Source organism: Prosthecobacter sp., from assembly GCF_044222565.1.
Taxonomy (GTDB): Bacteria; Verrucomicrobiota; Verrucomicrobiia; order Verrucomicrobiales; family Verrucomicrobiaceae; genus Prosthecobacter.
This window is the reverse complement of record NZ_JBGANA010000027.1, coordinates 1-57,671: the sequence shown is the minus strand read 5'-3', so window position 1 is coordinate 57,671 and position 57,671 is coordinate 1. Positions and strand designations below refer to the sequence as shown.

Annotated in this window: 39 protein-coding genes, 1 tRNA gene and 1 rRNA gene (1 of these 41 running past the window's edge); 27 read left to right on the top strand and 14 right to left on the bottom strand. The window is 60.7% G+C overall.

Translation table 11 applies throughout. The features are described from left to right. The 5 genes from ACILSR_RS27805 to ACILSR_RS27785 form a co-directional block, all read left to right on the top strand. Positions 1-7,409 carry the final stretch of a beta strand repeat-containing protein gene (locus ACILSR_RS27805; protein WP_395753085.1) on the top strand. The gene continues 25,276 nt to the left of window position 1, outside the view, so 7,409 of the gene's 32,685 nt are visible here — the last part of the coding sequence; its start codon lies beyond the left edge, outside the window; it ends in the stop codon at positions 7,407-7,409. A gap of 227 nt (positions 7,410-7,636) precedes the next feature. After that, positions 7,637-9,190, top strand: a complete 1,554-nt coding sequence (locus ACILSR_RS27800; protein WP_395753084.1) for a Gfo/Idh/MocA family protein — start codon at positions 7,637-7,639, stop codon at positions 9,188-9,190. Positions 9,191-9,291: 101 nt separating this feature from the next. After that, entirely contained in the window at positions 9,292-9,654 is a 363-nt protein-coding gene (locus ACILSR_RS27795) for a DUF4870 domain-containing protein (RefSeq protein ID WP_395753083.1), read from the top strand. A 64-nt stretch (positions 9,655-9,718) separates the two neighbouring features. Next, positions 9,719-10,219: a hypothetical protein gene (locus ACILSR_RS27790; protein ID WP_395753082.1), complete on the top strand. Its 501-nt coding sequence runs from the start codon at positions 9,719-9,721 to the stop codon at positions 10,217-10,219. 11 nt (positions 10,220-10,230) lie between these two features. Then, positions 10,231-11,979, top strand: coding sequence for a prenyltransferase/squalene oxidase repeat-containing protein (locus ACILSR_RS27785; protein ID WP_395753081.1), 1,749 nt, complete (start codon positions 10,231-10,233; stop codon positions 11,977-11,979). A gap of 331 nt (positions 11,980-12,310) precedes the next feature. Here the strand turns inward: ACILSR_RS27785 and ACILSR_RS27780 are convergent, their stop codons facing one another. Genes ACILSR_RS27780 through ACILSR_RS27765 form a run of 4 tightly spaced genes read right to left on the bottom strand, consistent with a single transcriptional unit; the run spans position 12,311 to position 20,395 of the window. Beyond that, positions 12,311-17,290 carry a DNA repair ATPase gene (locus ACILSR_RS27780; RefSeq protein ID WP_395753080.1) on the bottom strand — a complete coding sequence of 1,660 codons (4,980 nt, stop codon included), beginning with the start codon at positions 17,288-17,290 and terminating at the stop codon, positions 12,311-12,313. A 17-nt stretch (positions 17,291-17,307) separates the two neighbouring features. Next, a complete protein-coding gene (locus ACILSR_RS27775) occupies positions 17,308-17,586 on the bottom strand; it encodes a hypothetical protein (RefSeq protein WP_395753079.1) in 279 nt (92 codons plus the stop codon). 34 nt (positions 17,587-17,620) lie between these two features. Beyond that, positions 17,621-19,705 (bottom strand): flotillin family protein, encoded by a 2,085-nt coding sequence (locus tag ACILSR_RS27770; protein ID WP_395753078.1) that lies wholly within the window; start codon positions 19,703-19,705, stop codon positions 17,621-17,623. A gap of 21 nt (positions 19,706-19,726) precedes the next feature. Next, positions 19,727-20,395 carry a hypothetical protein gene (locus ACILSR_RS27765; RefSeq protein ID WP_395753077.1) on the bottom strand — a complete coding sequence of 223 codons (669 nt, stop codon included), beginning with the start codon at positions 20,393-20,395 and terminating at the stop codon, positions 19,727-19,729. 283 nt (positions 20,396-20,678) lie between these two features. On the opposite strand from ACILSR_RS27765, the gene ACILSR_RS27760 reads away from it, so the two are divergent. Beyond that, positions 20,679-20,921, top strand: a complete 243-nt coding sequence (locus ACILSR_RS27760) for a DNA-binding protein (protein ID WP_395753076.1) — start codon at positions 20,679-20,681, stop codon at positions 20,919-20,921. 193 nt (positions 20,922-21,114) lie between these two features. Beyond that, on the top strand, positions 21,115-22,374 hold the full coding sequence (locus tag ACILSR_RS27755; RefSeq protein WP_395753075.1) for a hypothetical protein: 1,260 nt from the start codon (positions 21,115-21,117) through the stop codon (positions 22,372-22,374). A gap of 1 nt (position 22,375) precedes the next feature. Here the strand turns inward: ACILSR_RS27755 and ACILSR_RS27750 are convergent, their stop codons facing one another. Continuing rightward, positions 22,376-23,302 carry a metallophosphoesterase family protein gene (locus ACILSR_RS27750; RefSeq protein ID WP_395753074.1) on the bottom strand — a complete coding sequence of 309 codons (927 nt, stop codon included), beginning with the start codon at positions 23,300-23,302 and terminating at the stop codon, positions 22,376-22,378. 58 nt (positions 23,303-23,360) lie between these two features. Next, positions 23,361-23,981 (bottom strand): uracil phosphoribosyltransferase, encoded by a 621-nt coding sequence (gene upp / locus ACILSR_RS27745; RefSeq protein WP_395753073.1) that lies wholly within the window; start codon positions 23,979-23,981, stop codon positions 23,361-23,363. 77 nt (positions 23,982-24,058) lie between these two features. Here upp and ACILSR_RS27740 point away from each other — a divergent pair, with 77 nt between their 5' ends. Next, positions 24,059-24,547 (top strand): hypothetical protein, encoded by a 489-nt coding sequence (locus ACILSR_RS27740; RefSeq protein WP_395753072.1) that lies wholly within the window; start codon positions 24,059-24,061, stop codon positions 24,545-24,547. A 23-nt stretch (positions 24,548-24,570) separates the two neighbouring features. On the opposite strand, the gene ACILSR_RS27735 is transcribed toward ACILSR_RS27740, so the two are convergent. After that, positions 24,571-25,263, bottom strand: a complete 693-nt coding sequence (locus ACILSR_RS27735; RefSeq protein WP_395753071.1) for a DedA family protein — start codon at positions 25,261-25,263, stop codon at positions 24,571-24,573. A gap of 75 nt (positions 25,264-25,338) precedes the next feature. Further along, a complete protein-coding gene (locus ACILSR_RS27730) occupies positions 25,339-26,118 on the bottom strand; it encodes a hypothetical protein (RefSeq protein ID WP_395753070.1) in 780 nt (259 codons plus the stop codon). Between the two features lie 128 nt (positions 26,119-26,246). Here ACILSR_RS27730 and ACILSR_RS27725 point away from each other — a divergent pair, with 128 nt between their 5' ends. From ACILSR_RS27725 to ACILSR_RS27680, 10 genes are all read left to right on the top strand, one after another. Further along, complete coding sequence (locus tag ACILSR_RS27725) at positions 26,247-26,732, top strand: phage regulatory CII family protein (protein WP_395753069.1); 486 nt, start codon at positions 26,247-26,249, stop codon at positions 26,730-26,732. 11 nt (positions 26,733-26,743) lie between these two features. After that, positions 26,744-27,133: a cupin domain-containing protein gene (locus tag ACILSR_RS27720; RefSeq protein ID WP_395753068.1), complete on the top strand. Its 390-nt coding sequence runs from the start codon at positions 26,744-26,746 to the stop codon at positions 27,131-27,133. A gap of 53 nt (positions 27,134-27,186) precedes the next feature. Continuing rightward, complete coding sequence (locus ACILSR_RS27715) at positions 27,187-27,336, top strand: hypothetical protein (protein WP_395753067.1); 150 nt, start codon at positions 27,187-27,189, stop codon at positions 27,334-27,336. Positions 27,337-27,606: 270 nt separating this feature from the next. After that, entirely contained in the window at positions 27,607-27,975 is a 369-nt protein-coding gene (locus tag ACILSR_RS27710) for a hypothetical protein (protein WP_395753066.1), read from the top strand. A 361-nt stretch (positions 27,976-28,336) separates the two neighbouring features. Then, positions 28,337-28,591: an acyl carrier protein gene (locus ACILSR_RS27705; RefSeq protein WP_395753065.1), complete on the top strand. Its 255-nt coding sequence runs from the start codon at positions 28,337-28,339 to the stop codon at positions 28,589-28,591. A gap of 64 nt (positions 28,592-28,655) precedes the next feature. Beyond that, entirely contained in the window at positions 28,656-29,843 is a 1,188-nt protein-coding gene (locus ACILSR_RS27700) for an acyl-CoA dehydrogenase family protein (protein WP_395753064.1), read from the top strand. Between the two features lie 4 nt (positions 29,844-29,847). After that, positions 29,848-30,783 carry an amino acid--[acyl-carrier-protein] ligase gene (locus ACILSR_RS27695; RefSeq protein WP_395753063.1) on the top strand — a complete coding sequence of 312 codons (936 nt, stop codon included), beginning with the start codon at positions 29,848-29,850 and terminating at the stop codon, positions 30,781-30,783. Further along, positions 30,780-31,757 carry a DUF1839 family protein gene (locus tag ACILSR_RS27690; protein WP_395753062.1) on the top strand — a complete coding sequence of 326 codons (978 nt, stop codon included), beginning with the start codon at positions 30,780-30,782 and terminating at the stop codon, positions 31,755-31,757. Before ACILSR_RS27695 ends, ACILSR_RS27690 begins: the two co-directional genes overlap by 4 nt. Before the next feature lie 6 nt (positions 31,758-31,763). Further along, a complete protein-coding gene (locus ACILSR_RS27685) occupies positions 31,764-34,265 on the top strand; it encodes a glycosyl hydrolase 2 galactose-binding domain-containing protein (RefSeq protein ID WP_395753061.1) in 2,502 nt (833 codons plus the stop codon). Beyond that, complete coding sequence (locus ACILSR_RS27680; protein ID WP_395753060.1) at positions 34,252-36,132, top strand: alpha/beta fold hydrolase; 1,881 nt, start codon at positions 34,252-34,254, stop codon at positions 36,130-36,132. The genes ACILSR_RS27685 and ACILSR_RS27680 overlap by 14 nt, the downstream gene beginning before the upstream one ends. Positions 36,133-36,161: 29 nt before the next feature. On the opposite strand, the gene ACILSR_RS27675 is transcribed toward ACILSR_RS27680, so the two are convergent. Then, on the bottom strand, positions 36,162-40,358 hold the full coding sequence (locus tag ACILSR_RS27675) for a PAS domain S-box protein (RefSeq protein ID WP_395753059.1): 4,197 nt from the start codon (positions 40,356-40,358) through the stop codon (positions 36,162-36,164). Between the two features lie 175 nt (positions 40,359-40,533). Continuing rightward, positions 40,534-40,610: transfer RNA gene (locus ACILSR_RS27670), tRNA-Met, on the bottom strand. Positions 40,611-40,722: 112 nt separating this feature from the next. Between ACILSR_RS27670 and ACILSR_RS27665 the strand changes: the two genes are divergently transcribed. The 6 genes from ACILSR_RS27665 (at position 40,723) to ACILSR_RS27640 (ending at position 49,644) form a co-directional block, all read left to right on the top strand. Further along, entirely contained in the window at positions 40,723-41,559 is an 837-nt protein-coding gene (locus ACILSR_RS27665; RefSeq protein ID WP_395753058.1) for a DUF1080 domain-containing protein, read from the top strand. A 250-nt stretch (positions 41,560-41,809) separates the two neighbouring features. Next, positions 41,810-42,877 carry a polysaccharide deacetylase family protein gene (locus ACILSR_RS27660; protein WP_395753057.1) on the top strand — a complete coding sequence of 356 codons (1,068 nt, stop codon included), beginning with the start codon at positions 41,810-41,812 and terminating at the stop codon, positions 42,875-42,877. After that, the gene (locus ACILSR_RS27655) at positions 42,874-44,130 is read left to right on the top strand and encodes a glycosyltransferase (RefSeq protein ID WP_395753056.1); all 1,257 of its coding nucleotides are present in this window, start codon (positions 42,874-42,876) and stop codon (positions 44,128-44,130) included. Before ACILSR_RS27660 ends, ACILSR_RS27655 begins: the two co-directional genes overlap by 4 nt. A gap of 8 nt (positions 44,131-44,138) precedes the next feature. After that, positions 44,139-45,878 (top strand): DUF4091 domain-containing protein, encoded by a 1,740-nt coding sequence (locus ACILSR_RS27650; RefSeq protein WP_395753055.1) that lies wholly within the window; start codon positions 44,139-44,141, stop codon positions 45,876-45,878. A gap of 23 nt (positions 45,879-45,901) precedes the next feature. Then, the gene (locus tag ACILSR_RS27645; RefSeq protein WP_395753054.1) at positions 45,902-47,110 is read left to right on the top strand and encodes a GNAT family N-acetyltransferase; all 1,209 of its coding nucleotides are present in this window, start codon (positions 45,902-45,904) and stop codon (positions 47,108-47,110) included. An 8-nt stretch (positions 47,111-47,118) separates the two neighbouring features. Continuing rightward, entirely contained in the window at positions 47,119-49,644 is a 2,526-nt protein-coding gene (locus ACILSR_RS27640; RefSeq protein WP_395753053.1) for an exopolysaccharide transport family protein, read from the top strand. 3 nt (positions 49,645-49,647) lie between these two features. Here the strand turns inward: ACILSR_RS27640 and ACILSR_RS27635 are convergent, their stop codons facing one another. Further along, complete coding sequence (locus tag ACILSR_RS27635; RefSeq protein ID WP_395753052.1) at positions 49,648-51,246, bottom strand: DHA2 family efflux MFS transporter permease subunit; 1,599 nt, start codon at positions 51,244-51,246, stop codon at positions 49,648-49,650. 24 nt (positions 51,247-51,270) lie between these two features. Further along, entirely contained in the window at positions 51,271-52,407 is a 1,137-nt protein-coding gene (locus ACILSR_RS27630) for an HlyD family secretion protein (protein ID WP_395753051.1), read from the bottom strand. A 105-nt stretch (positions 52,408-52,512) separates the two neighbouring features. On the opposite strand from ACILSR_RS27630, the gene ACILSR_RS27625 reads away from it, so the two are divergent. Continuing rightward, positions 52,513-53,433 carry a LysR family transcriptional regulator gene (locus ACILSR_RS27625; RefSeq protein WP_395753050.1) on the top strand — a complete coding sequence of 307 codons (921 nt, stop codon included), beginning with the start codon at positions 52,513-52,515 and terminating at the stop codon, positions 53,431-53,433. Positions 53,434-53,451: 18 nt separating this feature from the next. Here the strand turns inward: ACILSR_RS27625 and ACILSR_RS27620 are convergent, their stop codons facing one another. Both ACILSR_RS27620 and acnA read right to left on the bottom strand, forming a co-directional pair. Beyond that, positions 53,452-53,913, bottom strand: a complete 462-nt coding sequence (locus ACILSR_RS27620; protein WP_395753049.1) for a PH domain-containing protein — start codon at positions 53,911-53,913, stop codon at positions 53,452-53,454. Between the two features lie 113 nt (positions 53,914-54,026). Further along, positions 54,027-56,798, bottom strand: coding sequence for an aconitate hydratase AcnA (gene acnA / locus ACILSR_RS27615; protein WP_395753048.1), 2,772 nt, complete (start codon positions 56,796-56,798; stop codon positions 54,027-54,029). A 339-nt stretch (positions 56,799-57,137) separates the two neighbouring features. On the opposite strand from acnA, the gene ACILSR_RS27610 reads away from it, so the two are divergent. Together ACILSR_RS27610 and ACILSR_RS27605 are read left to right on the top strand one after the other, a co-directional pair. After that, complete coding sequence (locus tag ACILSR_RS27610) at positions 57,138-57,449, top strand: hypothetical protein (RefSeq protein WP_395753047.1); 312 nt, start codon at positions 57,138-57,140, stop codon at positions 57,447-57,449. Between the two features lie 103 nt (positions 57,450-57,552). Further along, a 16S ribosomal RNA gene (locus tag ACILSR_RS27605) occupies positions 57,553-57,671 on the top strand; the annotation flags it as partial.

The following is a 57,671-nucleotide window of genomic DNA, read 5'->3' as shown; positions in this document are numbered from 1 at the left end:
CCATCTCCGGCGGTAACATCAACTTCGAAAAACAGGGTTCCAACAGCCTCACTCTTGTGAGCGCCAGCAACCTTGGTTCCGGCAACTTCACCGTGCGCGGCGGCTCTGTGATTCTCCGTGACAGCGCCACCATGACCACCACTGGCACGATCAGCCTGCCATTTGGTCAGGTGACACTCGACAACAGCGGCCTCGGCATTGTCAGTTCCTCCCGCATCGGCGCGGGTGCCCTCAGCCTCACAGGCGGCACCCTCGCCTTCCTGGCTGGCGATATTTCAGACACCCAGACCCTCGGTGCGGTCACCATCAATGGTGGTGCCAACGTCATCAACAACACCCTCTTCGCCAGCGGCGCCACCTCCGGATCAAGCTCGGTGCTGACCCTCGCCAGCCTCACGCGTGGCAGTGCGGTTCAGTCCACCATCAACTTCACCAGTGCCGGCGGCAACCTGGGCGGTCCGGTGGGCACCATCGTCAATGCATCGAACACGGCCCTGCTCAACCAGGGGGCCAACCCGCAGATCGTCATCACCTCCGCGCCAACGCTCGTCAATGGCATCATCGGCGGCTGGGCGGTGATCAACGGTGCGGACTTCGCCAGCTACCGCTCGACGGTGGATCCGATTACCGGCGCTTTCGGGGTCGGCAACCTGAGCTTCAGCAACAACGGCCAGACGCCGTTTGGCAATTACTCCGGCAATGCCATCACGGCCGGTGTTGCAGCAGATAACATCACTACCGGTGGCAGCGTTTCGGACATCACCACTCGCACGATCAACTCCTGGGCGGTGCGCAATACTGCGGCGAACGCAACAGCGAGTATCTTGTTCCGTTCGATGGACCAGCTGCTGACCATCGGAACAGGCGGTATTCTTACCAACAACAATGGCCAGACGGTGAACATCCTGAATGGCCGCATCACCGCCGGCACGGCGGCAAACTCAACCATTTACGCATTTGCCAACAACGGCACCACGCAGCTCCTGAGCCGCCTGGAAAACAACGGCGGCGGCACGGTGAACTTCGTGAAGTCAGGTGGCGCGACGGTTGCCATCCGCGTTGAGCCGCGTCTCAGCTTTGCCAGTTCGACGACCGGCAGCCCCTTGGTCACCACGGCCGGCACCAACAGCACCGGTCAGACGGGTGTTGCCGGCGTTGTGGTCGGCATGGGCTTCAACGCGGCCGTCGTGGGCATTCCGGCTTCTTCCATCATCACCCAGGTCAACAGCGGCTCCACCCTTACCGTCAGCCAGAATGTGACGACCGGCACTGCGACTGCTGCAGATCAGACCTTCACCGCGCCGACGACCGAGGTGCTTGGCAACCTTTCGCTGACCAGCGGCTCGGCCACGGTCACCGTTCCGACCGGGACGGTGGTGTATCCTGGCATGGTGGTCTCCACGGCGGTCGGCAGCACCGGCACTCTGGCGGCAAATACCACTGTGATCAGCGTGTCGGGCACGACCGTCACCCTGTCCTCCAATGCGACCGGCACGGGCTCCGCGACTCTGCTCTTCGCTCCTATCGCGACTCAAAGCGGGATCGTCGTTTCCAATACCAGCGGCACCAATACGGTGGCGCTGACGAATGCCACCGGTCTCGTGGTGGGTCAGCTGGTCACAGGCACGGGCATCCCGGCCAACACCTACATCACCGCCCTCTCCGGAACCGGAGCCGGCGCCACGGTCACCCTTTCGGCGAATACCACGGCTGGCGTGACTTCGATGTCGGCCACCGCACCTGCCGAGCGTTCCATCATTACTGCCACCACCAGCGGCAGCAGCACGGTCAAAGTCCTGAGCAGCCTGGGCATGTTCGTTGGTCAGCCAGTCCAGGGCCCTGGCGTTCCGTCCGGTACGACAGTCGCGAGCATTGTGGATGGCACCACCATCACCCTTTCCGCGAACGCCTCCGCGACTGGCACCGCCAATGCTTACTATGGCCTGTCTCCCGCGATCGGCCGCACGGCGATCGCCTCTGTGACCAATGCCAGCAGCACCATCACCATGGCCACGGCGGCTGATGCGGCAGGCATTGTGGCGGGCATGTATGTGCAGGGTGCCGGCATCCCGCAAAACACAGTCGTTGGATCCGTCAGCGGCACCACGGTGACGCTTGTCAATGCGAGCACTGGCGCAGCGGTGACTGCCACTGCCACGGCTGCCTCGGACAACTTGATCTTCGGAGCGCCGATTGCCAACTACGTCCCAAGCACCACGTCCACCTTCACTCTCGCCGGAACCACGACGGTGAACGCGGGCAACACCACGGGCCTCGCAGTCGGCATGCCTGTCTTCGGCACCAACATTCCCAACGGTGCGACCATCGCCTCCATCACGAATGGCACGACCTTTGTGCTGTCTGCAGCGGCCACCGGCTCTGGCGCGACTTCGCTCACCTTCACCGCGCCGCTGCCTTACTTCTCCAACACCTACACGGGTGACACGGTGGTCAACCAAGGCACGCTCCAGATCAGCAACGCGGCTTCCCAGCTCGGTGGCATCCAGGTTCCTGGCAACCTGATCCTCAACAACGCCAATGCGACCCAGGTCACAAACAACGGCTCCATCGCCTCCACCAGCAACATCACCATCAACGGCGGTGGTGTCCTGACCCTGGTCAATCAGAACACCTTCCAGTCGCTCACCTTCAACAACAGTGGCGGCACTGCCACTCCGAACGTCACCGGTGGCACGATCGTGATCAACGGTGCGATTACCACGACCAACGACAACTATGGCTTCACGCCAACGATTTCCTCCATCCTGGAACTCAATGGCGTGACCAAGACCATCACGGTCAACGGCAGCTCGCCCATGGGCATGATCATGAGCGGTGTGGTGCAGAACGCCATGAGCACCACGGTGGCCGGCCTTGTGAAGGCAGGCACCAGTTCCCTGGTGCTCAGCGGCGCCAGCACCTTCGCGGGCGGTGTGCAGCTCAACACGGGCACACTCATCATCGGTGCCGCCAGCACGACGAGCACCGCGGGAGCCGGCATCACCAGCGGTCCGCTGGGCACAGGCACGCTCACCATTGCTGGTGGCACCACCCTCCAGTCGGACAACACTGCCCGCACCTTCTCGAACAACCTGGTGGTGAATGGCAACTTCACTTTTGGTGGAACGGCCAGCACGCACAACCTGACGCTGAACGGAGTGGTGAATTTGGGCGGCGCGGCGCGCACCATCACGGTGAACAGCCCGCAGGTGACCGCCACGATGGGTGGCATTGTGACCGGAACCGCGGGTGGTCTGGTGAAAGCAGGCGACGGTACCTTGACTTTGACACCGACGACGACGGGTGCGCTTAGCGCGACTGGTGCCGCCACGAATGCGACGGTCGCTGGCACAACCACGCTCACTTTGAACGCCACTGCCGCCGCAGGTGTTGTCGCTGGCATGGCTGTGCATGGAACGGGTATTGCTCCGGGAACGACGGTGGTGTCTGTGGCAGGCAGTGCAGTCACTCTTTCGCAGGCTGCCGTGGCCACCACGAACGCTGGCAACTTTGCTTTCGGCACGACCCAGACCTACGCATCCACTGCCGGGGCGGCAGGTTCCACCACCCTGACGGTGACCGCTGGGCAGGCCGCCACGCTGTCCGTTGGATCGACCGTGACGGGCACGGGTATTGCCGCCTCCACGACCATCACGAATATTGACACAGCCACGGGCATCATCACCCTGAACAACGCACTCACCGCCTCCGTGGTGAACCAGAACATCACCTTCGGTGGCGCGGCCGTTGCGAACAGCTTCAACAGCTATGTTGGCGCCACCACTGTCAGCGGTGGTCTTCTCAAGCTGGGCAATTTGGGTGCGCTCCCGACAGCCACGGCGCTTTCGGTGTTGTCCGGCGGTACGCTGGACCTCAATAGCAACAGCACCACGGTGGCCTCACTGGCTGGCGACAGCAACACCACCGGTGGTCTGATCACCAACTCGGCTACCACAGGAACGGTCACCCTCACCGTTGGAGACTCGAGCAGCACTGGCTTTGGTGGCGCGATCACTAACAACGTGGGATCCACCTTGAACTTGGTGAAGGTCGGCAGCGGCACATTGACCCTGGGCGGCCCGAACAGTTATAGCGGCTCCACCACGATCAATCGTGGCACGATCACCCTCGCGGCCAGCAATTCTCTGCCGGCTTCCACAGCGGTGACCATCAACAACACGACCGCCGGTGAAACCGGATTGCTTAATCTGGGTAATTTCACCAACAGCATTGCCTCGCTTACCCTGGGTGGCGCCGGTGCGACCAGCACGAGCACCAACAACGTTCAGACCGGCACCTCGGGCACTCTGACCTTGCTGGGCAACGTCACCTACGATGCCACGAACAATCCGAATGGCTCCACGATCCTGGGTTCTGGTTTTGTTTCTCTGGGCGGCACTGCCGTAGGAACCGGGCTTACTGGCCCGGTCAATCGCACCTTCGCCGTCGGCGATAGCTCAACCGCAACCGACGACCTGACTGTCAATGCCACGATTTCCAACGGCTCTGGCAGCACGGGCGACAGCATCACCAAGACCGGCGCGGGCAAGCTGGTGTTCACCGCAGCCAACACCTACTCGGGCACAACGACGATCAGCGCTGGAACGCTGCAGATCGGCAATGGCGGCACCACTGGGGATCTCGGCACCGGCACTGGAACGATTACCAACAACGGTGCCTTCGTGGTGAATCGCAGCAATGCGCTGACCATCAGCAGCGTCATCACCGGCACCGGCACTCTCCAGCAGGCTGGCGGTGTTTCCAGCGTGACCACTCTGACTGGAGCCAGCAGCTACACCGGCACGACGACCGTGACTTCGGGCACTCTTGAGCTCGGCGCTGGTGGTTCGCTGGCTGGCACCGCCGTTACCGTGGCCGATTCCGCCACCCTCCAGATCACTGGCAACCGGACCATCGGCACTACGGGTTCCGCCAGCCTCACCGTGAACAGCACCACCACCGGCGGCATCCTGAGCCTGCAGGACGGCACGATCAACACTCTGACGCTAAACAGCGCCACGGCGGGGGCCACCATCCTGACCTTGGGCGGGGCTTCTACGCCGACCTCCCTGCTCATGGACATCAATGCCACCGCAAGCACCCAGGACCTCATCGTGGTGAATCAGAAGCTGCTTCTGAATGCAGGTGGGTCGCTCGTGAGCCTGAACACCATCGCCGGAACCACACTGGCCAACGGTACGTATGACCTGATTACCTTCGCGGCCAATTCGGCGGCTGCGGGCGACTTCACCTTTGGTGCTGGAACCGGCGGCCTCGTCTTTGGTGCCGGCGGCAACTCGGTGCAGGTCGGTGGTGGCCACAGCTACCTTCTCGTGTGGGACACTGGCAGTGCCTCCACGGCGGCCAATTTCCTCGCTACCACGACCAAGTTGCAGTTGAGCGTCGTTTCCAATCCCTTTGCTCTGAATGCTTACTGGACGGGCGCCCAGGGTTCTGGCGGAACGGGTAGCTGGAGCACCATCAATGGGGCTGCCAACAACACCAACTGGTCCACGGATGCCGCCGGCACCGTCGACGCCAACCAGATTCCTGGTGGCGGCACGACCAATGTCTTCATGACTGCCAACACCGGTGCTTCGGCTAATTTCAACACCACGCTGGATGGCAGCTTCAGCATTGCCAGCCTGACCTTTACGGGCACCGGCACTGCAGCCGACACCACCAATGTGACCATTGCCAATGGTACCGGCACCAACACGCTGACGGTCGGCAGCGGTGGCATCACTGTCAATTCCACCTCCGCTTCCCACACCATTAGCGCCAACGTCGCTCTGGGTGCCACCCAAACCTGGACGAACAACTCGTCCGGCGGACTCCTGGTGAGTGGAAATGTCAGCGGTGCTTTTGGTCTGACCAAGAGTGGCACCGGCAATCTGACCTTGACCGGCACCAACAGCTACGGAACCACCACCATCAGCACGGGTGCCTTGCAGATCGGCAATGGCACCACCACTGGCACGCTCGGCAGCGGCGCTGTCATCAACAATGGCACTCAGCTGGTCATTTCCCGCAGCAACGCCTACAACATCACCAACAACATCAGCGGCACCGGTGACTTCGTCCAGTCTGGAGCTGGCACCACCACGCTGAGTGACACCACCAACAGTTATACCGGCCGCACAGTGGTCTCGAACGGCACGCTCGAAGCGACGAATCTCGCCGACGGTGGCGGCAACAGCAGCATTGGTGCTTCCACCAACGCTGCGGACAATCTGCAGATCCTCGGCGCTACGCTGAAATACACCGGCACCGGCGCGACGGACGGCACCACGGATCGTTCCTTCACCATCGGCACCGCCGGTGGCACGATTGACGCTTCCGGCGCCTCCGGCAGCGCGCTGAAGCTCACCAGCACCTCGGCACCAGTCCTCGCCGGCACCAACACCGCCCGCACGCTGACCCTGGCCGGAACGAATACCGACGGCAACACTCTGGCCGCACCGGTCGGTGACAACGGTTCCGGTGCCACCTCGCTCGCCAAGAGCGATACGGGCACCTGGATTCTCTCGGGCGCCAGCACCTACTCGGGCAGCACCACAGTGAGCGGCGGGCAGCTGCACTTCGCAGGCAGCCAGACGAACACCAGCTCCGTCACGGTGAGCAAGGCTTCAGGCACGCTCGGCACTTACAGCGGCGCGACCAACAGCTTCACAGGCACAAGTGCCGCAGTGCTCTCTGCAGACAATAATTCCACCCTCGGCAGTGCCACCAGCACGGTCACCCTCGGTGGCGCTGGAGCGGTCGGTGTTCTCGCACCGGGAGGCAGCCTCGGCGCAGACAACGGTTCGCTCACCATTGGTCATGACCTCGTCGTCAATGCCGGTTCCATGATTAAAATGGGCATCACGACACCCACGGTCGCGGCACCCACCACCTTTGTGTTCACCGGTGGTCAGTATTACCTCAGCACTGACACCGGATTGACGACCGGCTACAGCAATGTGCAGAACCTCATCACAGACAACGGCAATGGAACTCCGCCGGCTGGCAACACGGCCGTGGCGACGGAGATCAATGTCGCTCCTGCTTCAGGAAACCACGACTTCCTCACGGTGGCTGGAACGCTGACCTTGAACAGCGGCAGTGCGGTTCATGTGGTTGCCAATGGCACCCCTGCCTACGCAGTTGGCGAGGTCTTCAACCTGGTGGACTGGACAACCCTCGTGAACAATGGTTTCAACAACCCGGCTGGATTCACCACTGGCGGCGCCGTGGGAGACTTCTACCTGCCTGATCTCAGCCTTACGAATCCTGGCCTGGCCTGGGACACCAGCGCCTTCACCACCTACGGTGTGCTGGTCGTCGTGCCTGAAGCCTCCCGTGCGCTGCTTCTCCTGCTCGGCCTTCTCGGCCTCATGAGCCGCCGCCGCCGTCGGTTTGCTCGCTGATCTGCACTGCTCCCCGCAGGGGTTAAACCTGGGACAGCGAAACGAGCGAGCCCGCGTTTCCGGGCTGAGGACCCCGCCGAATCACAAACGGCGGGGAAATGGGCACAAACGAAGGGGAATGAAAGGAAAGGTTGCCTTTTCTCCCGCGTTTTGGCTAGGCTCAACATATTCCGGGCATTCCATCGTCCATTCGGGCGGGGCTGTGCTCGAATCCAAATCACCATCCCATGCAAAAAAATCAGAACCCAACCACCCGCCGCACCTTCCTTCGCGGCACTGTGGCCGGCGCCGCCGGTCTTGCCGCCTCCCGAGCCTTCTCTGCACCACTGGGTGCCAATGGTGACGTTCGTGTCGCGGTCATCGGCTTCAACGGACGTGGCGCAGGCCACATCAAGAGCCTGGAGGAAATCCCCGGCGTGCGTATTGTGGCGCTTTGCGACGTGGACGCCAACGTGCTTGCAAAAGGCGTGGCCAATCAGGCCAAGAAAAACAACACCGTCACGGCCTACTCGGATTACCGCAAGCTCATGCTGGACCCTGAAGTGGACGCTGTGACCATCGCCACGCCGAACCACACGCACACCCTCATCGCCATGACGGCCATGCAGCATGGCAAGCATGTGTACGTGGAAAAACCCGTCTGCCACAACATCTGGGAGGGACGCCAGCTCCTGAACGCCGCTGAAAAGGTGGCGAAGAAGGGCCTCGTGGTGCAGCACGGCATGCAGCGCCGCTCCAGCCCCGGCTGGGCGCAGGCCATGGCCTGGGTGAAAGAAGGCCACATCGGCAAGGTGACACTTTCCCGTGGTCTGAACTACAAATCCCGCATTTCCACCGGTCAAGCGGCGGGGGATATCCTGCCCAAGGACGGGATGATCAAAGGAACCTTCCACGATCTGCGCAATGTGAAGACAGATCCCGCCGGCGCTCCGCAGGATGTGGATGTGGATTACAAGCTCTGGTCCGGCCCGCGCGGCATCCTGCCGGTGCATCGCTCTCAGTTCCACTATGACTGGCACTGGCAGTGGGCATTTGGCAACGGCGACATCGGCAACCAGGGGCCGCATCAGACGGACGTGGGCCGCTGGGCGCTGGGAGATCCGGAGCTGCTGCCGAAGCGCGTGATGAGCTTTGGCGGACGCTGGGGCTACAAGGACGACGGCCAGACCGCGAACAACCAGATGGCCTTCTGGGCCTACGAGCCTGCGCCGCTGCTGTTTGACAACCGCGGCCTGCCTCTGAAGGACATGGACTGGAAGCTGGAGCCGGTGTACCGCGTGAACGGCAAGACGGCCGCAGCACGCGTGGGCAACGTCATCCATTGTGAAGGCGGCTACGTCATCGAGGCCAAGGCCTACGACAACGAGGGCAACACCGTGATGAAGTTTGACAACTTCAACGACGGCGCAGACCACATGCTGAACTTCATCAACTCTGTGCGCGCAGGGAAGATCATCAACCCGAACCTGCACGTGTCCCACGGCTTCCATGCCGCCTCGCTGGCCCATCTGGCGAACATTTCATACCGCCTGGGCAAGGCCGCAAGTGTCGAGGAAGTGAAGGAGCGCCTCAAGAACAACGCCGCCGGTCAGGAGACCTTCGAGCACTTCGTGAAGAATCTCCAGGACAACAAGATCGACCTCAACGTGGAAAAAATCAGCGCCGGCCCATGGCTGGAGTTTGACCCTGTCTCCGAGAAGTTCACCGGCGAATTTGCCGAGGAAGCGAACAAACTCGCCACGGAGAACTACGTGGACGAGTTCAAGCTTCCGGAAGTCTAAGCCAAGGGAGAACCTCCAAACTAGCCTTCAGCGCGGAGCCGGGAAACTGGCTCCGCGTTTGTATTTGGCCGCGTGCCGATTTTGAGTAGCCTGGGCACGCCATGGAAACTCCCACGCCGCCGCCCGCCCTGCCGCTGTATGCGGTCAGTCAGGATGAAAAAACGCTCGGCATTGTCATGCACGTGCTCTGTCTGGTGGGCTTCCCCATTCTGGGGCCGCTCATTGTCTGGCTGGTCAAAAAGGATCAGAGCACTTACCTGGACCGGCAGGGGAGGGAGCTGCTGAATTTCCAGATCAGCTACCTGCTTTACGCTTTTGCGTCTGGTTTGCTGTGTTTGATCCTTATCGGCATCCCGCTTCTCTTTGCGGTGGGAGTGGCCACCATCGTTCTGACCATCGTGGGGGTGGTGAATGCGTCTGAAGGAAAGGTTTACCGTTTCCCGCTGACGATTCGCCTGCTGTGAGGCAAAACGGTTGCGACTTCTGTGCCGAGGTGGTAGCAGAACCTCCCGTTTTCCCCCAACTCAGATGCGACCCAACCAACTTCTTCAAGCCATCGGTCCTGAACTGCGCATGCAGATCATGTCCTACCTGCAGACCGATCAACGTGCTGCGTACAAGGCCGTCATTGACTCCCTCGCTCCAGCGAAGCGTCTGCGTCCTGCGTTTATTCTGGAGAAGTCCCGTGCGAAGCAGGCGGAGTGGCTGCTGGAGCAGCTCAACACGAAATCGAACGAGGAAGTCACCGCCCAGATCTTTCAGATCTGGCTGCTGAAAGGCCAGCCGCAGATGCTGATCACCTTCCTGGATGCGGCGCAGATCGCGCATGATGGCAAAGGCGAAGTGACTGAGCTGCCGGAAGTGATCGAAGATGACAAGGCGGAGGCTGCCGTGGCAGCGCTGCTGGCCGCCTACCCTGCCAAGCAGGTGGCGCTTTACCTGAACATGTTCCAGCAGCAGCGCGAAGGCGGATGGATCTCGCTGACCAAGGCGATCGATGCACGCCCTGAGCTGAAGCTTGAAGCCTGAGATTTTTCGCCATGATGGACGCCCTCGACAGCGCCATCGCCAACACGCAGGCGCATCTGGATGCCCTGCGCAATGCGAGCGGCCACTGGGAAGGGCGGCTGTCCAGCAGCGCGCTTTCGACCGCGACGGCCATCGTCGCGCTGGCGCTGGTGGATCGTGTGAAGCATTCGGCTCACGTTGGAGCGGGAGCGCAGTGGCTGTGTGAGAACCAGAACGCCGATGGCGGCTGGGGAGACACGACGCTGAGCAAGAGCAATCTCTCCACCACGCTGCTGTGCTGGAGTGCGCTGCACCTGGCAGGGAAGAGGAATGAGGCCGCCGATGCGTGGATCACAGCAAAGGTGGGTTCGCTGGAGCCTGTGGTGATCGCCAGAGCCGTGGTGGCGCGGTATGGAAAGGACAAGACTTTCTCAGTGCCCATCCTGATGCTTTGCGCGTTGTGCGGCACCTTGGGAGAGAAGCCGTGGAAGCACGTGATCGCGCTGCCGTTTGAACTCGCCGCGCTGCCGCGCACGTGGTTTGGCGCGATCGGACTGCCGGTGGTGAGCTATGCTTTGCCGGCGTTGATAGCGATTGGGTACACGCGTTTTAAAAATGCGCCGCCGGCGTGGTGGAATCCGCTGCGCTGGCTGCGTGCGCTGACCTGGCCGCGCATCCGGCCGATGCTCAAGGTGCTGCAACCGAGCAGCGGGGGCTATCTGGAGGCGACGCCGCTGACGAGCTTTGTCACGATGGCGCTGGCGGGTGGCGGGCAGCTTGATCATCCCTGCATTCCTCTGGCGGTGGAGTTTCTAGTGAGCTCCAAGCGCGAGGACGGGAGCTGGCCGATCGATACGAATCTGGCGACTTGGGGGACGACGCTCTCGCTGAGGAGTTCCGACTTCAGCGCTCCGCCTGCTCCATGGCTGCTGGCGCAGCAGTACCGGGAGGTGCATCCGTTTACCAATGCGCCGCCGGGGGGATGGGCGTGGACGGATCTGCCAGGTGGCGTGCCGGATGCGGATGATTCTTCGAGTGCGTTGATTGCTTTGAAGAAGATCGGGCATGCTTGCGATGGCGCGGTTCAGCAGGGGATTGAGTGGCTGCTTGATCTGCAAAATCGAGACGGGGGAATACCGACGTTTTGCCGGGGATGGGGCACGCTGCCGTTTGACCGCAGCACGCCGGAGATCACGGCGCATGCACTGGGTGCGTGGTGGGTTTGGAGAGATGAAGCGCCGCAAGCTTTGAAGAAACGCATCGACGAAGGAACGCGACAGGCGCTGGCTTACTTGAAGCGGGTTCAGTTGCCAGATGGTTCCTGGATTCCGCTGTGGTTTGGCAATGAGCACACGCCGGATGAAAACAATCCAGTCTATGGCACGGCGCAGGTGGTGAATCATCTGAGTGGCAGTGCGCAGCTTGCCAGCAGGTTTGAAGCGTTGATTCAGAGCGGGCGCCAATACTTGCGCAGCGCCCGGAAAGCCGATGGCTCGTTTGGCGGGGATGCCAAGGCGCCTGCGAGCATCGAGGAGACGGCGGTTGCATTGCACGCTTTGAATGGTGAGGAGCAAGGCATGATGGCGAGTGTCCAATGGCTCATCACGGCCACGGAGAACGGAACTCGTTTTCCAACGGCTCCTATTGGTCTCTACTTCGCGCGGTTGTGGTATCACGAGCAGCTTTATCCCGTGGTTTGGACATTGGGGGCGCTGCGGGCCGCAAGGCATGAGCTACAGACCAGTGAGCCATTACGGAACCGCGTTGCGGTTCATCCCTGAGATCAAAGCGGTGGTGGCTGCGGTACCAGGGAAGCACTCGCTAAAGCTCGGCATCCCTTCGCTTTGATGCGGAAGGCCTTTGGCCTTCGAGAAAAGTTATAGCGTTTTGCGAAACTGATTTCCGGAAAGCGAGTGTGGAGACGCTCGGCGGCGGCTTGAGGACAAGCCGCCCTACCTCGCGCTGGGTGCTCGCATGCCCAGCGCTGGTAGGGCTGGCTGTCCTCAGCCAGCCGCCGTCGAAGCCCATGCTCTTCGAGTGAGCAACAGCCTGCTAAACGGAAATGAGTTTTGCGAACTGCTATAGCCAGGGTATTGTGCAGGATTCGATCAATTATTCCTGCTCCACGCTGCTCGATACATCCACGGGGGGCTCGCCTGCGGATTCTTTTTCGACAGGCTGCACTTTGATTTCGACATTCACCGGGACGGAGCGGAGGCCCTCAATGATGCGCTGGAGGCGTTCGATGGTCACATCAGACAGGGTTGGTTTGCTCACGGCCTGCTCGATCTTTTCCAGACCGACGGTGAAGGCGTTCATGTGGCCGGTGATGCGGTTGATGGGATCGTTTTCGCCCGCTCCACCGGTGAGGAGATTGCGTTTGAAGGTGCTCTTAATCTCGCTCCAGCGAATGACATCGGCCTCAGTGGAGAGGGCATTGATCTCACGCCATTTGAGGAGGTTTGATTCGGCGGCCTGGCTGAGTGTTTGCGCTTCGCCGCGATAGTGATCGGCGATGAGGCTGGCGACTTCGGCATCGGTCATGAGCGGGAGAATCTTCTCCGCGATCTTGTTCATGTTGCGGTAGCTGCCCTGGAGCTTGAATGGCGGCTCGGTGCGGTAGGCGTCCTCCATGGCGGCGCTGCGCACGTATTCCTGATTCACACGCAGGATGATCTCGCGCACATGCAGGAGCTTTTCCATCACGGCGACGCCTTCATTGATCTCCTCGGCGCTGTAGCTGCCTTCGAATTCGACGCCCTCGCGGGTGCCGGTCTGCGCGACTTTCAAAACTGCGAGCGCATCGGCATGGCTGCGTGCGGCGATGCGGGCGAGCGTAGCGTTGCTGGTGAGGCAGTTTTCAATATAGCTGTCTTTGAAGACATCCTGATGGCCGCCGAGAATGTCGCCGAGATTGTAGGTGTCGGCGCGATTGGCCAGCATGTCCGGCACCTGGAATTTTCCGCCGACTTCGGTGTAGGGATTGCCGGCCATGACGACGGCGACTTTACGGCCGCGCAGGTCGTAGGTCTTGGCTTCGCCTTTGAACACGCCTTCGATTTTGCGAGTGCCGTCACAAAGCGAGATGAACTTCTGCAGGAACTCGGGGTTCGTGTGCTGGATGTCATCGACGTAGATCATGACATTGTCTCCCATCTCGAAGGCGAGGTTGAGCTTCTCCACTTCTTCGCGCGCGCTGGCGTTGGCGGCTTCGGCAGGATCGAGCGAGGTGACTTTGTGGCCGAGAGCGGGGCCGTTGATTTTGACCAGCGTGATGCCGAGGCGGCTGGCGACGTATTCCATGAGCGTCGTTTTGCCGTAACCGGGCGGTGAGATGAGCAGCAGCATGCCCATGCGGTCGGTGCGCGTGTCCTTGCCTGCGGCACCGAGCTGTTTCGCGAGGTTGGCACCGATGAGCGGGAGATAGACCTGGTCGATGAGGCGGTTGCGAACGAAAGAGCTGAGGACGCCCGCTTTGAACTGATCGAGCCGCAGCTCGCGGCGGCGGGTTTCAGACAGACGGTGCTTGAGCTGTTGGAAGGCCTCGAAGGCGGGGACGACTTCCGCTTCGTAGCGTTGCAGGCGTGCAGTGAATTCGTGGTAGCCGAGTTCGAGTTTGGCGTCGGCAATGCGAGGGTGCGTGCCGATGAGACCTGTGACGGTGGCGTGAGCGGGAGGCTCGGGAGGGATGGTGGCAGGCGGCTGATCGTGGGTGACGACCATGGCGGCGGTTTCAATGAGCACGCCGGGGGCTGCGGTGGGATTGAGAGCCGTGAGCCACTCCAGGGCGATCTCGAAGGCGAGCAGGGGCTGTGCGGCGAGTGAGGTCAGCGTTTCCTCGAATTCCTTGGCTGCGTGTTTGACGGTGAGCTCGCGGTGAAAGGCGCGCAGGAGTTCGCACGCGGCTGCGGAGCGGGTGAAGGGGTGTTTGGATTGCAGCTCGTCGAGGAGACACGCGGCGATCTGAAGGGAGGTTGCACGTTCTTGAACTCCCAAAGAAGTTTCTACGTGCTTCGTCAGATCATTGTCGAAGCCTGAACTGGATATGCCGAGGATATCCCGCATGCGGCCTTTGGACTGCATGCGGGCGAGGAGGGCTTTTTTAGCATCGTTTTCAGGCCAGGCGTGCCAGAAGAGGCGGGCGTAGCCGCGGGCGGCGGGGGAGTGGCGGAGGAGGCCGAGCGCCTGCTGCATTTCACGCAGGGGTTTCAGCAGCAGGGCAGCATCATGATCGTGCACGCCCTTCGTGTAGCCTTCATGAAAGCGCTGGGCCATGAACGTGGACACTTCTTCGTCCGCACCTCTCTTTAGCATCTGCCACGCAAGGTATTCGGCACGATAGACGTCAGCATTCTCAGAGACGACGGCCTGCTCCCACACGCGGCGCAGATCGGCGAGCTCAGGGGTGTCGATGTGCTCGAAGAAACGGGTGCCGGTGAGGTGGAAGGCGAGCGTGTTGTCCCGCGGTAAAATGGTCAGCTCCAGCGGCTGCTTGTTCACGCTGAACTGATGCTGGCCGAGCTGGATGAGATCGCCGCCGGCGACGAAGATTTCTGACTTGTCGCGGATCTGCTTCAGAGAGTCCTGCTGGACGGTCTTGAGGCGGGTTTGCAGTTCGTCGGCGCGGACGCTGCCGCCGAGCCTGCGGAGTTCTTCGATGAGATCGCGCAGCTTCGCGACCATGGCATCGGCAGCCAGCCATGCGTGGACTTCCTCGGGCTTGGCGAAGTTGGCGAGGCGGTTGCGGATGCTGGTGAGGATGCGTTCGGCGGACTGGCCGAGGCTGCTGCAGCGGCGGTTCAGGGCATCGCTGAGGCTCTGGCGGCGCGACTCAAAGGCGGTCTGTACTTCCTCGCGTTTTTTGATCAGCTCGGCGGCGTAGTCGTCGAAATCGGAGAAGCGTGTCTCCATCTCCTCGATCTGCACCAGCACGCGGGTGAGGGATTCATCGCACTTCTCCGGGGTGGTGGCGACTTCGAGGTAGTTCAGCACGCTTTGGCTCAGCAGGCTGAGCTGAGCCTGGAACTGCGCGGCCCCTTCGGTCTTGGCGAGATCATTGCGCTTGTTGCGCAGGACACTGCGCACCTGGTTGAGCTGCGCGAAGAGGGTGGAAATGCCTTCGATGATGCGGGTGGTCTCAGTGGCGTCTTCGATTTTCAGGCCGCTGACAATGGCGGTGAGCATCTCGAGTTCGGCGCTCGACTTGGCGAGTGCGGTTTCGACTTCCTGGGCCTCTGTGACCTTTGACAGCGCAGGGATGCGGGCCTGCTGCTCGGTGATCTGCCTGCGGTAGGGGTCCAGCGATTCCGGCTTGAGCAGGAAGGTGACGCATTTGGCGGAGAGCTTGTCCGCGCCTTCAGCCACCGCTTTGTCCATGCGGTCGATCTCGGCGGCATCGGTGTAGCGCACGTCGCGCAGGGCGATGATCTGGCCACGCAGCTCGCGCAGGGAGGTGAGGAGCTGAACGAAGCCGAGGATGTCGGAGGGATCGGTGTTGCTGGCGGCATTGAGCGCCTTCTGAGACTTCTCCTGCAGCGTCGCGGTCTGCTCAGCCGCGGTCTTGCGCATGCGGCGTACTTTTTCAAACTCGCCCAGGGCTGCTTCGGCGGTGGTCTTGATCTCAACGAGGGTGCTCTTGAGATCGTGGACCTCTTCGCGTCCAACCCAGAAGTAGGTGTCTGCCACATCACCGCAGGAGCGGGCGAGCTCGATGTAGAGGCCGGAGAAGGAATCGTCCTTGGAGAGCAGGGTCAGCACGCCGTTGCACTCGGCCATGGCGCGGACGATCTCGGCATTGCCGATCTTGCTGAGAAAGGTCTGCGAGTCCTTTGCCGCACTGACATCCGCGGAGAGGAAAGGCGTGCGCCATACCTGGATGACGTGGTGTTTGCGCGGTTCGTCATCGGCCAGAAACAGCACGAGTTCTCCCGTGGGGAAGAGGCTGAAGCCGTGGCAGGGCTGCGGGGTGCCGACGGTCTGCGTGATGAGGTTGTAGCTGAGGAGGAGGTAGGTGCCGCTTTCGAGATGGCTGAAGATGAAGAGCGTGTCCTCGCCGTTCGCAGCGGGGATGCGCTTTTCAAACCGCATGGGCGGCAGGCCCGTCTCAAACCGCTTCACTTCACCGGTTTGCAGCACGTAGCCGTGAGGAAAGAGAATGCCGTGGTCGTCTGGCAGAATGACACAGCTCTCCGCGATGCTGTCGATGCGGTGCGCCTGGCGGGTGCGCTCATTGAAGACGAGATGGCGCCATGTTTTTTCCTGGTAAGGCAGGAGCTTGAGCAGGATGAGGCTGCCGACGATGGCGTAGTACACCTCCGCATCGTCGAGCGTCTGGTCTTTGTTTTCGACAGGCTCGCTGTAAATGCCACGACCGGTGGCGGTGTTGTTCTCCACCTTCACGGTGAGATCGCCGCCTACGGTCTCGACGAAGACACGGTCCTCGATGCTGATGTGCGGGTGGTCGCCGTGGATGTACATGTCCCGCGTGGCGCGCTTCCATTCAAACTCCTGCGCGGGCGGGAAGACGAATTCGTGGTCGCTGCGGTTGCCGAGGTATTTGAGCGTGCCGTGGTCGTCATCCACGAGCCACTTGAAGGTTTTTACTTCTGTGGCGCGCTGGCCGACCTGAAAGCCCAGGTAGAGATGCGGCCCGATGCGGTGGAATTTGAGGAAGGAGGCGTGCTTGTAGTAGTTGTAGAGGTAGGCGAAGTCCTCCACGAACTGGGGATCGCTGAGCAGTCCGTCCTTGTTGGGATGGAAGGTGTGATCGGCGGAATGATAATCATACACCGCGAAGACGTCCTCCACACGCATGGTGCTGCGCAGGCCAAGGTGCACGTTGTAGCCGAAGATGAAACGATGCGGGCCGATGGCGGCGAGATCGCGCGGCACACAGTTGTTTTCCGTGGTGAGCCGGTTGGTGGCGAGCAGGGCCGTCTCGATGCCGCCGAACTCGGCCTTGCGGTCTGCATTGAGGAGATCGAGACGGCGCTTGAGTTCCGCGCCGTGCTTGTTGAGGCGCTGACGAATGACCTCGTAAGCGCCGGCTTCGAGCTGCGGGGAAGGTTGGGGAGATGGTGCAGGGTCAGGCATCGTGAGCTTGCGAAAGCTTATTCAGTGTCAGGAAACAGGCGATTGCCCTCACGACACCACCCGACAATTAGGTCGAGTGTGTCGCATATCGCATCGTATCTGCTATCATTCTGGTCTTCACGATGTTTCAGAAGAAAGCCGGTGAACAGTTCGCTCATCACAGACTGGGGCATTCCTGAATCACGGAGATGTTTTGCAAGTGCATGCAGATTCTGAAGCGGCTCGGGTTGCAGCAAGACTGCACGAATGGATTCGCGAGCAATTTCGAGGTCTGATGATGGAACGAGATTCTCCATGCGGAGTTCGGACGGGGGCGCCGGTGCTCCATGGTTACTTCTTCGCGGCCTTCGCTGCGAGCAGGCCGCTGACGGTCTGTTCGGTGAGGCCGAAGCGGGAGGCGGCGCCGAGCATGCCGGTGAGCTTGTTCAAGGTGGTGCTGTCAGGATTGAGGGCGATGAGCTTGCCAAAGAGGGCGCTGAGGGTGAGGTTCTTGGTGTCTTCGGAGGTGAGACCAAACTGGTCGATGATGTTTTTGAGCTGGGCTTTGAAGTAGTCGGGGTCGCCGTTGAAGAAGGTTTCCTTCACGTCGGTGAGGGTGCGGCTGCCTTCGACCATGCGGTCGATGGCGCGGGCGTTGCCGATGGCGCTGGTGATCTTGTCGAAGAACTGGCTTTCGCCGCCGACGATTTCGATCTTGGCGGACTTCATGGCCTCTCCAAGCACGCCGGCCTGGGCGGCGGCGATGTCTTTCTGGATGTTGATCTGCGCGAGTTCGACGGACTTCTCCTTGTCGAGCGTGAGCTTGAATTCCTCGTGTTCGCGTCCGGCGTTTTCGAGGAGCTTCATGGCCTGCGCCTTCTTGGTGATGCCGTCGGCTTCCGCAGCGAGCTTGAGCTGCGTGACTTCGGCGTCCACGCTGCCCTGCTTCTGCGAGGCTTCGGCCTTGGCGAGCAGGACCTGGGCTTCGCCGAGGCCGATGGCGGCGGAAGTGGCGGTGCGGCCTTCGGCGAGGGATTTCTCCGCAGCGGCTTCTTTGGCGGCGGACTCCTGACGGGCTTCGGCGAGCGTGAGCAATTCCTGGGCGTGCAGCTCGGCGGCCTGCTTGGCAGCTTCCGCGGCTTTGATGGCCGTGAAGGCGGCCTGCTCGGCAGCGAGCTGGGCGGCCTGCTTGTGGGCTTCGGCTTCTTTGATTTTTTGGATGAGCTGCTCCTGGGCGTTTTTCTCGGCGTTGGTCAGCGCGACCTGCTTCTCGCGGTCGGCAGTGGCGAAGGCCTCGGTGTCCTTCATCTTCTGCTGTTCGACGACGACGGTCTTCTCCAAGGCCACACGTTCTTTGATGACCTCCTGAATGTTCTTCTTCTCCACTTCGACGGCTTTTTCCTTCTCGATGGACTTGAGCGTGGTGACGCGCTCGCGGTCGATGATTTCAAGATTGCGGTCGCGGGTGACGCGCTCGACTTCGACGGCGTCCGTGCGCTCCTTGTTGCGCTGGGCCACGAGGACCTGGCGTTCCTTGTTCTGAGTGGCGATGGCGATTTCTTCGTCCACGCTGATCTTGGCGCGCTCAGATTTGAGGCGCTCTTCTTCCTGCACTTTCAGGGTTTCGGCGGTTTCGCGGGCGCGGACGCTCTCCACATCACGCTTCTGCTTGGCTTCGGTCTCGGCAAGCTGGCGCTCCAGCTCCAGAATGGCCTCACGGGTCTGCACGTCCTGCTGCTTGATGACCTTTTCCTTGTCCCGCTGGATGTTGTTGGAGAGCTTGGCCTGAGCGGCGGTGAGCTCGGTGATTTTCTTGATGCCTTCAGCGTCGAGAATGTTGTCGGGGTCGAGATTTTCGAGGCGCGTCTGTTCGAGGAAGTCGATGGCGCAGTCGTCGAGGGTGAAGCCGTTGAGGTCGGTGCCGATGACCTTGAGGATCTCGCTTTTGAAGTGATCGCGCTCATTGTAGAGCTGCACAAAGTCGAAGCGCTTGCCCACCGTTTTGAGGGCTTCGGAGAATTTGGCGTCAAACAGCACGCGGATGGTGTCCACGGCGCTGGCGCGGGTGCAGCCGATGCTCTGGGCCACGCGAAGGACGTCTTCGGGGGTTTTGTTCACCCGGACGAAGAAGGCGACCTTGATGTCCGCGCGAAGGTTGTCTTTGCAGATGAGGCCTTCCTGGGCTTTGCGCTCGATTTCGATGCGCTTGACCGAGATGTCCATGTATTCGGACTGATGAGCGACGGGGATGACGACCATGCCATTGAAGGTGACCTTGGTGCCGCCGATGCCGTTGCGCACGATGGCCTGGCCCTGCTGCACTTTGCGGAAGAAGCGCGAGAAAAGGATCAGAATGCCGAGGAAAATGCCGATGATGATGACGCCGACGAGGAGGCTGCCTTCGAGGAGAAAAGCGGAGAGGAGGGATGAGGTCATGAGTGTTGGGTGAGAAAAGGGTTAGTTATGGGCGGTGGATTCGATCAGGTAAAAAATGTTGTCGGGGCCGGCGGCGGTGACTTTGGCGGAGTCGCCGCGCTTGAGCACGGCCGCGCCGGGCTGGGTGCGGACATTGATGAGCAGAGGGACATTGGCGGTCGGGATTTCGAGCTGGCCATAGGAGGCGTCTGCCTCAGTGGAGGAGACGACACCGATGCGTCCGATGACCTCCTCGGCCTCAGTGTCGGCGTCGCTCATGGCTTTGAAGAGCTTGCCGACGGGGAGGGTGACGAGCTTGGTCATGATGAGGCTGCTGAGGAGGTTGGGCAGCAAAAGGAGGGCGGCACGGCCCACACCGCTCTGCGGGTTGTACCATTCGTTCAGCGCCAGGGAGCCGAGCCAGAGAAAGACGACCATGAAGCTGAGCCAGACGACGAGGGGAACCTGGGAAAAGCCGAGGAAGCGGCCGGCGGAGAGAAAGGCCCCGCCGGTATTCACACCGTGACCGTGGGCGTGGGAGGCATCGGCGCTGCCGTGGGCGTCGCCATCTCCGCCGAAGTCATCGGGAAGGTCGGATTCAAAGTCCAGAGCCCCGAGCAGGACCAGGAGCCAGTAGAAAACCACCAGCGCCAGGAGGAACGAGAGCAGGAGCTGGTGAGGCTGGATGGCGGCATGGAAGAGTTCGGACACGAGGGGAGCGGTTGCTGGATTAATGTGCGAGGATATAAGCAACTGACCCGAAACGAGGCGATTACAATTTTGAAGAACGTCTTCAGGGCTTTTACCCCAGACTGGGCACGATGACCGTGCGGCATAAAGAAATTTCTGGCAGGCATGCCTCCACCCCGGTGGCGCCGCTCCCGTGACATGGGCTGCGAGAAGCGTTGACAAGCACGGCGCTGCTCCTAGAATCGGCCTCGAATTCACCCCGAACAACAGCAAAGCGAATCGTCAGTCAGTGGAGGTTACCGGCATGAGGAACACAGAATTTGAAGACGAACGGCGTCCCCCTAATCCGCCGCTGCATTCCGAAAAGATCGTCACAGACCGGAAGATTTTCTTCCTCGATCTCAAGGAGAATGACCGCGGCAAGTTCATCAAGATCACCGAGGATGTGCGTGGCCGCAGGGACACGATCATTCTGCCGATCGACGCTGCACAGGAGTTCCTGGATGCGATGATGCGCACCCTGGACGCCGCAGGCGTGGATGAGTGAGGTGACCAGGGCTGAACGAAAGTCCTGAGCCGCCCGGCTTGCAGGCAGGAATGCCCGCGTCACTGCGCCTGCAAATCTGACGACTTGCCATGGAGTTTGATTTCTGCGCAGAATGAAGTCTGCCATGAGGATTCAAACTCACCCGTCCTGTCCGCCTCTTTTGTTCGGGTATTCCTGGAAGCAGATCACGGTCATGTGCCTGCTCTTCGGGTTCATGTGTGCCCCGCTGCAAGCCGACCAGGGGCTGAAGATCTTTGCGTGCGAGCCTGGCGAAGGACCGCTGCTGGTATTCGTGCGCCCCGAGAACTCCGATGGCCGGCCACTTGTGGGCAGCCGCGACGACCGGAGTGAAAATGTGTATCTTTGGAGCGCTGGTGACTCGGAGCCTCCCAAACGAGTGATACACTGCAATGTCCCGCTGCCACGCTTTCTTCATCGGATCAGCCGCCACGAGGTTTTGATCCGGTACGAGGACAGGCTGCAGCTTTTGGACCTCAAGGCGGGGAAGATGACACCGCTGCTGAAGACAAAGGATCAGAGCGATCTCGTCCGTGCCGACGGAGACACCCTTTACCTGCTGCAGCACACGGTTCCTCGTGAGTCGTATGGTTACCGGCTGGAGACGCGGGATGGGAAGACGGTGCTGGACGAGTGGTACCGCCCCAAGGACCGCCTCTTTGCGTATTTCGCGGGAGAAGTCCCGAAAACTGCCGAACTCGCCGAGCCATTGATCGAGGCGATCCTGCAACAGGATGCAGCAGGGTTCTGGGTGGTGACTGCGGAAACGAAGCCGCGCCTTCTGCACCTTTCCCCTCAGGGGAAAATCACCGAAGAATTGCCATGGCAGGCTGACTGGGCCGTCTGCGAGGCCAAGTTCCTGCTGTCTCCGGATTCCAGACACATCGCGTTTTCAATCCTGCGCACTGACCAGGACTTTCACAGCTGCCGCGACCTCGTCGTGATGAGCCGCGAAAAAAAGACGGTCATCAAAACAGTAAGTGACATCGACCTGCGGAGTTCGTCCCTGATGCTCGGCTCGGCGACACCGAGTCTCCAGCTGGCCTGGCTGGACCGCAGCCATCTCCAGTTTCAATTGATGCTTGGCTTTCAGGGGGAGGTTCTCGATGTGGAGACACTGGCCGTTGCAAAATCGGATTTGAAGGCGCTGCATCCACAAGAACCACGTGATAAGCGCCAGGTGGTTGGCAAGTTTGAAACCACCTTCGGCAGGGTGTGGTTCGGAAAAGACACCGAACTCGCTGCGAGCGTTCTCGATGCCAAAGGGGACTGGGTGTCCTCCTGCCTCGAATTCAGCCCGGATTCATCCTGGGCCGCGCTTGCCTCGCCTGATCTGGACTGCGTGGTCGTTTTGGATGGGGAGAAGAGAAGGCAGCGACGTCTCATCGACGGCTGGTGCTACGATCTTGGCTGGTTGGACGGCTGGAGGAGATGAATCAGGTGAACTTGATCACATGCTTCTGCCCGTGCTCTTCATGCGCGGGATTGAGGGCGCGGAGTTCGAATTCGGCACGCTCTGCACTGATGCGGGCGATGACCCAGCCGTTCGGGCGCTTGGGATTGAAGGGGTAGGCGACCGGGGGGAGATTGATGAGCGGGAGTCCGGTCTTCTCGTGTTTGGATTTCATCCAGGTGTGGGTGTGGCCATAGATGTAGCCCTGGACCTTGGGGTAGGAGGCGAGAAGATCGAAGAGGGCATCGCTGTCCTGCAGGCAGGTGCCTTTGATTTCATCCTTCATGCTGGGCTGCATGGGGTTGTGATGAGCGACGATGAAGGTGGGCTTGTTGGGCGAATTGCGCAGTTCGCGCTCGATCCACACGAGCTGCTGGTCGCCAAGGCGGCCGGGAGTTTTGTTCACGATTTCCAGGGAGTCGAGCAGCACCCAGTTGACCAGGGCGCTGGTGACCGTGGCCACGTGCTTGTCCGGAACGTTCATGGGACGCTCGGCGTTGGGGGGCGGCGGACCGATGATGACGTTGAGGAAATTGTTGCGGTGGTCGTGATTGCCGAGGGTGCAGTGGATCTGAATGGACTGCTCGCGCAGGGACTGGATGCAATGGGTGAAGGTGACGTAGTCCTCCGCCTTGCCATCGAGGTAGGCGCAGTCGCCATTGACGATGAGGCCGAAGGGCTTCTGGCCGATCTTGAGCACCTGATTGGAGCAGCGGCGCAGATTTTCCGCCATGCAGGCGCCGCGTACAACGAGCGCCTCATCCTCGGCGATGTGTGGATCTGAGAACAGGACCCAGAGCTGTTCGGGAATTTCGAGGGCAGGCAGCTGAGCGGCGAACGTTCCCAGGGCGGCGGCAGTGCCGTGCTGCAGGAAGCTACGGCGGGAGAGAGGGGGAAGGGTGATGGGCATGGGGGAGGGATGACTACGGTGATCAAAGGCTGAATTGTGCGGCGCAGGCAGGCAAAATTCAGGTGCCGAAATAGCGGTCGCCTGCATCGCCGAGGCCAGGGACGATGTAGCATTTTTCGTTGAGGCCGTCGTCGATGGCCGTGGTGAAGACGGGCACGTCAGGATGCGCGTGCTTCATGGCGGCGAGTCCTTCCGGGCAGCTGACGACGCAGAGCATGGTGATGCGCATGGCACCGGCTTCCTTGAGCTGGCGTGCGGCCTCGCAGGCGCTGCCGCCGGTCGCGAGCATGGGGTCCAGAAGAAAAACGTCCGCGCCAGAGATGCAGGCGGGCAGGTTGGCGTAATAGGCGTGGGGCAGGGCGGTTTCCTCGTTCCGTTTGATGCCCACATGAGCCACCACCGCCTCCGGTACGAGGGGGAGGATGCCATCCAGCAAACCGAGACCGGCACGCAGGATGGGCACGAAAACGAGAGGCCTCGCGAGCTGGGCGCCCAGCGTCTGCCTGAGCGGCGTCTGCACAGAGATCTCCCGCAGGGGCAGCTCCCGGGTGGCTTCGAGAAACAGCAGTCGTGCAAGATGGTTCAGGTGCCGCCGGAAGTCATGCGAAGGGGTGCCGGCGGCGCGAATAACGGAAAGATGACACTGCGCCAGAGGATGCTGAACGACGAAGGGCTGCATGCCGCGCAATGTGTCGCGTTTGAATGCTCTGGCAAAGTTTTCCACCGCCGGGTTGACGTCCGTGGTACCATGGCCCGATGAAAACAAGACTCTGTGCGCCCGCGCTGCTGGTACTGTTCCTGGGGGCCTGTGCAGCGACACCAGGCAGGGATGGTTCGAGTTATTACTACCCCTCTTCCAATCAGCCGCCGGGATCCGCCCGCACCAGCACGGTGACACCCGGCATTGCGGAGATGGCTGGCAGCCGTGGCACACCGCCGAAGGGTGGCTATGCCCCGGGTTCGGGTCCTACGGCAATGCCGGGGGGCAATCAGTTCATGTACCAGCAAAATGTCTCGGGTCCCTTTGGCAGCAGGAGCTCGACGGGCGTGATCAATTCTTTTGGCGGAGTGCAGAGCTATCAGACGATCGGCGGCATGCCGGTTTATCCGGGGACGCCGATCTACAGTCCGTACCCGAGCAGCTATGGCAGGCCGCCTTCGCAGCCGGTGTATGTGCCCGGGGTGGGGGGTGCGCCGGGGTATTACATCAATCCGAGCACGGGGGCGCGGGTGCAGGGGCCGTAAAGCCTTCTGTGTCCGCCGGCACCTTATGAGGACTGCCCGTCCTCCTTCTGCGCCCGCCTGGCCTCCGCCTTGTGCTTGAGCACTTCAAACACGATGGGCAGGATGGAGATGACGATGATCAGGACGAAGACGAGCTTGAGGTTGTTTTTGATGACCGGGATGCTGCCGAGGAAGTAGCCGGCGATGCTGAAGCTGAGCACCCAGACGAGGCCACCGCCGAGGCTGTAGGCCAGGAAGCGACGGTAGTCCATGCGGCCAAAGCCCGCGGTGAAGGGGGCAAAGGTGCGGACGATGGGGACAAAGCGGGCGAGGATGATGGCCTTGCCGCCGTGCTTGACGAAGAAGGCCTCGGTCTTGGCGAGATAGTCGCGTTTGAACCAGCGTTGATTGACGATCCAGCCACCGGCTTTGCGGCCGATCCAGTAGTTCAGGTTGTCACCAATGATGGCGGCGCACATGAGCAGCGGGATGATGAGCTCGATGCGGATGAGTCCCTGGGCGGAAAGAGCACCCACGGCAAACAGCAGGGAATCGCCTGGAAGAAACGGCATGATCACGAGACCCGTCTCACAGAAAATGATGGCAAAGAGCAGGCCGTAAATCAGCGGGCCGTGGTCCCGCGCAAAGATTTCCAGGTGTTTGTCGATGTGCAGGACGAAATCAATCATGGCCGCCGATTCTCCGGCATCGGAGCGGTGCGGCAAACGAAAACTCATGGCGATCTCGGCACGAGGGTGCAAAAAAGCCGGGGCTCGCTGCCCCGGCTTCGCTGGAATGGACGGCAGGCTGGATTACTTCAGCTCCGCTTTGACCACGTGCTTGCCCTCGATTTTGATGCCGTCGACGTTTTTGAACTTCACGGCTGCGTCCGCCATGCTCATGTCGTCCTGAGCCGCGTCAATCAGGCTGCTGAGGACGTCCATGTTGTTCGTGAACTTGTCGAATTGGAGTTCCAAAAAGCTGATCGTATCATTGCTCAAATGAGCGGCGTCCGAGCTGGCAAAGCCATTGGCAGCCTTCACTTCCACAGACATGCGCATGCCGGCGAGCATGGGCTTCATCATCGCCACCTGTGATTTCATCATCGCGATTTCATCCGGGCTTTCCTGTCCTTTCGCCTCGCCGCTTTTTTTGTCTTTCGCCTCAAGGCTGGTGATGGTGAGGGTGGATCCCTGAAGCGCAAAGGTCATGGCGTCAGGACCGGTGTCAGACTTATCGTCCTCCTGCTCCGGTATGTAGGGCTCGTATTTGAGCTTGGACAGATCAGCCACGGCGTAAACGATCTTCACACCGCTTTTGCCATCGGCAGGCTTGAGCTCCTCGTAGGATTTCACCGTCACACCTTCTCCCAAGGTTTTGGCACGCTCCGCAGCCTGGGTTTTGTCCATGATGAGCTCCTTGAGCTGCCCGGCCTGTCCGCCCTGCATCATCGCGGTCAGTTGCGGGCCGAGAACCACGGTCTCCTCGATGGTGGCGGTGCCGTCTTTGCTGACGATGACAACGGACTTCATTTCTAAGCAGGAGGTCAGCGCAAAAGCGACCGCCATGAGAAGGAGGAATGGGAGTTTCATGAGGGCGGAAAGTAGGCGTGCGGATCTTTTTTTAACAAGGACAAAGAGCAGGGAGCGGTCAAATTTGGCGCCGCAGAAGGGCGAGGAAGCCGCTTGCCAAACGGCCCGCATGCTGAAACAAATCAGGCATGGACTCCCATGAAGTGATTAGCAAGGCCGTCGAGCAGACCAGCTTCAAAGAGGTGGCAGCCCAGATGGGCGTGTCGCTGTCTCTCGCTTACAAATGGTCCCAGCCCGACGAACAGCAGGGCAGCGGCACCTCCAATCCACTGGACCGTGTGCGCCAGCTCTATGAGATCACCAAGGATGACCAGCTCATCCAGTGGCTGTGCCACAAGGCCAACGGATTCTTTGTGCAGAACCCCACCAGTGGCGGACCGCGCGGCATGGAACTCATGCCCGCAACGCAGGAGATCGTGCAGCAGTTTGCCGACCTGCTGACCGCCATCAGCAAGGCTGCCTCCGACAATCGGATCAGCAAGGAGGAGGCCGACCACATCCGCGGCGTGTGGGATGAGCTGAAACGCTTCACGGAAGGCTTTGTGCGCCTGTGTGAAAAAGGCGACTTCGCCCACCTCGCGGATGAAATTAAAACTCACAATCGCTTCAAATAGCGCCTTCGAAAATGTCTGCCGCCGGTCCGCTCCTCATACGTCATGAAGGCCACACTGCGCGTGAGCGCAGCACCTGTGGATGGCGGGACCGTCTGATCAGCCGGGAAGATGCAGGGCTGTCTCCCGCCGCTTGGGCGCATGCGGTGGACATTGATGGTGCCAGGCTGCATTACCACAAGCGCTCCACCGAGCTCTACTACGTGCTGGAAGGCGGTGGCAGCGTGGTGCTCGATGGGGTGGAGCAGCCTGTCAGCAAAGGGTCCATGGTCCACATCCCGCCCGGAGTGGTGCATGGCGCGCGTGGAAAGATGCGTGTCCTTGTGGTAGGAATACCGGACATCGCAGAAGATGATTACTATGAGGTAAACGGGGCTCCGGAGGAGACCCCTTTGACAAAATGATACAACCAGCCGCCCGGGCTTCCGCGTTTGAAGTATAACTGCCTCTTTTCGCCATGACTCTGCTACTACTGATGGCCGCCCGGCTCTGCTTCATGCAGATGGAGCAATTCATCGTGGATGAATGGATGGCTGTGTCAGCCGTGACCTTCATCGGACTGTCCTTGGCGATCAGTCACCACGTGCACATAATCACGGGGCGCTGAGCCAGGGACACCCGGGCGTGTTAGAAGAATTTGGGTTCTTCGTTTCGTTGATAACAAAGGGGAAAACGCGGTTCGGATAGAGCCGCCACGGGGCTGGAGCCCCGGGCATCCTCGGTTTCAGGCAAGAAAAAAATGATTATGGGCAAAATTGTTTAGAATTGATAAAGACAATTTTATTGCGCAATCCCAGAACTACACTAGTGGTCTGCCACGATGAATACCAAGGCTCATTCCGCACTGTTGATTCTTTTGGGCGTTTTCACACTGGGCATGCTTCCCACTGCAGGCGCCTCCGACTACGCAACCGATCCTGGCTGGAACCATCCTCTGGCGGGCGAAAGACCGGCCAAAGATTTCCGGGGCCGCTATCCGGTGCTCACGAGAAGCATGCGGGAAGGGTACGTCATGAGCGTCACCCCTTACAATGTGGTGGAATATGGAACCCCCGTCCTCGGCAAGTTCAATCGCCAGGTTTACTGGATGGTCCCTGTGACGTTTGCTCCAGGAAAACACGCCCTCAATGAGCAATCACGCGTGCGATACAGTCCCTCCCGTCTCTCCACAGATGCCTACGCCTGCGTTCGCAATGGCCGGGTGGAATACTGGATCTACAAAGATTCAAAGTCCCTGATTCGCTAAAAAGCCCGGTTTTTCGAACAGTCTCAAGCATGTGAAATCCCCTGCAGAAATGCAGGGGATTTCTATTTTTATAGAAATGAGACCAAAACAGAGGCGATCAAGCCATGTTTCCTTATCAAAAATAAGCCAAACCTTCAGAAAAGGGTATCGTGGCGACCTCTTTTCCGCGGGTAAGGTGTTCGAAAACACGAAGTGAAAAGGGATTATACGTTTGATTTTGAGTGAGTTAGAACCGATTAAAAGGGCGAAATGCGTTCCAGTGTCGCAATCTCGTAAAAGGCTCAGGATTTGATAAAATTAACTGGACCTTTTAAAGAACTCTATGTTTATTATAAATGCACTACCCAGTGCATTTATAACTATGAGCGCAACTGAAACAAGCCAGCTTGTCCCCGAAATTCGGGAGGTCCTTGCTCAGCATGGACGATTCCCCGTCGAAAATCTGTCCGAGGGCGATGATCTCTACAACGCCGGCCTGACGTCCCTGGCAACAGTGGCAGTGATGCTGGCCCTGGAAGACAAATTCAATGTGGAGTTTCCCGACAGCCTGATTGGTCGTCGCACCTTCAAGAGCATCGATTCGATCGCCGAGGCGATCACAAAGCTGGCGGCTTAGATCCGCGCGCGAACTCTTCTTTCCTGTCAGGCAAAGCCACATCCACCCCCTATCCGTTAATCCCGTGAGCGCACGCACACCCATACGCAGCAAAGTCAATTTTGACGAACTCCTGAAGGGGGTGCACGCGATTGGAAAGTCGGTGCTCCGCGTTCACGCGGCGGACGTGGACAAAAACGCCCGGTTTCCGACGGAGTCGATCAATGCCATGCGCGAGACGAAACTCTTGAGCGCGTACGTGCCAGAAGAGTTTGGCGGCATGGGTTTGAGCCTGGTTCAGGTGGCGAAAATCTGCGAGGCGCTGGGCCAGTACTGCGGCTCTTCGGCCATGGTGTATGCGATGCACAAAATTCAGGTCGCCTGCGTCGTGCACCATGCGCAGCAGTCCGCCTACTTTTGCGAGTACTTGAAAAAGCTGGTGAAAGAGCAGCGCCTCATGGCTTCGGCAACGACGGAGATTGGCACCGGTGGAGACCTGCGCTCGAGCATTTGCGCGGTGGAGGTCACTGGAGATCAATTCAAGCTGACCAAAAAGGCGCCGGTCATTTCCTATGGCGAAGCCGCAGACGAGATCTTGGTGACCTGCCGCAGCGCGCCGGGTGCACCGGCAAATGAGCAGGTGCACGTGATGGTGCACAAGGGCGCGTACACCGCCGTGCCTATTTCCAGCTGGGACACGATGGGCTTCCGTGGAACCTGCAGCTCGGGCTTTGAACTGACCGCGGAGGGAAGTGCGGAGCAGATCCTTCCGCAGCCGTTTAATGAGATCCTGGGCCAGACCATGCATCCCTATTCCCACATTGTGTGGGGGGCCCTGTGGTCGGGCATCGCGATGGATGCGGTGAACCAGGCTCGCGCGTTTGTGCGTGCCGAAGCGCGCAAGACCCCTGGCGAGACGCCCATAGCCGCGATCCGCCTGGGCGAGGTTGATCAGGTGCTGCAGCTGATGCGGCACAATGTGGCGGCGCTGGCGCATGAATACGACGAGCTGCGCAGCCGCAACTGCCCGGGCGTGTTTGAAGAATTTGGATTCTCCATCCGCACGAACAATTTGAAGCTGTCCTCATCGCAGCAGCTCGTGGACATCGTAGGGCGCGCGATGCTGATCTGCGGCATCTCCGGCTATCGCAACGACTCCAAGTTCAGCATCGCCCGGCATTTGCGCGATGCCTACGGCGCGGCGCTGATGGTGAACAACGACCGCATTTTGAAACTCAACGCCACGATGCTGATGGTGCACAAGGAGGCCTGATTTTATGATCTGTACATCGACAACGACTCTTCCCCTGACCGAGGCTTACCAGGCGTTTCTGGACGAAGTCACCCAAGCAGGACTGCTGGTGCCGCTGGGCGTCCGCGGTGTGTATGGCTACAATGGAGTGTTTGACAACGTGCTGCAAAGCTTTGACCGCCTGGTCACACGCCGTGCCGCCCACTTTCAGGCGGACATCATGCGCCTGCCCGGGGTGCTGAGCCGCGAGCACTACCTGAAAACCAGCCACATCGAGAATTTCCCCGATCTGATGGGTTCCGTGCACAGCTTTATGGGACGTGATCGAGAGCACATCGCCATGCTGACCAAACGGGAGAGCGGTGAGGAATGGACGCAGGATCTTGCTCCGAGTGCTCTGATGCTGACGCCGGCCTGCTGCTATCCCCTTTATCCAACGCTGAGTGGAACGCTGCCGGAGGAAGGCAAGACGGCGGATCTGCTTTCCCAGGTGTTTCGGCATGAGCCTTCGATTGATCCGTGCCGCATGCAGATTTTCCGCCAGAGGGAGTTTGTCCGGGTGGGCAGTGCCGAGCAGGCGCTGGAGCATCGCAGGCAGTGTTTGGAACTGGGACGCGACACTCTGGCCGAAGTCGGACTGGAGGTCGATATCGTCCTGGCGAACGACCCGTTCTTCGGAAGGGGTGGACGGGTGATGGCGGCATCGCAAAAGGATCAGGATTTGAAGCACGAGTTTACCTTCGCGGTCGCATCGGATGAGAAGCCGACGGCGATCGCTTCGACGAACTGCCACGTCGATTACTTTGGAAAGGCCTTCGACATCAAACTGCCGAACGGAGAGCCTGCGCACTCGGCATGCATCGGGTTTGGTCTGGAGCGCATTACGCTGGCTTTGTTCAAGCATCACGGATTTGATCCCGATCTCTGGCCTTACGAAGTGAAGAACGCGCTGGACCTATGAGCCGGCAGCTTCTAGCGCTCGATCCACAGACCTACGTGCGTCATCGCCTGCACACGCAGGAGCGTGAGTGGGCGGAGACGAACTGCTATGTGGATGTTTGGATCGAGCTGCTGCATGCCAAAGGATTGGAGCCGATTGCAGGCCTGCCCTTCACGCTGGGCATCGACTTTGAAGGGGACCAGTGGACCTTCTTCAAATACCAGGTGGCAGACCTGTATGACCTCTATGCGCTGGACGTGCAGGAGCTGGCCCTCTACCGACCGCTGACGGCGCACATTGAAGAGCAGCTGTCGCTGGGAAGACCGCTGCTCGTGGAGCTGGACTCGTTCTATCTTCCGGACACCGCAGGCAGCGCCTACCAGCTGGAGCACGTGAAAACGACGGTGGCCATCGTTGAGATCGACATGGAGCGGCGGCGTCTGGGCTACTTTCACGCGCAGGGCTACTATCAGCTCCATGGCGATGACTTCGCTCATGTGTTTCATCTGACTGGCGAGAAGAATCCCCACATCCTGCCGCCCTACTGTGAAATCGTCAAAACCACCGGCCTGCGGCCGTTGCAAGGCCAGGCGCTTCTGAAAGCTTCCCTTGGTTTGATGAAGCGCCAGCTGCAGCGTTTGCCGGAGGTAAATCCATTCGTGAAGTTCCGCGCACGCTTTGAAGCGGACATGCAGTGGCTGATCAACGAGCCGATCTCCACATTCCATCAGTACTCGTTTGCCACGCTGCGGCAGTTCGGCGCCTGCTATGAACTGGCCGCCACGTATTTGAAGTGGCTGCAGAGCCAGGAGGTTGCCGGAGTGGATGCGGCCATCGAGTCCATTCAGTGCCTGTCCAACAGCGCGAAGACGCTGCAGTTCCAACTGGCACGCGCGATGGCGCGGAAGAAGCCGATCGATTTCACCCCCGTCGATCAAATGGCGGAGCACTGGTCACGGGCCATGGAGCATTTGAAGGCCACGTTTCTCGCGTAAAACTTTATGAGAGACCACGTTCACTTCGCCCCGTGGACATGCTGTGCTCAGGCTCCTGGTGCCAGCCCGCCGGCAATTCAAGGCGAGTGGTTTGCCGCAGAGGTGCCGGGGACTGTGGCGTCCGCCTTGCGTGCACGTGGCCGGTGGGACATGCAAAATCCGCCGGATCTCGATGCGCAGGACTGGTGGTACCGCACCACGTTTGCTGCTGAATCGCGCGCTGACGACGAGTTGTTTGACCTTTGTTTTGACGGTCTTGCGTCGCTGGCGGAAGTCTGGCTGAACGGGGAGCTTGTGCTGAGCACGAACAACATGTTCCGCAGCTATCGTTTGGATGTGGACCGGCCTTTGCAGGACGAAAACGAGTTGATGATCTGCTTTCGCTCGCTCGCCGCAGATCTGAAGAAGCGACGTCCGCGGCCACGCTGGAAAACCAACCTCGTCAACAATCAGCAGCTGCGCTGGCTGCGCACCAGCTTGTTAGGACGCATTCCCGGCTGGTCGCCGCCGGTGCCAGTGGTGGGACCCTGGGGCGAGGTGAGGCTGGAGCGTGCGGCGGTGATGCTCACGGAGGTGCAAAGAACGGCTGTTCTGGTCGGCAAAGAAGGAGTCGTTCGTTTCAGCGCCCAGGTGAGGGCGGCTCTGGAGATCACCTCGGCGAAGCTGCATGTGGGCGGGCATCATGCCGCGCTGGAATGGCAGAATGGAACTTTGAGCGGAGAGCTGCGCATTCAGCATCCCGAGCTGTGGTGGCCGCACACGCATGGCACACCGACGTTGCACGCCGCGAAGGTGATCATCGAGACCGATGTTGAGCAGCACGTATTTCTGCTGGAGAAAGTGGGCTTCCGCCAGATAGAAGCCTGCAACGATCCAGGGTTCGCGATTCACGTGAATGGCGCGCGCATTTACTGCCGCGGCGCATGCTGGACGACGAGCGACATTTTCACGCTTCATGGCACGGAGGAGTCGCTGCGGCATGATCTCACGCTCGCACGTGACGCAGGCATGAACATGCTGCGCATTGGCGGTACGATGACCTATGAGTGCGATGCCTTCTACCGTCTCTGCGATGAACTGGGCATCCTCGTGTGGCAGGACTTCATGTTTGCCAACATGGACTACCCAGTCGAAGACGCCGCGTTCGCAGAGAACATCACGATCGAGGCAACGCAGCAGCTCAGCCGGTTTGCGCAGCACCCCTGCGTGGCGGTTTACTGCGGCAACAGCGAGATCGAACAGCAGGCGGCGATGCTGGGCATGGCCCGCGAGCTTTGGCGCAACCGCTGGTTTGGCGAGCAGCTGCCGGCGCTGTGCAGCCAGCATCATCCCGGCACGGTGTATGTGCCGTCCTCGCCGAGCGGCGGTGTGCTGCCGTTTCACACGAGCACAGGAGTGACGCACTACTATGGCATCGGCGCCTATCTGCGTTCTTTGCGGGAACTGCGGCAGGCGGATGTGAAGTTTACCAGCGAGTGCCTGGGCTTTGCGAACATCCCGGAGCCGGAAACGATCGAGGAGATCATGGGCGGCCTGATGCCGGTGATGCATCATCCGCGCTGGAAGCAGCGCGTGCCGCGTGACACCGGTGCCGGCTGGGATTTTGAAGATGTGCGGGATCATTACCTGCGCGAGTTGTTCAACGTGGATCCGGTCTCGCTGCGGTGCTTTGACATGCCGCGTTATCTGGAGCTGAGCCGCGTGACCTCCGGAGAGATGATGGCGCGCACGTTTGCCGAATGGCGCGGTGGCCACAGCCGCAATGCGGGCGGTCTGGTGTGGTTCTACAAAGATCTGTGGCCTGCGGCGGGCTGGGGCATCGTGGACAGCGCGGGTGTGCCAAAGGCAGCCTATTATCAGCTCAAGCGTCTGTGGCAGACGAGGCAGCTCACGATCACCGACGAAGGTCTGGACGGCCTGCATCTGCATCTCGTCAATGAAACGAGCGAGCCGCTGGATGGCTTTATCGAAGTGCAGCTGCTGCGCGAGCCAAACGTCAGCATCGCCCGGCATGAGATCGCGCTGAAGGTTGGTGGCCGCTCACTGGAGACCCGCAGTGTGGATGAAGTGCTCGGTTCGTTTTACGATGTGAACTATGCGTATCGTTTCGGCCCTCAGGCGCACCACGCGGTGATCGCCACGTGGTTTGATGACAAGCGGGAGGTCATCAGCGAGGCGGTGCACCTCACGCGTGCGCGTGATCCCGAGGTGCATCCGCTGTCCGAGGAAATGCTGCATGCGCAGGCGGAGGCACTGGGTGACCGACGTTATCGCGTCACCTTGAAGAGCGACCGCTTTTTGCACCGAGTGCGCTTGTCGGCCCAGGGATTTCTGCCTGATGACAACTATTTCCACCTCGCCCCAGACCGGCTCAAAGTGGTGTCTTTTTCGCCTCGTGCGGGTCATAGTGATGCCTTTAGAGCTTACGCTGAAGCCCTGAATGTGATGGGCGAAATCTCGGTTGAATTGAGCAGCGCATCCCCCGAAACCCGTCATGCCCCCCGATGATCCAGAACTGCGCGCGCCAGAGGGCACTCCGCCGCCAGTTCAGGTGGAGCGGACCGCGTTCTATTTGGAGAGTGACGGGCAGTCGTTGTTTGCCTGGCTGCATTCAGCCGCAGGCTCGGTTTCTGACCATGGGGTGTTGATTTGCCCGCCGCTGGGGCACGAACAGGTTCACTCTCATCGCACTCTTCGCCATCTGGCGGACCGCCTTGCCGTGCAAGGATTCGCGGTCCTGCGGCTGGACTATCACGGCACAGGCGACTCCGATGGCACGGAACACGATCCGCAACGTCTGGCCACATGGCAGACGAATGTGAGCGATGCAGTCGCGTGGCTGCGCAACATGGCAGGATGTCCGAAGATCAGCCTCGTGGGCCTTCGCATGGGGGCGGCACTCGCGGCATTATACGCGGAGCAGCACGAGGTGGAGAACCTGGTGCTGTGGGCGCCGATTGTGAAAGGCCGGCGCTACGTGCGTGAGCTTGCCGCGCTGAGTCAGACCGCCCAGCTCGCAGGGGGCGCTGACTCAGCCTGCATTGAAGCCATGGGCTTTGTCTATTCGCGGGAGACGGCGGACGCACTGGCACAGGTCGATCTGCTTTCCTCCAAGGTGCGTTGCAAACAGGCATTGATCGCATCCCATGCAAACGCGGCGAACGACGCAGCGCTGCTGGAGCATTTGTCAAAGCAGGGCGTGGCAGCGGAGCTGATGGCGGTGACCGGCTACGAAGCCATGATGGCCGAACCGCATGAGACGGTGGTGCCGCATGAAACTCTGCGCAGCATGGAGCAGTGGCTGCAGTCGAAGGCGATGCTGGCCGGTGCCACCCGGCATGCCGCGCCATTTCCCAGTACTACGTCGATGCGGCCGAGCAGCCCTGCCGCGCTGCTTGAAACCACTCATCGCATCAGCCGCGCACCCGATTTGTTTGGCATCATGACAAAAGCGGAGGCGTGTCCGGCATCACTCCCATGGATTGTCATGCTCAATGCGGGATCGTCCTATCGAGTGGGGCCGGGGCGGATGCACGTGCAGCTGGCGCGGCAGCTTGCGGCGATGGGTTATCCCTGCCTGCGCCTCGACCTCAATGGCATCGGCGACAGCGTGCTGGGCGATCCCGAAAAAGAAAACGACTCCTATACAGCCACCGCCTTTCGCGACGTGGCCATGATCTGCGACTATCTGCATGCGCTACAGCCCGGCCGCCGCATCGTGCTGATGGGACTCTGCTCCGGAGCCTACGTGGCGTTCCAGTCCGCGGCGCAGCTGCCACATCCCGCCCTCATCGAGGGCATCCTCATCAATCCTCTCGTCTTTTTCTGGAAGGAGGGCATGACCCTCAAAGACGCAAACATCGACCAGCTCGTGGCGTGGCGGGAGTATTGGAATTCCATCTTCAAATGGAGCCAGTGGAAGATGCTGCTCACAGGCAGGACGCGCACCGGATTTGCCGGCTCACTGAAACGCTTCGCGGGTCATTTGATGCCGCGTTTCTCAAAGCCTTCCACCCCATCCGCATTTGCACCGCAACTCGACTACGGCCATCCGGCGCGCAAAGATCTGCCCGGAGATTTGCAGCGTGTCGTCGCGGCGGGGCGGAGGCTGGCCCTCTTTGTTTCGGACAATGATCCGGGACATTTCCTGCTGATGTATCAAGCGCGCCGCAAGGCCACGCAGTTGATGAAGCAAGGGAAGCTGCAGTGCCATTTCATCGCCAATGCGGATCATACTTTTTCCACGGCGCAGGCGAGGCAGACTTTTTATCGGAGCCTCACGGAGTATTTGCGGCAGAGGTTTGGGTCTGGGACTAGCCAGGAACGGGAAGCGGATGAGGAATGTGCTGTGATGGAAGCTTCGCTGACTGCCTGAGGAGGAGAAGGTGGCGCTGGCATGGCTGCTCAGCGTTCAATGAAGGTGATGGGATCAGTCTCCGGCGGCTCATGGAGCATGGTGTGCAGCGCATGCAGGATGGTTTCGGCGGTGTAGGGCTTCGGCAGAAACTGACGGGCGCCAGCATTCCGGGCCTTGGCCACCAGGTGGTCGGTATCCAGGCCGCTGGCCGCAATCACACGCAGCCCGGGTTTGAGCCGCAGCAGGATCTGGATGGCGGTGGGACCATCCATCAGAGGCATCATGAGGTCGATCAGCACCGCGGCGATTTCATTCTGCCGGGAGGAGAAGACCGCGACGGCCTCCACGCCGTCGCCGGCCTGCAGCACACGGTAGCCGAACGACTCGAGCGTCTGGCGGGTGATTTCACGCACCGCGGCCTCGTCGTCCACGAGCAGAATGCATTCGCCATTGCCATGAGGCAGATTTTTGACGGAGGTGGTCTCGGCGGAAGTGGTGAGTTCGGCGAGGGCGGGCAGGTAGATGCTGAACTTGGTGCCCATGTTCTTCTCGCTTTGAACGCGGATGAAGCCCCCGTGGCTCTTGACGATGGCCATGGTGGTGGACAGACCCAGCCCGGTACCGCGGCCCACCTCTTTGGTGGTGAAGAAGGGTTCGAAGATGCGCTCGACCACCTCGGGCGGCATGCCGGTGCCGGTGTCTGCCACTGAAATGATGACATAGGGGCCGGGCCTGCCCTGCATGTTCATCTCCGTGTACTGGGCATCGAGCATGGTGTTGTCTGCCGAGAGGGTCAGAGTGCCGCCTTCAGGCATGGCATCGCGCGCATTGACGCAAAGGTTGAGCAGGACTTGATGAAGCTGCGTGGGATCTCCCAGCACCACCCAGAGGCCAGCGGGCAGGACGCTGCGCACCTGAATGCTTTTCAAGAAGGTCTCGTTGGCGATCTTTTCGATCTCCTGGATGAGTTCTTCAACCTTGACCTCCACCCGCTGGCCTGACACGCCACGGGCAAAGGAGAGCACCTGCCTGACCATGTCCGCGCCGCGCTTGGTGCTGGTTTCAATGGTGGAGAGGATGCCCATGCGCTTCGGGTTCGTCTCCGTCAGCCGCAGCAGGTCAATGGACATCATGATGGGCGAGAGCACGTTGTTGAGGTCATGGGCGATGCCCCCCGCCAGGGTGCCAATGCTCTCCATGCGCTGGGCGCGGAGGAACTGCTGCTCGACTTTTTTGCGCTCGGTGATGTCCGTGTTGATGGTGAGGATGGCCTTGGGACGACCCTCATCCGTGTGAATGAGATTCCAGCGGCCTTCGACCACCACCTCTTCACCGGCCTTGGTCCATTGCTGGATCTCACCCACCCATTCGCCCTGCGTGAGGGTGGCCGCCAGGGCGGCGCGGAAGTTTGTGGGATCACGGTAGAGGAGCTCTTCACCGCTGCGCCCGATGGCTTCTGCAGCACTCCAGCCGTAGAGGCGTTCCGCGCTGCGGTTCCAGTAGAGGATGCGGTTCTTCAGGTCACGCACGATGATGGCGTCCTGCGCCTTGTCCAAGAGGGTGGCTTGTTCGCGCAGGATCTCTTCAGCCTGCTTGCGCTCGGTGATGTCAAAGAGGACGCCGATGAAGTAGGCGATGCTGCGATCCGGATTTCTCACGCAGCCCACACCGATGCTGCCCCAGATGACGCGGCCATCCTTGCGGACAAAACGCTTTTCCAGTTCATACCGGTCCAACGTGCCCGCCAGGAGTTTGGCAAACTGGCGCTGATCGACCTCCAAGTCCGCCGGGTAGGTGATCTCGGGCCAGGTCATGGCCATCAGCTCCTCCCGGGGGTAGCCCAGGATGTCGCAGATCTGGTCATTGGCCAGGACCCAGCCCTTTTCCAGAGTGGTGATGGCGATGCCGTGTGTGGCCAGCTCGAAGTAGCTGCGGAACCTGGCCTCGCTCTCGCGGAGGGTGTGTTCTGCATGGCGCTGCTCGGTCACGTCCAAGGCGAGACAGCCCACCCGTGTCTCCTTGCCCGGCACGACAATGGGGAATTTGACCACCAGAAACTCGCCGGGAGAGCCGTCCGCGCGCTTGCCCGGCATCACGCCTTCGATGGCGCTCTGTGTGGCAATGACCGTGCGGTTTTTTTCCAGATAGATCCCTGCCAGTTCCGGCTCGTAGATATCCTGCACCGACCGACCCGTCAGGTCCTGGGCCTGCACGCCAAACATCCGGAAGTAGCCGGGGCTGACGTAGTGGAAACGCCCCGACACATCCACAATCCAGCCCGCCACGGGACTGTGCGTCATGAAAGACCGGAAGCGCTCCTCGCTGGCCAGGAGGGCCTCGTCTGATTTTCGCTGTTCGGTGATGTCATGCGCGGTGCCGATCAATTTCACCGGTTTGCCGGTGGTCCCATCCAGATAGACCTGGGCGGTCTGCTGCACGATGCGCTCGGTGCCGTCCGGACGGATGAAGCGGAACATGGCGGAGTACCGGCGGCGCTCGCGGACCGCCGCCTCCATCTCCTGGCGGACGGTCTCCCGGTCCTCGGGATGGACGTGTTGGAGGCAGCGCTCGCGAGAAATTTCCGCAGTGCCCGGCGCAAAGCCGGCGATGCGGCACATTTCATCCGACCAGCGCAGCGGGGCGGGGCCGGCGATGGAAGGCTCCCGCAGATCAAGCTCCCAGCTGCCAAAATGGCCGATGTGCTGAGCCGCCGCCAGACTGGCCTCGCTGGCAAAATGGGCCTGTTCGACCTTCAGCCGCTGCTGCTCCTTCAGATGAGACTCGATGGCGAAAGAGATGTTCTCAGCGATGGAATTGAGGAACTCAAACTCCTCGTCTTTGAAGTAGCCAGGCGTGCCGCCATAGACTGTGTAAACGCCCACGGGTTGTGAGCCGACTCTCAGAGGGAAGCTGGCGCTGGCACGGAAGCCCCGTTTCAGCGCTTCCTCCCGCCACGGGGCCATGCGTTCGTCGGTAGAGATGTCATTGCAAAAGACCATCTGGTTTTCCCGAAAGGCCCTGCCGGGGGGGCCCTGGCCCCGTGGATCTGGGAGCAGGGAGATTTTGGTCAGGTCCAGATAGCCGTCATCGATGCCGTGCATGGCCACAGGCACCAGCTTCTGATCCTCCAGCTGCGCGGCGCCCACCCATGCCATCAGCAGGCCGCCGCGCTCCACGGCGATGCGGCAGGCCTCCTCGTACAAGCGCTGGGTGTCCTTGATGCGCACAATGGCCTCATTGATGCCACTGGAGACAGCATAGAGCTTGTTTATGCGTTCCAGCCGTTGCTCCGCCAGGATGCGTTCCGTCACATCCTGGCTGGTGCCGATCGCATGCGAGGTCTTGCCTGAGGCATCTTTTACCACCTCCCAGCGCTGCTCGATGTGCCGCACCCTGCCGTCGGGCATGATCATCCGGTGGACAAAGGTGCGGTTCGAGCTGTTCTTGATGGAAGTCTGAAACAACTCGTCCACCACCTGCAGATCCTCCGGGTGGACGCGTTTGAGAAACTCTGGGTAGGATGGTTCGCAGGTCTCTGGTGTGGTGCCGAAGATGCGGTGCGTTTCCGGAGACCATTTGGCCTCAAAGGTGTCCGTGTTCACCACCCAGCTCCCCACTTTGCCGACGGCCTGGGCGGCGGTGAGCAGGCAGGTCTGGCTGCGCAGGTCGGTTTCGCTTTGGCGCAGCGCCTTTTCTGACTGCTCAAGGTGGGCCACGGTTTGCAGCAAAGTGTCCTGCGTGCGGGTCAGTCCCCGGACTTCATGCCGCAGCTGAATCTGCGACATGACCTGCTGGCTGAGCACCCGCAGGGCACGCTGTTGCATTTCCGTCAGCTGCCGGGGCACTCGGTCGATGACACAGAGCGTGCCCAGCGCTTCGCCGCCGGGAGCGACGAGGGGTGCGCCTGCATAGAACCGGATCTGGGGATCGCCAAGAACGAGCGGATTGCGGGCAAAGCGCTCGTCCTTCAGCGCGTCTGGCACGATCAGGAGATCCGCAGACGCCAGGGCATGGGCGCAAAAGGCGTGATCACGCGGGGTCTGCGTGGTGGAGAGACCGACCCGAGATTTGAACCATTGGCGGGAGCCGTCCACGAGTGTGACCAAAGCAATCGGTGTCTGACAGATATCTGCCGCCAATGCGGTGATCTCGTCGAAAGCCACTTCTGCTGGCGAATCCAGGATATCGTAGGCACGCAGGACCTGGAGGCGTTGCGCCTCGTTGGGAGGAAAGGGAGCGGTCATGCGGTCGGAAAGAGCGGGCAGAACCTCATGAAAAGCGTGGCAGACCGCGATTGGAAAGTGAATCACCCTTTAATAAGGGGTAAGTGCTTGGAATGTACCTCAAGACTACGGTCAGGCCTGATGAATTGGCGCAACAAAAAGCCCTGTCATTCGGTGAACGACAGGGCTTTGAAATTGGTTGCGGGAGTAGGATTTGAACCTACGACCTTCAGGTTATGAGCCTGACGAGCTACCGGGCTGCTCCATCCCGCGATTTGATGGGGTGTTAGGTTCGTCGGTCTCGGAAGATTGGCAACCTGTTTTTACAATACTTCGCATCTTGACCTGCAACATCGCCTGCGCCTCCTCGTTTGCTGCTTCCCTCATGAAATACACCGCCACCACACTCCTGCTCGCATTGGCGAGCCTTTCGGCCTCGGCTGCCGACTCCAAACCCGCCGCCCCAGCCGCAGACAAGCCTTCTCCCATCGGTTACTCGGACACACCGGTCATTCCCGGCACGAAGTGGAAGGTGCATGACATTGACCGTCCGCGTCCGGAGGCCGTCGCTCCTGGCGAAAAGCCTGGCGATGCGCCGGCGGATGCGATCGTGATTTTCAACGGCAGCACCTCTGACGCACTGCAGACCAAGGAAAAAGATGCCAAAGGCAAGGAGACTGGCAAACTGGCGCCGTGCCCATGGAAGATCGAGGACGGTGTGATGCTGATCTCCGGCGGCGACTGCTGGACGAAGCAGGAGTTTGGCAGCTGCCAGCTTCATCTGGAATGGATGAGCGAACCCAACACGAAGGGGAACTCCCAGAAGAAGGGCAACGCGGGTGTGTTTTTCATGGACCGCTACGAGTCCCAGATGCTGGACACGTACAACAACCCGACCTACGCCGACGGCATGACGGGCTCTGTTTACGGGCAGACACCTCCGCTGGTGAACGCGGTGCGCCCCTCCGGTCAATGGCAGGTCTATGACATCGTCTTCACCGCGCCCAAGCTGGAAGGCGGCAAGGTGGTGGAGCCAGCCTACATCACGACGTTTGTGAATGGCATCTGCGTGCAGAACCACACGAAGATCATGGGCCCGACCAAGCACAAAAACGTCACGGATTACAGCGGCGAGTTCCCTGAGAAAGCGCCGATCCGCATCCAAGACCACAAAAACGACCCTCCAGTGCGCATCCGCAACATCTGGATCAGACCCCTCTGAAGGAGCGTACCTTCTCACTTTTTCAGTCATCCAAGGCCGGAGGATCTCCCTCCGGCCTTGTTGTTTTTAGGCGGGAGAGGTCAAAGGTAAGGAAATGGTAAGAATGTTACAGTATTTATGATTATTCCATTGAAGTTAATAAATCGGCACCTAAAGTATGGATATCAGCCGTAATGCCAGAATCATCATAACCTCCATCGCTGCCACCCGTTCTCGGCCGTGCCCTTAAGTCTTCCTTAACCCTTTGATTATGCCGCACGCTTTCCATCCGCGCTCGATCAAAGCCGCTGCCCTCGTTGGCAGCGGGCTGGCGTCGTACGCACGTGCAAAGCGCAGCGCGGAGGCATCGATTTTGACCTTTCATGGCTTGTGCGATGGAGCGGTTGACCATGGCATTCTTGACGGGTCCCTGCATCTTCCGGTCGAAGTCTTTCGCGGCATCTGCTCCATGCTAGCCAGGCATTATCATGTGATCTCGCTTGCCGTTCTGATCGAGGCCCGTACCCGTGGCAACCGCCTGCCAGACAACGCTGTTGTCCTCACCTTTGATGACGGCTATGCCTCGAATTACGAGCTGGCCTACCCCATCCTGAAGGAGTTCGACCTGCATGCGACGATCTTCGTGACCACGGGCTTCCTCGACGGTGTGGAAATGTTTTGGTTTCAGCGTGTCGATCTCGCGCTTGGGCGCTCGAAAAAGGAACTGCTCGACTGGAAGATCAACGGCAAGAATCTGAGGCTCTACATGGGCACCTATGAACTGCGCCAGCAGTCGCTCATGCGAATGCTGCCGGAACTCAAGGAACTGCCGGACATTGATCTGCTCGGTGAGGTGGACCGGCTGGAAGAAGCACTGGGGGTCGATTCTCCTGAATTCAGCACCCTGCCCAAATCCATGCGCCCGATGAACTGGGAAATGGCATGTGAAATGTCGCTCAGCGGTCACGTGGACATCGGCGGTCACACCCACACGCATCCCATTCTGGCACGCTGCGACTCGCTCTCCATGCGGGCGGAGATCGCCACCTGCCGCGAGCGGATCCACGCAGAGATCGGCGAACTGCCGGTCGCATTTGCCTACCCCAATGGGGGGCAGGATGATTTCACGCGGGAGACGCTCATGCTGGTGCGCGAGGCGGGCTTTAAAGCCGCCTGCACCACGATCAGCGGCCGCGTCCATGACAACGTCTCGATGTATCAGCTGCCGCGCTACGGCTCTCCTGCATCCGTGTGGGAGGCGGAGGCCACGGTGTCCGGCGCGTTCGAAACCCTCAAAGACTGGCGGCAGAACTGCCTGAAAGCGATGTCGATGATATGAGGACGATCACGCTTGCCACAAGTGACACGTTGCAGCTGCCCATCCAGCAGCCTGCGCGCAGCTTCGCGACGGCGAAGACCCTGCCGGCACCCGCTCTCGACAGGCGGCCGGTCGTTCTGCACTTCTCCTACAGCATCGGAGGAGGTGGGGCGGAGGCCATGCTCATGAACCTGGCTGAATCACTCGATCCAGCGAAGTTCCGCAGCGTCGTGGTGGCCATCAACGCCAAACCGTGGATCCCTCAGCTCAAACGGCTGCATGAGGCGGGAGTGGACGTCCATGATCTGGAAAGCACCACCTACCTCAATCCCCGCACTCTGGCACGTCTGCGCGCGGTGATCCGTGCGGAACGCCCCGCCATCGTGCAAACGTGGACGCATCACGCCGACCTCGTGGGCGGCTGGGCGGCAAAAATCGCCGGAGCGCGGAATGTCGTGTGGAGCATCCACTGCCGCGAGATCCACCGCAATCCCGGAGACAGCGACCGCAAGATGGCGTTCTTCCGCCGTGCGCTTTCGCTGAGCTCCCGTTTTATTCCGAAACGCATCATTTCCTGCTCTGCCACAGCCATCGAAGACCACGCCGCCATCGGCTATCCGCGGGGCAAAATGCGCTGGATTCCGAATGGCATCGATGCCGAGCGCTTCGTGCCAGACACCGATGCGGGGCTGGACACACGCGCCGAACTCAAGCTGCCACCGAATGCTCCCGTGATCGGCTACGTGGGCCGATTTCATGAGATGAAGGACCTGCCGACTTTCCTGCGAGCAGCGGCCCTTTTGCAATCCCGAGTTCCCGCAGCGCATTTTGTGTTTTGTGGCGGGGTCGAAGTACAAATGACCGAAGAAGAGCGTGGCCTGCTGGCAAACCTGCCGCGGCGTGAGCAGGTTCGTTTTGATTCCTTCCGTGCCGACCCGTGGCGCTTGTATCCGGCGCTGAATGTGTTCTCGCTCTCCTCACGCACCGAAGCGTGCCCGATGACGGTGATGGAGGCGATGTCCTGCGGGGTCCCGTGTGTGACCACGGATGTCGGAGACTGCGCCCGCCTTCTTGAAGGTGTCGGTCATGTGGTGCCCGTGCATGATCCGGAAGCGCTGGCCCAGGCCTGGGAGCAGACGCTGCAAATGGGCGCCACGGCACGCGAAGCGACCGCCCGGGAGTCACGCCAGAAGGTGCTGGAGCGCTTTACCATCGCCCATGCGTCGCGTCAGTATGCGGAAACCTATGCCCAGCTTGTGGAGGTGAGGTCGTGAAGGCGTGGATGTTTCTTGCGCTGATGATGACTCCTGCCGCCGCCACGCCGGTGCAGGTGTCGTTTTGTGATGGAATGACGCGGGTTTCCCGTGAAGGCCCGGCACCCGCTGCGGCGACGCACACGCTGCATGCCGCGCGTGGCGAATGGGAGCCGTTTCAGATCATCGTCAGGGCCGCACCAGAACTCCTCAAGTCAGTTCAGGTCGTTGCCACGGGAATCGCCAAACATGATTCACAAGCACTGCTGCCAGCACCCACAGTGTTGCGTGAGCACTACGTGCGCGTTTCCACTTCCACCCCCAGAGCGCCACTGCCCCCGGGAGAGTATGCAGATGCGCTGGTGCCTCTGGACATGACGGCGCAGGAACTCAGGGGCGGTGCTGTCGTCAATCAGCCTTTCTGGGTGGATGTCTTCGTGCCCTACACGGCGGCGGCGGGAGCTTACACGGGTGAGGTGAGGTTCCAGTTTGCCGAAGGCACCGTTGCCACCGCCGGCTACACGCTCACGGTGTGGGATTTCGACCTGCCGGTCGTGCCCAGGCTCCGCACCTCCATCATGACCACCATGAGGCACGTGGCCCAGGTGCATGGACTTGAGTACAATGACAAGGGACCGTCCCTGGCCCACGCCAGCCTGCTCAATGCCTACTATGACCTGCTCGCGGAGCACCGTCTCAGCGTGGATCAAATCTATGGCAGCTATCCCGAAGCCAGCACCGGAAAGCTCGACGAGGACAAGGCTGAGCGTGCGCTGAGAAAGCACCTGCTGCACCGCCACTGCAACAGCATCGGCCTGCCGATCTGGCCCAAATGGCCGTTCCAGGATCCGCTGGGCAAAGACCGCGAAGCGGCGATGAGCTATGTCGCGCAATGGATGAAGCTGCTGGGTAAAATCCACTGCGAGTCCCGCGGCTACGTCATCATGGGGGATCTTGATGAACCCAACGATGCGGCGGCCTATGCCACGGTGCGCCGCTGGGGCGAGTTCTTCAATGAAGTGGAAAAAAAACACGGCGTGCGTGTGCCACTGCACGTCACGGAGCAGCCGGCGTCTGAAAAGAAAGCCTGGGGTTCTCTGAACGGTGCGGTGGACATCTGGGGACCGCATTTCAGCGAAGTATGGAAGGACATGGAGTGGGCCGGAGGCGGGCATGAGATCGCCGCACGCAGGCAGGCGGGCGAAGAAGTCTGGGCCTATGCCGCGCTGGTACAAATGCCGGAAGCCTGGGAGCAGCAGCATGGCCGCCCCGCACAGCTCACCCACAGTTTTCCGCCGGTGTGGGCGGTCGATTACCCGCCGATGACCCACCGCATTGTTGGCTGGCTGCTGCCACGGCATGGCATCACCGGTTTTGAATATTGGGACACGATCTTTGCCGCGGAAGGCGTGGATGTCTGGGCTGATGCGGGCACGTTCAAAGCGCCGGATGGCGCAGTTTACAATGGCGATGGCTCGTTCATCTACCCAGCCACGGAGAAACGCCAGGGCCGCCATGCCCCGGTCGCGTCCATGCGTCTGAAATGGTTGCGGGAGACCGTGGAGGATTATGATTATCTCATGCTGGCCCGCCAGCTCGGCCTGGAAGATGACGCACGTCGTCTCACCGCCACCTTTGCCCGGGGATTCGGCGACTGGGATGACAGCACCGCAGCGCTCATGAGTGCGCGTCAGGAGCTGGGAGCATTGATTGAATCTGCGCACAACCGCAAGCAAACCGCCGCATTCTTGGAAGGAGGCCCACGATGACCACGACTCTGCTCAGCCCCAAAATGAACACAAAAAGTACATCCGCTGCCGGTCCGGCGCCGCGCCGGGGCGGGCTCACCTTGGAGATCGTACGGGATGTGGAGGCGTTTCACGCCTTGCAGCCTTTTTGGGATGGACTGGTCGGGCAAATGCACACGCGCTCGCCATTCCTGCGCTGGGACTGGATGCGCCTGTGGTGGGAGGAGTGCCGTCAGGAGGCACGTCTGGCCATAGCGGTGCTGCGAGATGCCGAAGGCGTGCCGCAGGCCATCGCACCGCTGATGCTTGCCCGTGAGTCGGATCCGGCGCGCAAACATCTTGTGACGCTGACCTGGCTGGCTGGCTTTGGAGAGGCACATGGAGAAAGGCTGGACCTCATTGTGCCGGCCGGGCGTGAACAGGAACTGACGCCGCAGCTCTGCCGTGTGTTCAAGCTTCTGCGGAATGAATGCGACAACGTGCGGCTCAGCCATCTGCCGGAAGAATCTCCCAACACCCGGCATATTCTGGATGTCCTGAGAGAGGCCTATTCCCGTGCCGGAATACTGAACCGCCAGACCTGCCGCATCATCAATCTTCCTGCCTCGTGGGATGATTATGAGGCACGCCACAATTCCAAATGGCGCAACGTGCTGCGCCGCCGCCGCAGGGCGTTCACGTCCGAACATGCAGGAACCGCAACGCTGGCCGGAGAGCGCGTGCCCCTCGCTGAAGCCATGAAGGAACTGCGTGTGCTGCATGCCATGCAGTGGCCCTCGGGCATCAGCAGTTTCACCACGGAGGCCTCCTGGCGTTTCCATCAGCGCCTGGCGGAGATCTGGGTGCCGCAGCAGCGCGCATGGATGCCCGTGCTCGAAGCCGACGGCAAGGTCATCGCCATTTTGTACGGTTTCATGGAACGCGACGAGTTTTTCCAATACCAGACCGGCTGGGAGCAGTCGCTCTCCAAGATCTCTCCCGGCAAGCTGGTCATGCGCTGGGCCATTGACTGCTCCATCCAGCGTGGGCTGCGGGTGTACGACATGCTGCCCAGCGACTATGAATACAAGCGCCAGTGGGCCGATGGTGCGCGCTGGCTGCTCGATCTCGAAGCCTTCAGCCCGACAAGCTGGCGCGCCGTGGTCTTTCACACCCTGCGCTCCCTGCGCCGCTGGTTCCCCAGCCGTCGCGGTGCTGAGGCGCCGGACGTGCCCCAGCAGGAGCCGGGCGCCGCTCAGTCTTCCGCCGAATAATTTCCGTCATGGCCATCTCCTACAGCATTCAGCCTTCAAACGTCCCTCCGCCGGACGGTTTTGGGGCCATGCTCGCGCTCGCACCGCCTGCAGGACGTGGCCTGTCTCCCATCGCTCCGTCCATGACCGTGCCTGCACACCCGGGCATGTCTCCGGTGTTTGATCCGCGCGCCTTTCTGCCGCCGATCAATCCGCAGGATTTCGAGGTGCAGTCGCTCATCAGCGTCGTGGACGTCATCGGCTACATCCGCAAGCGCTGGCTGCGGGGTGCGGTGCTGGGCCTCATGCTGGCGGCCCTGACGTTCTACTTCCTTGGCATGGGGGCGAAAATCTATGAGGCGGAGTCGCAGATGCTGCTGCGCATTCAGGACGGCAGCATAGTGGACATCGCTGGCTCGTCCTCCCGCGGACCTGGGGAGCTCAGCTCCGTGCAGCTGCTGAACAACCACCGGACCGAGATGCTCTCGCGGCGCTACCTGAGCTATCTCTATGACCACTTGCCCGCGCAGCAGCGGGATGCGCTGCTGGAGCGCGAGCTGCATTCGCTCGGCCGCAAGGATGAGCTGCTGCAGCTGGTAGGACTTTACAAGCCGGGCAAGCCCGGAGAACCGCGCGAGCGCTTCATCAATCTCATGATCGCCAATGTGCGCGTGGAGCCGGTCAAGGAATCGCACGTACTGCGGGTGCAGATCCGCGACCGCGACCCGCAGACGGCCGCCGATCTGGCCAACCACTACATCCAGGAGTACACCCGCTACGTGGCTGACGAGGAAGGCCAGCTCAGCTCGGATGCGGCCACCTACCTCGAAACCAAGTCGGAGGAGCAGCTGAAGCGTTTGCACGAGTCTGAAAAGAAGCTGACGGAATATCGCCAGCAGCAGGGCCTTCCAGAGGACGCTGACTCGAAGGACGTTTCCAGCGACAAGCTGCGCCAGCTCAACGTCGCAATCACCGAGGCCGACTTGAAACTGACCAAGGCGAAGAGCGATCTCAACGATCTCCTGGCAGCGCAGAAAGCCGGCCGCGAACTCACCGAACTCCGAATGTTTGCTGACAACGCGGATGTGAGCTTCATCCGCAAGCAGCTCGATGCCAAGATCGCCGAGCGTGCTCCGCTGGAGGCCACCTGCGGCCGCCGACACCCTCGCATGGTGGCGCTGGCGAAGGAAATCGAGTCGCTGCGTGGTGCGCTGGACCGTGCGGTGGCCTCGGTTGTCAGCATGATCCAGGCCGAAGTCGATTCTCAGCAGAGGCAGATCGCCGACTACAACCGCCAGCTCGAAGCGGCCCGCGGGGTGGCGCTGGATGTCACCGGCAAAAACGTGCAGCTCAATGAGCTGCGCGAAAAAGTACGCATCGAGCGCGACCTGTATGAAAAGCTGGAATCAAAGCGCACCCAGGCGGTGATCACCGGACAGTTCCGCAACAGCGGGATGCTGCGCGTGGCGGATGTGGCGACGGCGCCGGAAAAACCTGTGAAGCCCAGCAAACCCATCGCAGCCGTGGCGGCTGTTCTGATGTTTGGCCTGTCGCTCATCGGTCTGCCTGTTGCCTGGGGCATATTTGACGATCATGTCAGGAAGCTCTTCAGCCCCAAGGCTGAAAAACCGGCGATGCAGGATCCCACGCAGCATACGGCTTACGGTTATGGCTATCCTGTGCAGCAGCAGGTCGCCCCGCCGGCTGTTTCGCCCTTCGCCATTGCGGCGCCTCCAATGATGTCCCTGCCGCAGTCGCCTCCTTCTCGGCCAGTCTATCAGCAGCCCTTCCAGCAACAGCCACAGCCCCAGGCCCCGCCCCAGGCCATGCCGCAGGCGCAGATGCGCCCACAGACCCGCCCGCTGCCTGTGATGAAGCCCGCCAATGGAGAAACGACCATTCTGGCGCGCCTCCCCTACGTCCACGGTACCACTCCGGAGGGGATGCTTTCAGAGCTCCTCAAGCCGGAACCCATCGGCGCATCCAGCGCGCTGCATCAGCTCACCAGCACTCTTGAAAGGCAGGCGATGAACCGCGGCAGCACCGCGGGCGTTATCCTGATCACCAGCGCTGGCACGGGCGAAGGCAAGACACTTGTATCCTCCGCACTCGCCGCCGCTTTCTGCCATCAGGGCCGCCGAGTCTTCATGATGGAATGCAATCCATCTTCTCCGACGCTGCACCAGTGGTTCCCACGGGCGCTCCAGGGCTGCGGCGCCTATGCGAACAATCTGGAAGCTCTGCGCTACGGCCACAGCAATCTCTTCCTCCTGCCTGGCTGTGACCTGCCGGCACACGCCACGAATGAACTTCTGGACGGTTACCGCACCTGGATCGAACGCGCGAAGACGGAGGTGGACTGGATCATTCTTGATGCCTCGCCGCTGCTGAAGAGCTTTGCCAATGTGGCTCCCCTCGCTCCCCTCGCGACGGATGTGCTCATCGTGAACAACCCCGCCAAAACGACACCCGCGCAGTTGCGCGCCGGGGTGGCCCTGCTGCAGCCGATGATGTCATCGACCGCGCTGCGCGGCATGGTGGTGAACGGGAGCTGATTCTCAATGCGCGCCTGCCGCGCCGGACCCTGAGGTCTTCGTGCAGAGGAAGATCAGCGGGATCATGGCGAAGAGGAGCAGCCCTGCGACGTGAAAGCAGTCGTTGTAGGCGAGGATGAAGGCCTGCTTCCGCACGCTCATGTCGAGCAGGTGCAGGGCGCGATCTTGAGCGCCGACGGCATCAATGCCCTGGGAGATGAGATTCTGGGTGATGGCGGCGAGGCGGTCACGCGTGAGCGGATTGTAGAGGCTGACGGCTTCGCCGAGATGGTGGGAGTGGAAGTGCTCGCGCTGGGTGAGGAGGGCGGAGAGCAGCGCGATGCCGACGGAGCCCCCGAGATTGCGCAGCATGTTGAAAAGGCCGGAGGCGCTGGCGGCGTTCTGCGCCTCAATCCCTCCGGTCGTGATGAGGGAGAGGGGAACGATGATGCAAGTGAGGCCGATGGCGCGGATGATCTGTGGCAGCACCAGTTGATCGTGCGCGGTGTCGGCAGTCATGCTGCTCATGAGAACGGCGCTGAGGCCAAACATGGCGAGGCCGAAGGCGACGATGGCGCGCTTGTCGAACCACTTCATGAGTTTGGGCATGAAGGGCATGACGACGAGCTGGGGCAGGCCAACCCACATCATGGTGGTGCCGATCTCCAGCGCATTGTAACCCTGGATCTGCGTGAGATAGACGGGCAGAAGGTACATGAAACCGTAGAGGCAGAGGCCCAGCACCAGATTCACCAGGCTGCCGAGGAGAAAATTCCGGCGGGTAAAGAGGCGCAGATTGACGACTGGCGTGATGTTTTTACGCAGCAGCTCAATGAGCACAAACACCGGCAGCGCGATGGCGGCGAGGATGGCGAGCTGCGTGATGAATTCGGAGCCGAACCAGTCTTCGCGAGTGCCTTCTTCCAGGAAGACGGTGAGCGATCCGAGGCCAAGAGCCATGAAGAGGATGCCGGCCCAGTCGCCCTTTTTCAGCATGGGCAGGCGCATGGGGGAGTCGTCGAGTCCGTAGGCGATGGCGGAGACGAGAAGGATGCCGGGCACCAGATTGATGTAGAAGATCCAGGGCCAGGAGTAGTTCTCCGTGATCCAGCCACCAACGGTCGGGCCGATGGCCGGCGCAAACATGGCGCTGAGGCCGAAGAGCGCGAAGCCGACGCCCTGTTTGTCCGCAGGCAGCTTCAGAAGCACCATGGTCGATGCCATGGGAATGAGCGCGCCGCCGGTGAAGCCCTGCAGCGCGCGGAAGGCGATCATGCTGGGCAGATTCCAGGCGAAGCCGCAGCAGATGGAGAAGACAAGAAAGAGGAGGCTGTTCCAGATGAGATAGCGGCGCATGCCGAAGACCTGCGCGAGCCAGCCGCAGAGAGGGATGACGACAATCTCCGGCACGAGGTAGGAGAGAGAAACCCAGGAGCCTTCATCCAGCGTGGCACCGATGCCTCCGGTGATGTTTTGCAGCGAGGAATTGGAAATCTGGATGTCCAGCACGGCCATGAAGGCTCCAAGCAGCGAGCCGAGCACGGCGACCCAGTTGCGAAAATTTTCGCGGGAAGCCGGGGCGGCTTCAGCCAACGGAGCGGAAAGGTTGAGGCTGCGAGTCATGGCGGTGGGAGTTAAAGGTTTGGATCAGGGCTTCACGCGCACCGTGGCGATGACGGAGAGGCCGGGGGAGAGCTGGCTGGCGAAGGCCTGGGCCTCGGATGCATCGAGCCGGATCTTCACGGGAAGGCGCTGGACGATCTTGGTGTAGTTGCCGGTGGCATTGTCCGGCGGCAGCAGGGTGAACTTGGCGCCTGTGCCGGGCGAGAAGCTGTCCACATGGCCCTGAAAGCGCTGGCCGTGGATGGCGTCGATCTCGATTTCCACCGGCTGGCCGGCACGCATGTGGGAGAGCTGATTTTCTTTGAAGTTGGCCACGACCCAGTTGTCCCGGGACACAATGGCGAGCAGCGCTTGCCCGGGCTGCACATGCTGGCCGGTCTGCAGGGTGCGTTTGCCCACACGTCCGGCATCTGGTGCGCGCAGCACGGTGTAGGAGAGCTGCAGTTCGGCGTCATCCACGACGGCCTGCGCATGGTCGCGCCCTGCCTTGGCCACGACGAGATCGGCTTCTGCTGCACGCACGCCTGCGGTGGAGGCTTCCTGTGAGGCCATGGCGGCGGTTTGGTTGGCCGTGGCGGAATCAAAGGCTGCTTTGGCGCTGTCGAGGTCCTGCCGGGAAATGGCGCGGCCCTCGTTGGTGTAGAGCTTTTCGGCGCGGTCAAAGTCGAGGCGGGCTTTCTCGAGCTGCGCCACGGTGACGTTCACCTTGGCGGCGGCTTCACGGCCGGCGGCCTGAGCGCGGGCCAGGGCGGCCTCGGCCTGGGGGATCTGTGCGGCAGCCTGCTCCAGGGTCGTTTTGGCAAAGGCCAGCTTCATTTCGTAGTCGCGCGGGTCGAGCCTGGCCAGCGGTTGGCCTTTGGCGACGAGTTGGTTGTCCTCCACGAGGATTTCGAGGACGTCTCCCGTGATGCGGCTGCTGACGGGGTGCACGTCTGCTTCGATGAAGGCGTCGTCGGTTTCCTCAAAGTGCGCCGCGTAGGAAAGCCAGGAACTGACCGCCACAGCGGCCAGGGCCAGCACTGGAATGCCGAAAAGCAGAATCTTGGCGCGGGGACTCATCGCGCGTTTGGGCCTGGCGGCGGCTTTCGGGCGTGGTGGCGGCTCGTCGAGCTCGATTTCGGGGAGGCGAATTTTTTCAGCGGTTAATGCGAGGGTGCTCATGACGTTCTGAGGTGTTGTTTACGGCACCATCATCCTCTCGCAGGGGTGGGCCGAACATGACTTGTTTCCTTTGCGCGTTATAGTCAAAAGCTATAAGCTGGTGGAATGGAACTGCGTCATTTGCGCTATTTCGTTGCCGTCGCGGAAGCCCTGAGTTTCAGCCGTGCCGCCACGCGCCTGCGGCTGGCACAGCCTTCGCTGAGCACGCAGATTCGCGATCTGGAAAACGACCTGGGAATTGAACTTCTGGAGCGCAACCGCAACCGCGTGGCGCTGACGGATGCGGGTGCGGTGTTCCTGAAGGAGGCGCGCGCAGTTCTCGCACGTGCGGAAAAAGCCGTGGCGCGGGCGAAAGAGGCTGCGGCAGGAAGCACGGGAGAGCTTCGCGTGGGTTCCATGGGACCCCTGACCATCAGCTTTCTCCCTGCCTGCCTCACGCGGCTGCATGCGGCACTGCCCAAGGCACGGATCAGCGTGACGGAGACGGGACCTTCGGAACAACTCGCGCAGATTTTTGCGGGGCGGATGCACATGGGTTTTGTGCCGGAGATTTTTGCGAAGCTTTCGGCGGCCAAGCGGCTCACCGTGCGGAATATCCTGCGCAGTCCGCTGATCGTCCTTGTCTCGGAACACCATCCGCTGGCGAAAAAAGGCACGGTGCGGATGCGCGATCTGGAGGACGAGACTTTTCTGCACATCCTGATGTATGGGAGCGACGCTCAGCGCGTCTGGACGCGGGAAATCTGCCGCAGCGCCGGCTTCATGCCGCAGTTTGGCAGTGCCGCGTCAAATGCGGAAAACCTGGTGGCCATGGTGGCTGCCGGAGAAGGTGTGGCGCTGATACCGAAGATCGCGGAGCGCACAGGCACACCCGGCTGTGTGCCGCTGCTCGTCATCGACAAAGGGCTGCATTACAACCTGTGTGCAGTTTTCGACGAGGACTTTCCTTCGGCGCTGAGGGACACCTTTCTGGGCATCGTGGAAGAAGAGGCCAAAAAGGTGGAGCGACTGGTGGCTGAGCGGTAAATGGCGTCCAGAGGCCCGTCAAGGCGCGCGCTGCTGCCGCAAAGCATCGATCAGTGCTGCGGGCTCGCTGACACTGACCATGACGGTGTAGCCCTCCGTGGTCGGAATGCGCGCCACGCGGGTTTTGTCTGTGACAAAGAGCAGGGCTTTCTCCCCGTTGCGGAGTTTGAACCATCCGGCGGCGTAGCCGGGCAGCGCTGTTCCCATCGTGCGCCATTTCGGCTGATGATCCTGATCGGTGTTCAGGTTGGTGACGACCGCCGCGTCGAGTTTGAGCGACTTGAGCGGGATCAGCCGGCCGTAAAGATCACCTTGGAGTCGCAGGCCTTCGTTTGAGACCGTGAAACGCACATGCTGCATGGACCACGCCAGCCAGCCCATGAGCAACAGGACAGCGACGAGAATGAGACCGATGATGGCGAAGAACCACAGGGATCTAGTCGCGGCGGGAATCATGGGGAAGACGGTGGAGGCATTCATGGCGCTGAGTGTGATCCCTTCGGTGAAACTTGCCATGAAAACAAAAATCCGGCAGCCTTGCGGACTGCCGGATGATTGTTGAGTCAGGGAAAACGGGGAGGCCCCGCAATCAGTTACGCGTTCGCGCGCAGGATCTGGGCGAGCACGTAAGGCAGAATGCCGCCGGCGCGGTAGTAGTCGATCTCGACGGGGGTGTCGATGCGGACGACGACCGGGACGTCAAAGCTGCTGCCGTCGGCCTTGTGGACGCGGAGGGTGGCTTCGCTCATGGGCTTGAAGTCATTGCTCAGGCCCAGGAGGTCAAAGGTGGCATCGCTGAGGTCCTTGACCTTGTCGTAGTCAGCCTTGTCCTTGAAGTTGCAGGGCAGGACGCCCATGCCGACGAGGTTGCTGCGGTGGATACGCTCGAAGGACTTCGTGATGACGGCTTTGACGCCGAGCAGACGCGTTCCTTTGGCGGCCCAGTCGCGGCTGGAGCCCATGCCGTAGTCTTCACCGCCGAGGATGATGCTAGGCGTGCCAGCGGCCTTGTAGGCCTCCGCAGCGTCATAGATGCTCATTTCGGTGCCAGCAGGCTGCAGAAGGGTGTCGCCACCTTCCTTGCCGCCCAGCATGAGGTTCTTGATGCGCACGTTGGCAAAGGTGCCGCGGGTCATCACGAGGTCATTGCCACGACGGCTGCCGTAGCTGTTGAAGTCTGCCTGGGCCACGCCGTGTTCGAGCAGGAAGCGGCCGGCAGGGCTGGCCTTCTTGATGGCACCCGCAGGGCTGATGTGGTCTGTGGTGACGGAATCGCCGAAGATGCCGAGAGGGCGTGCGCCCTTGATCTCGGTGATGTCTCCGGGAGTCATGCTGAAGTCCGCAAAGAAGGGCGGGTGCTGGATGTAGGTGCTCTTCGGGTCCCACTCAAACACGTCACCCACGCTGCCCTGGATCTCGTTCCACTTCGGATTCTGCGAAGCGAAGTCGGTGTAGAGCTTGCGGAAGACGTCCGGGGAAAGCGCGGAGGCCATGGCATCGCGCACTTCGCTGAGCGTGGGCCAGATGTCCTTCAAATACACGCCGCTGCCGGCGACGAGCTCTTCGGTGCTCAAATCGATATCGACGGTGCCAGCGATGGCATAGGCGACCACGAGCGGGGGGCTCATGAGGAAGTTGGCCTTGATGCTCTGGTGCACGCGGGCTTCGAAGTTGCGATTGCCGGAGAGCACGCTGGCGGCCACCACGTCCTGGCCTTTGACGACATCTTCAATGCCGGCGTCGAGAGGGCCGGAGTTGCCAATGCAGGTGGTGCAGCCGTAGCCGACGGTCTGGAAGCCGAGTTTGTCGAGCTCCACCTGAAGGCCGGTTTTGTTGAGGTAATCCGTCACCACACGGCTGCCTGGGCCGAGGCTGGTTTTCACGGAAGGCTTCACCGTGAGGCCCTTTGCATTCGCCTTCTTCGCCAGGAGGCCGGCGGCGAGCATGACGCTTGGGTTGCTGGTGTTGGTGCAGCTGGTGATGGCGGCGATGAGCACGCTGCCGTCGGTGATGGTGTCTTTGATGCCGTCTTTGGAATCGACAGTCACTTCATAGGAAGTCTTGTCGGAGACGACGTCCACGCCAGCGGCGGCGCCGGTGACATCGATGCCCTCTGCCTTGGCCGCGCCCAGGTGCTCCACGACCTGGGAGGTGGAAGCCTTGCCAAAACCACCGGCTTTCACATCGGCTCCCAGCAGGGCGTTGAACTTGGATTTCAATGCAGGGACTTCGATGCGATCCTGCGGGCGCTTCGGTCCGGAGACGCACGGAACGACCGTGCTGAGATCCATTTCCATCTCGGTGGTGAATTCCAGCGCGCCTTTCTCGGTCGGGATGCCCCACATGCCCTGGGCCTTGTAATAATTCGTGACGGTCGTGCAAAGCTCCTCGCTGCGGCCCGTGCCGCGCAGGTAGGCGATGGTCTCTTCATCCACACCGAAGAAGCCCATGGTTGCGCCGTATTCGGGGGCCATGTTGGCGATGGTCGCGCGGTCGGTGACAGGCAGACTGACAGCGCCCGGGCCGTAGAATTCGACGAACTTGCCCACGACGCCGAGCCTGCGCAGCTTCTGCGTGACTTCGAGCACGAGGTCGGTGGCGGTGACGCCTTCCTTGAGCGCGCCAGTGAGATACACACCCACCACTTCAGGTACCAGGAAGGTCACAGGCTGGCCGAGCATGCCAGCCTCCGCTTCAATGCCGCCCACGCCCCAGCCGACGACGCCCAAGCCGTTGATCATGGTCGTGTGAGAGTCCGTTCCAACGAGGGAGTCCGGATAAAAGACACCGTCCTTTTCCAGCACGCCCTTGGCGAGGTATTCCAGGTTCACCTGGTGCACAATGCCGATGCCGGGAGGCACCACCTTGAAGGTGTTGAAGGCCTGTTCGCCCCACTTCAGGAACTGGTAGCGCTCCTTGTTGCGCTCAAACTCCAGCGCGAGGTTTTGATTCAGAGCCTGCTGTGTTCCAGCGAAATCCACCTGCACGCTGTGGTCGACCACAAGATCCACCGGCACGAGCGGTTCCACCATCTTGGGGTTCTTGCCGAGTTCTTTCACCTTCGAGCGCATGGTGGCCAGATCGACCAAAAGCGGAACACCCGTGAAGTCCTGCAACACGATGCGGGCGACGGTGAAGGGGATCTCATACTCACCCGGTGCTTTCGCGTTCCAGTTCGCGAGGTTTTTGACATCGGCTTCGGTAACCTTCTTGCCGTCCAAATTGCGCAGCAGGGACTCAAGCACGATACGGATGGAAACTGGCAGGCGGGAGACCTTGCCGACGCCGGCTGCCTCGAGTGCAGGAAGGGAATAATACTTGCCGGGAGTTCCGGAGCCAGTGGTGAAGGTGTGGGTGGTGTTCATTTTGATGGGTAGCAGCCAACGAAATAGCAAGCGTAGCACGAATGACACCACTTTTTTGCCCCTCTATTGAGGCAGCCCGTCAGGTTTTCCGCCCAAAGTCCGCTGCACAACCCTTCGGGGTTGGTGGTTTTGAGGATTGTGGATTCTTCAAAGAGGTGGGTGCCTGGCCTCACAAGGCGGAGGGCCGGGGTATAAGAAGAAGAGCGAAAGGCTGGCCGGACTTGTGCAGCGGCGCGCCAGCCGTCCAAAAAAGGGGCCGGCCTCAGCGATTGGTCCGAGCATGAAATGACCGGATACCATGTTATACCATTCAAGAGCCGGCCGTCCTCAAACAAGGGTGTGAGCACGCAACGCGCTTCCGCCTTCGGAATCGTCGTGGTGACGAGGTCAAGATTGCAGTGCGAAGGTGGAATTGAGGGTCAAAAGCCGCTGAAATGCGCAGGCTGCGTGAAAAAAGTGCAAAAAGATGAACAATGTAGTTGCACGGTTCTGGGGCTGTTCTATGATCCCAACCCGCAGCGAAAAACGCGGGCTGAGAAAAGAAGGTTTGAGAAGCAAAAAGCGGCTCGAATTGACTGGAATCAGAAACGATCTTTTAGAACAAAAAACAGAAGCGACGAAGCAAGGGTAAAACCGAGTTTCGAAGTTTGAAAACAAAAGGCTAAATTGTGCGCTGCGCGAACAGAAGCGCAGGCATCTGTGGTTTAAACAGATGCAGTCAATTTGGCTGACTTTAAAAAGTCAGCACCAATAATTTTTGGAGAGTTTGATTCTGGCTCAGAACGAACGCTGGCGGCGTGGATAAGACATGCAAGTCGAACGGGATCATTGAGGTAGCAATATTTCGATGGTCTAGTGGCGAACGGGTGCGTA

What these genes read in the sequence shown, in the direction of transcription:
- ACILSR_RS27800 (WP_395753084.1), top strand. Translation starts at nt 7,637, where the DNA reads ATGCAAAAAAATCAGAACCCAACCACCCGCCGCACCTTCCTTCGCGGC.
- ACILSR_RS27795 (WP_395753083.1), top strand. Translation starts at nt 9,292, where the DNA reads ATGGAAACTCCCACGCCGCCGCCCGCCCTGCCGCTGTATGCGGTCAGT.
- ACILSR_RS27790 (WP_395753082.1), top strand. Translation starts at nt 9,719, where the DNA reads ATGCGACCCAACCAACTTCTTCAAGCCATCGGTCCTGAACTGCGCATG.
- ACILSR_RS27785 (WP_395753081.1), top strand. Translation starts at nt 10,231, where the DNA reads ATGATGGACGCCCTCGACAGCGCCATCGCCAACACGCAGGCGCATCTG.
- ACILSR_RS27780 (WP_395753080.1), bottom strand. Translation starts at nt 17,290, where the DNA reads ATGCCTGACCCTGCACCATCTCCCCAACCTTCCCCGCAGCTCGAAGCC.
- ACILSR_RS27775 (WP_395753079.1), bottom strand. Translation starts at nt 17,586, where the DNA reads ATGGAGAATCTCGTTCCATCATCAGACCTCGAAATTGCTCGCGAATCC.
- ACILSR_RS27770 (WP_395753078.1), bottom strand. Translation starts at nt 19,705, where the DNA reads ATGACCTCATCCCTCCTCTCCGCTTTTCTCCTCGAAGGCAGCCTCCTC.
- ACILSR_RS27760 (WP_395753076.1), top strand. Translation starts at nt 20,679, where the DNA reads ATGAGGAACACAGAATTTGAAGACGAACGGCGTCCCCCTAATCCGCCG.
- ACILSR_RS27755 (WP_395753075.1), top strand. Translation starts at nt 21,115, where the DNA reads ATGTGCCTGCTCTTCGGGTTCATGTGTGCCCCGCTGCAAGCCGACCAG.
- ACILSR_RS27750 (WP_395753074.1), bottom strand. Translation starts at nt 23,302, where the DNA reads ATGCCCATCACCCTTCCCCCTCTCTCCCGCCGTAGCTTCCTGCAGCAC.
- upp (WP_395753073.1), bottom strand. Translation starts at nt 23,981, where the DNA reads ATGCAGCCCTTCGTCGTTCAGCATCCTCTGGCGCAGTGTCATCTTTCC.
- ACILSR_RS27740 (WP_395753072.1), top strand. Translation starts at nt 24,059, where the DNA reads ATGAAAACAAGACTCTGTGCGCCCGCGCTGCTGGTACTGTTCCTGGGG.
- ACILSR_RS27735 (WP_395753071.1), bottom strand. Translation starts at nt 25,263, where the DNA reads ATGAGTTTTCGTTTGCCGCACCGCTCCGATGCCGGAGAATCGGCGGCC.
- ACILSR_RS27730 (WP_395753070.1), bottom strand. Translation starts at nt 26,118, where the DNA reads ATGAAACTCCCATTCCTCCTTCTCATGGCGGTCGCTTTTGCGCTGACC.
- ACILSR_RS27725 (WP_395753069.1), top strand. Translation starts at nt 26,247, where the DNA reads ATGGACTCCCATGAAGTGATTAGCAAGGCCGTCGAGCAGACCAGCTTC.
- ACILSR_RS27720 (WP_395753068.1), top strand. Translation starts at nt 26,744, where the DNA reads ATGTCTGCCGCCGGTCCGCTCCTCATACGTCATGAAGGCCACACTGCG.
- ACILSR_RS27715 (WP_395753067.1), top strand. Translation starts at nt 27,187, where the DNA reads ATGACTCTGCTACTACTGATGGCCGCCCGGCTCTGCTTCATGCAGATG.
- ACILSR_RS27710 (WP_395753066.1), top strand. Translation starts at nt 27,607, where the DNA reads ATGCTTCCCACTGCAGGCGCCTCCGACTACGCAACCGATCCTGGCTGG.
- ACILSR_RS27705 (WP_395753065.1), top strand. Translation starts at nt 28,337, where the DNA reads ATGAGCGCAACTGAAACAAGCCAGCTTGTCCCCGAAATTCGGGAGGTC.
- ACILSR_RS27695 (WP_395753063.1), top strand. Translation starts at nt 29,848, where the DNA reads ATGATCTGTACATCGACAACGACTCTTCCCCTGACCGAGGCTTACCAG.
- ACILSR_RS27690 (WP_395753062.1), top strand. Translation starts at nt 30,780, where the DNA reads ATGAGCCGGCAGCTTCTAGCGCTCGATCCACAGACCTACGTGCGTCAT.
- ACILSR_RS27685 (WP_395753061.1), top strand. Translation starts at nt 31,764, where the DNA reads ATGAGAGACCACGTTCACTTCGCCCCGTGGACATGCTGTGCTCAGGCT.
- ACILSR_RS27680 (WP_395753060.1), top strand. Translation starts at nt 34,252, where the DNA reads ATGCCCCCCGATGATCCAGAACTGCGCGCGCCAGAGGGCACTCCGCCG.
- ACILSR_RS27675 (WP_395753059.1), bottom strand. Translation starts at nt 40,358, where the DNA reads ATGACCGCTCCCTTTCCTCCCAACGAGGCGCAACGCCTCCAGGTCCTG.
- ACILSR_RS27665 (WP_395753058.1), top strand. Translation starts at nt 40,723, where the DNA reads ATGAAATACACCGCCACCACACTCCTGCTCGCATTGGCGAGCCTTTCG.
- ACILSR_RS27660 (WP_395753057.1), top strand. Translation starts at nt 41,810, where the DNA reads ATGCCGCACGCTTTCCATCCGCGCTCGATCAAAGCCGCTGCCCTCGTT.
- ACILSR_RS27655 (WP_395753056.1), top strand. Translation starts at nt 42,874, where the DNA reads ATGAGGACGATCACGCTTGCCACAAGTGACACGTTGCAGCTGCCCATC.
- ACILSR_RS27650 (WP_395753055.1), top strand. Translation starts at nt 44,139, where the DNA reads ATGTTTCTTGCGCTGATGATGACTCCTGCCGCCGCCACGCCGGTGCAG.
- ACILSR_RS27645 (WP_395753054.1), top strand. Translation starts at nt 45,902, where the DNA reads ATGAACACAAAAAGTACATCCGCTGCCGGTCCGGCGCCGCGCCGGGGC.
- ACILSR_RS27640 (WP_395753053.1), top strand. Translation starts at nt 47,119, where the DNA reads ATGGCCATCTCCTACAGCATTCAGCCTTCAAACGTCCCTCCGCCGGAC.
- ACILSR_RS27635 (WP_395753052.1), bottom strand. Translation starts at nt 51,246, where the DNA reads ATGACTCGCAGCCTCAACCTTTCCGCTCCGTTGGCTGAAGCCGCCCCG.
- ACILSR_RS27630 (WP_395753051.1), bottom strand. Translation starts at nt 52,407, where the DNA reads ATGAGCACCCTCGCATTAACCGCTGAAAAAATTCGCCTCCCCGAAATC.
- ACILSR_RS27625 (WP_395753050.1), top strand. Translation starts at nt 52,513, where the DNA reads ATGGAACTGCGTCATTTGCGCTATTTCGTTGCCGTCGCGGAAGCCCTG.
- ACILSR_RS27620 (WP_395753049.1), bottom strand. Translation starts at nt 53,913, where the DNA reads ATGAATGCCTCCACCGTCTTCCCCATGATTCCCGCCGCGACTAGATCC.
- acnA (WP_395753048.1), bottom strand. Translation starts at nt 56,798, where the DNA reads ATGAACACCACCCACACCTTCACCACTGGCTCCGGAACTCCCGGCAAG.